52 protein-coding genes and 3 pseudogenes (1 of these 55 cut by a window edge) are annotated in these 56,380 nt (G+C 56.9%); 26 read left to right on the top strand and 29 right to left on the bottom strand.

All coding sequences use genetic code 11. The annotated features are described in order from the left end of the window. The 7 genes and pseudogenes from hpaA to yjiA all read left to right on the top strand — a co-directional run. Window positions 1–45 (top strand): annotated as a pseudogene (gene hpaA / locus ACOTXL_RS09095) (4-hydroxyphenylacetate catabolism regulatory protein HpaA) (its annotated part extends 843 nt beyond the left edge of the window); the annotation flags it as partial. A 209-nt stretch (window positions 46–254) separates the two neighbouring features. After that, the gene (gene hpaB, locus ACOTXL_RS09090; protein WP_023315337.1) at window positions 255–1,817 is read left to right on the top strand and encodes a 4-hydroxyphenylacetate 3-monooxygenase, oxygenase component; all 1,563 of its coding nucleotides are present in this window, start codon (window positions 255–257) and stop codon (window positions 1,815–1,817) included. 17 nt (window positions 1,818–1,834) lie between these two features. Beyond that, the gene (locus ACOTXL_RS09085; RefSeq protein WP_045350437.1) at window positions 1,835–2,344 is read left to right on the top strand and encodes a 4-hydroxyphenylacetate 3-monooxygenase reductase subunit; all 510 of its coding nucleotides are present in this window, start codon (window positions 1,835–1,837) and stop codon (window positions 2,342–2,344) included. Between the two features lie 120 nt (window positions 2,345–2,464). Then, complete coding sequence (locus tag ACOTXL_RS09080; RefSeq protein WP_023315336.1) at window positions 2,465–2,722, top strand: HTH domain-containing protein; 258 nt, start codon at window positions 2,465–2,467, stop codon at window positions 2,720–2,722. Between the two features lie 219 nt (window positions 2,723–2,941). Next, on the top strand, window positions 2,942–5,095 hold the full coding sequence (locus tag ACOTXL_RS09075) for a carbon starvation CstA family protein (RefSeq protein ID WP_023315335.1): 2,154 nt from the start codon (window positions 2,942–2,944) through the stop codon (window positions 5,093–5,095). A gap of 65 nt (window positions 5,096–5,160) precedes the next feature. Next, on the top strand, window positions 5,161–5,364 hold the full coding sequence (locus ACOTXL_RS09070; protein ID WP_003856610.1) for a YbdD/YjiX family protein: 204 nt from the start codon (window positions 5,161–5,163) through the stop codon (window positions 5,362–5,364). Window positions 5,365–5,374: 10 nt separating this feature from the next. After that, window positions 5,375–6,328, top strand: a complete 954-nt coding sequence (gene yjiA / locus ACOTXL_RS09065) for a GTPase (RefSeq protein WP_003856612.1) — start codon at window positions 5,375–5,377, stop codon at window positions 6,326–6,328. Window positions 6,329–6,384: 56 nt separating this feature from the next. Here the strand turns inward: yjiA and ACOTXL_RS09060 are convergent, their stop codons facing one another. After that, entirely contained in the window at window positions 6,385–7,743 is a 1,359-nt protein-coding gene (locus ACOTXL_RS09060) for an esterase-like activity of phytase family protein (RefSeq protein ID WP_045342559.1), read from the bottom strand. A 411-nt stretch (window positions 7,744–8,154) separates the two neighbouring features. Here ACOTXL_RS09060 and ACOTXL_RS09055 point away from each other — a divergent pair, with 411 nt between their 5' ends. Continuing rightward, complete coding sequence (locus ACOTXL_RS09055; RefSeq protein ID WP_003856615.1) at window positions 8,155–8,700, top strand: YfaZ family outer membrane protein; 546 nt, start codon at window positions 8,155–8,157, stop codon at window positions 8,698–8,700. 52 nt (window positions 8,701–8,752) lie between these two features. On the opposite strand, the gene ACOTXL_RS09050 is transcribed toward ACOTXL_RS09055, so the two are convergent. Then, window positions 8,753–10,123, bottom strand: coding sequence for an NAD-dependent succinate-semialdehyde dehydrogenase (locus ACOTXL_RS09050; protein ID WP_023324109.1), 1,371 nt, complete (start codon window positions 10,121–10,123; stop codon window positions 8,753–8,755). A 139-nt stretch (window positions 10,124–10,262) separates the two neighbouring features. Beyond that, a complete protein-coding gene (locus ACOTXL_RS09045) occupies window positions 10,263–11,222 on the bottom strand; it encodes a hypothetical protein (protein ID WP_052686668.1) in 960 nt (319 codons plus the stop codon). 167 nt (window positions 11,223–11,389) lie between these two features. On the opposite strand from ACOTXL_RS09045, the gene ACOTXL_RS09040 reads away from it, so the two are divergent. Then, window positions 11,390–12,661, top strand: coding sequence for a DUF445 domain-containing protein (locus tag ACOTXL_RS09040; protein WP_032608445.1), 1,272 nt, complete (start codon window positions 11,390–11,392; stop codon window positions 12,659–12,661). Here ACOTXL_RS09040 and ACOTXL_RS09035 read toward each other — a convergent pair. The 7 genes and pseudogenes from ACOTXL_RS09035 to ACOTXL_RS09005 all read right to left on the bottom strand — a co-directional run bounded on the left by ACOTXL_RS09035 (window position 12,658) and on the right by ACOTXL_RS09005 (window position 18,011). Beyond that, window positions 12,658–13,734 carry a DUF2955 domain-containing protein gene (locus ACOTXL_RS09035; RefSeq protein ID WP_003863094.1) on the bottom strand — a complete coding sequence of 359 codons (1,077 nt, stop codon included), beginning with the start codon at window positions 13,732–13,734 and terminating at the stop codon, window positions 12,658–12,660. The two genes, ACOTXL_RS09040 and ACOTXL_RS09035, sit on opposite strands and share 4 nt — an antisense overlap. Further along, window positions 13,724–14,791, bottom strand: a complete 1,068-nt coding sequence (locus ACOTXL_RS09030; protein WP_086527941.1) for an HlyD family secretion protein — start codon at window positions 14,789–14,791, stop codon at window positions 13,724–13,726. Before ACOTXL_RS09030 ends, ACOTXL_RS09035 begins: the two co-directional genes overlap by 11 nt. Then, window positions 14,788–15,258: a MarR family winged helix-turn-helix transcriptional regulator gene (locus ACOTXL_RS09025; protein ID WP_003863089.1), complete on the bottom strand. Its 471-nt coding sequence runs from the start codon at window positions 15,256–15,258 to the stop codon at window positions 14,788–14,790. The genes ACOTXL_RS09030 and ACOTXL_RS09025 overlap by 4 nt, the downstream gene beginning before the upstream one ends. 149 nt (window positions 15,259–15,407) lie before the next feature. After that, on the bottom strand, window positions 15,408–16,103 hold the full coding sequence (locus ACOTXL_RS09020; protein WP_045340719.1) for an ArsR/SmtB family transcription factor: 696 nt from the start codon (window positions 16,101–16,103) through the stop codon (window positions 15,408–15,410). After that, window positions 16,096–16,212 (bottom strand): annotated as a pseudogene (locus ACOTXL_RS09015) (amino acid-binding protein); the annotation flags it as partial. The pseudogene ACOTXL_RS09015 and the gene ACOTXL_RS09020, both read right to left, overlap by 8 nt. Beyond that, window positions 16,191–16,520, bottom strand: coding sequence for an antibiotic biosynthesis monooxygenase family protein (locus tag ACOTXL_RS09010; protein ID WP_008501327.1), 330 nt, complete (start codon window positions 16,518–16,520; stop codon window positions 16,191–16,193). The gene ACOTXL_RS09010 and the pseudogene ACOTXL_RS09015, both read right to left, overlap by 22 nt. A 75-nt stretch (window positions 16,521–16,595) precedes the next feature. Next, the gene (locus ACOTXL_RS09005; protein ID WP_045350438.1) at window positions 16,596–18,011 is read right to left on the bottom strand and encodes an aldehyde dehydrogenase family protein; all 1,416 of its coding nucleotides are present in this window, start codon (window positions 18,009–18,011) and stop codon (window positions 16,596–16,598) included. Between the two features lie 100 nt (window positions 18,012–18,111). Here ACOTXL_RS09005 and ACOTXL_RS09000 point away from each other — a divergent pair, with 100 nt between their 5' ends. Then, window positions 18,112–19,014: a LysR family transcriptional regulator gene (locus ACOTXL_RS09000; protein ID WP_045350439.1), complete on the top strand. Its 903-nt coding sequence runs from the start codon at window positions 18,112–18,114 to the stop codon at window positions 19,012–19,014. Here the strand turns inward: ACOTXL_RS09000 and ACOTXL_RS08995 are convergent. Continuing rightward, window positions 19,001–19,480 carry a carboxymuconolactone decarboxylase family protein gene (locus tag ACOTXL_RS08995; RefSeq protein WP_003863077.1) on the bottom strand — a complete coding sequence of 160 codons (480 nt, stop codon included), beginning with the start codon at window positions 19,478–19,480 and terminating at the stop codon, window positions 19,001–19,003. The genes ACOTXL_RS09000 and ACOTXL_RS08995 overlap by 14 nt on opposite strands. Before the next feature lie 102 nt (window positions 19,481–19,582). On the opposite strand from ACOTXL_RS08995, the gene ACOTXL_RS08990 reads away from it, so the two are divergent. Beyond that, entirely contained in the window at window positions 19,583–20,971 is a 1,389-nt protein-coding gene (locus tag ACOTXL_RS08990; RefSeq protein ID WP_045350440.1) for a PLP-dependent aminotransferase family protein, read from the top strand. Between the two features lie 85 nt (window positions 20,972–21,056). Here ACOTXL_RS08990 and ACOTXL_RS08985 read toward each other — a convergent pair whose 3' ends face one another. Further along, entirely contained in the window at window positions 21,057–21,218 is a 162-nt protein-coding gene (locus ACOTXL_RS08985; protein ID WP_045350441.1) for a DUF1127 domain-containing protein, read from the bottom strand. 176 nt (window positions 21,219–21,394) lie between these two features. On the opposite strand from ACOTXL_RS08985, the gene ACOTXL_RS08980 reads away from it, so the two are divergent. Beyond that, window positions 21,395–22,810 carry a PLP-dependent aminotransferase family protein gene (locus ACOTXL_RS08980; RefSeq protein WP_045350449.1) on the top strand — a complete coding sequence of 472 codons (1,416 nt, stop codon included), beginning with the start codon at window positions 21,395–21,397 and terminating at the stop codon, window positions 22,808–22,810. Window positions 22,811–22,891: 81 nt separating this feature from the next. Here the strand turns inward: ACOTXL_RS08980 and foxA are convergent, their stop codons facing one another. The 3 genes from foxA to ACOTXL_RS08965 form a co-directional block, all read right to left on the bottom strand. Further along, complete coding sequence (gene foxA / locus ACOTXL_RS08975) at window positions 22,892–25,000, bottom strand: ferrioxamine B receptor FoxA (protein ID WP_111725169.1); 2,109 nt, start codon at window positions 24,998–25,000, stop codon at window positions 22,892–22,894. A gap of 121 nt (window positions 25,001–25,121) precedes the next feature. Further along, window positions 25,122–26,078, bottom strand: a complete 957-nt coding sequence (locus ACOTXL_RS08970; protein ID WP_032608439.1) for a helix-turn-helix domain-containing protein — start codon at window positions 26,076–26,078, stop codon at window positions 25,122–25,124. A gap of 134 nt (window positions 26,079–26,212) precedes the next feature. Beyond that, window positions 26,213–26,446: a DUF2171 domain-containing protein gene (locus ACOTXL_RS08965; RefSeq protein ID WP_003863067.1), complete on the bottom strand. Its 234-nt coding sequence runs from the start codon at window positions 26,444–26,446 to the stop codon at window positions 26,213–26,215. A 219-nt stretch (window positions 26,447–26,665) separates the two neighbouring features. Between ACOTXL_RS08965 and ACOTXL_RS08960 the strand changes: the two genes are divergently transcribed. Further along, window positions 26,666–26,851, top strand: coding sequence for a hypothetical protein (locus ACOTXL_RS08960; protein ID WP_003863066.1), 186 nt, complete (start codon window positions 26,666–26,668; stop codon window positions 26,849–26,851). Window positions 26,852–26,889: 38 nt separating this feature from the next. On the opposite strand, the gene ACOTXL_RS08955 is transcribed toward ACOTXL_RS08960, so the two are convergent. Both ACOTXL_RS08955 and ACOTXL_RS08950 read right to left on the bottom strand, forming a co-directional pair. Further along, a complete protein-coding gene (locus ACOTXL_RS08955; RefSeq protein WP_003863064.1) occupies window positions 26,890–28,011 on the bottom strand; it encodes a cupin domain-containing protein in 1,122 nt (373 codons plus the stop codon). A gap of 134 nt (window positions 28,012–28,145) precedes the next feature. Next, window positions 28,146–28,751 carry an ATP-dependent Clp protease proteolytic subunit gene (locus tag ACOTXL_RS08950; RefSeq protein ID WP_003863062.1) on the bottom strand — a complete coding sequence of 202 codons (606 nt, stop codon included), beginning with the start codon at window positions 28,749–28,751 and terminating at the stop codon, window positions 28,146–28,148. A 300-nt stretch (window positions 28,752–29,051) separates the two neighbouring features. Between ACOTXL_RS08950 and ACOTXL_RS08945 the strand changes: the two genes are divergently transcribed. After that, window positions 29,052–29,669, top strand: coding sequence for a response regulator transcription factor (locus ACOTXL_RS08945; RefSeq protein ID WP_003863061.1), 618 nt, complete (start codon window positions 29,052–29,054; stop codon window positions 29,667–29,669). 3 nt (window positions 29,670–29,672) lie between these two features. On the opposite strand, the pseudogene ACOTXL_RS08940 reads toward ACOTXL_RS08945, so the two are convergent. The 5 genes and pseudogenes from ACOTXL_RS08940 to ACOTXL_RS08920 all read right to left on the bottom strand — a co-directional run bounded on the left by ACOTXL_RS08940 (window position 29,673) and on the right by ACOTXL_RS08920 (window position 36,897). Further along, window positions 29,673–35,257 (bottom strand): annotated as a pseudogene (locus tag ACOTXL_RS08940) (trifunctional serine/threonine-protein kinase/ATP-binding protein/sensor histidine kinase). 9 nt (window positions 35,258–35,266) lie between these two features. Further along, window positions 35,267–35,647, bottom strand: coding sequence for a response regulator transcription factor (locus tag ACOTXL_RS08935; RefSeq protein ID WP_003863058.1), 381 nt, complete (start codon window positions 35,645–35,647; stop codon window positions 35,267–35,269). Between the two features lie 23 nt (window positions 35,648–35,670). Beyond that, window positions 35,671–35,931 carry a XapX domain-containing protein gene (locus ACOTXL_RS08930; RefSeq protein WP_003863056.1) on the bottom strand — a complete coding sequence of 87 codons (261 nt, stop codon included), beginning with the start codon at window positions 35,929–35,931 and terminating at the stop codon, window positions 35,671–35,673. After that, on the bottom strand, window positions 35,928–36,149 hold the full coding sequence (locus tag ACOTXL_RS08925; protein ID WP_003863054.1) for a DUF1427 family protein: 222 nt from the start codon (window positions 36,147–36,149) through the stop codon (window positions 35,928–35,930). Before ACOTXL_RS08925 ends, ACOTXL_RS08930 begins: the two co-directional genes overlap by 4 nt. 61 nt (window positions 36,150–36,210) lie before the next feature. Next, window positions 36,211–36,897, bottom strand: coding sequence for a hydrolase (locus tag ACOTXL_RS08920; RefSeq protein ID WP_003863053.1), 687 nt, complete (start codon window positions 36,895–36,897; stop codon window positions 36,211–36,213). Window positions 36,898–37,117: 220 nt separating this feature from the next. On the opposite strand from ACOTXL_RS08920, the gene ACOTXL_RS08915 reads away from it, so the two are divergent. The 6 genes from ACOTXL_RS08915 to mcrC all read left to right on the top strand — a co-directional run bounded on the left by ACOTXL_RS08915 (window position 37,118) and on the right by mcrC (window position 45,078). Further along, the gene (locus tag ACOTXL_RS08915) at window positions 37,118–38,989 is read left to right on the top strand and encodes an amidohydrolase (protein ID WP_045350443.1); all 1,872 of its coding nucleotides are present in this window, start codon (window positions 37,118–37,120) and stop codon (window positions 38,987–38,989) included. Then, window positions 38,989–39,396 (top strand): DoxX family protein, encoded by a 408-nt coding sequence (locus ACOTXL_RS08910; RefSeq protein WP_003863050.1) that lies wholly within the window; start codon window positions 38,989–38,991, stop codon window positions 39,394–39,396. Before ACOTXL_RS08915 ends, ACOTXL_RS08910 begins: the two co-directional genes overlap by 1 nt. Beyond that, window positions 39,393–41,012 (top strand): MFS transporter, encoded by a 1,620-nt coding sequence (locus ACOTXL_RS08905; RefSeq protein WP_045345968.1) that lies wholly within the window; start codon window positions 39,393–39,395, stop codon window positions 41,010–41,012. Before ACOTXL_RS08910 ends, ACOTXL_RS08905 begins: the two co-directional genes overlap by 4 nt. A 30-nt stretch (window positions 41,013–41,042) precedes the next feature. Then, a complete protein-coding gene (locus tag ACOTXL_RS08900) occupies window positions 41,043–41,864 on the top strand; it encodes an alpha/beta fold hydrolase (protein WP_045345967.1) in 822 nt (273 codons plus the stop codon). Between the two features lie 131 nt (window positions 41,865–41,995). Beyond that, complete coding sequence (locus ACOTXL_RS08895; RefSeq protein WP_022650329.1) at window positions 41,996–43,948, top strand: AAA family ATPase; 1,953 nt, start codon at window positions 41,996–41,998, stop codon at window positions 43,946–43,948. Continuing rightward, window positions 43,945–45,078, top strand: a complete 1,134-nt coding sequence (gene mcrC, locus ACOTXL_RS08890) for a 5-methylcytosine-specific restriction endonuclease system specificity protein McrC (protein WP_003863041.1) — start codon at window positions 43,945–43,947, stop codon at window positions 45,076–45,078. The genes ACOTXL_RS08895 and mcrC overlap by 4 nt, the downstream gene beginning before the upstream one ends. A gap of 40 nt (window positions 45,079–45,118) precedes the next feature. On the opposite strand, the gene ACOTXL_RS08885 is transcribed toward mcrC, so the two are convergent. Together ACOTXL_RS08885 and ACOTXL_RS08880 are read right to left on the bottom strand one after the other, a co-directional pair. Then, a complete protein-coding gene (locus ACOTXL_RS08885) occupies window positions 45,119–46,513 on the bottom strand; it encodes an MFS transporter (protein ID WP_045345966.1) in 1,395 nt (464 codons plus the stop codon). 45 nt (window positions 46,514–46,558) lie between these two features. Next, complete coding sequence (locus tag ACOTXL_RS08880) at window positions 46,559–47,647, bottom strand: cellulase family glycosylhydrolase (protein WP_045345965.1); 1,089 nt, start codon at window positions 47,645–47,647, stop codon at window positions 46,559–46,561. 185 nt (window positions 47,648–47,832) lie between these two features. Between ACOTXL_RS08880 and ACOTXL_RS08875 the strand changes: the two genes are divergently transcribed. After that, entirely contained in the window at window positions 47,833–48,840 is a 1,008-nt protein-coding gene (locus ACOTXL_RS08875; RefSeq protein WP_045345964.1) for a LacI family DNA-binding transcriptional regulator, read from the top strand. Here ACOTXL_RS08875 and fosA read toward each other — a convergent pair. Beyond that, window positions 48,826–49,251 carry a FosA/FosA2 family fosfomycin resistance glutathione transferase gene (gene fosA / locus ACOTXL_RS08870; protein WP_045345962.1) on the bottom strand — a complete coding sequence of 142 codons (426 nt, stop codon included), beginning with the start codon at window positions 49,249–49,251 and terminating at the stop codon, window positions 48,826–48,828. The two genes, ACOTXL_RS08875 and fosA, sit on opposite strands and share 15 nt — an antisense overlap. A 199-nt stretch (window positions 49,252–49,450) precedes the next feature. Here fosA and trpS point away from each other — a divergent pair, with 199 nt between their 5' ends. Further along, the gene (gene trpS / locus ACOTXL_RS08865) at window positions 49,451–50,455 is read left to right on the top strand and encodes a tryptophan--tRNA ligase (RefSeq protein WP_045345959.1); all 1,005 of its coding nucleotides are present in this window, start codon (window positions 49,451–49,453) and stop codon (window positions 50,453–50,455) included. Between the two features lie 174 nt (window positions 50,456–50,629). After that, window positions 50,630–50,977 (top strand): hypothetical protein, encoded by a 348-nt coding sequence (locus tag ACOTXL_RS08860; RefSeq protein ID WP_045350445.1) that lies wholly within the window; start codon window positions 50,630–50,632, stop codon window positions 50,975–50,977. Window positions 50,978–51,027: 50 nt separating this feature from the next. Here ACOTXL_RS08860 and ACOTXL_RS08855 read toward each other — a convergent pair whose 3' ends face one another. The 4 genes from ACOTXL_RS08855 to ACOTXL_RS08840 form a co-directional block, all read right to left on the bottom strand. After that, complete coding sequence (locus tag ACOTXL_RS08855; RefSeq protein WP_023315311.1) at window positions 51,028–51,525, bottom strand: Hcp family type VI secretion system effector; 498 nt, start codon at window positions 51,523–51,525, stop codon at window positions 51,028–51,030. Window positions 51,526–51,543: 18 nt separating this feature from the next. Then, entirely contained in the window at window positions 51,544–51,876 is a 333-nt protein-coding gene (locus ACOTXL_RS08850; protein WP_045345957.1) for a DUF1493 family protein, read from the bottom strand. After that, a complete protein-coding gene (locus ACOTXL_RS08845; RefSeq protein WP_045345955.1) occupies window positions 51,870–52,328 on the bottom strand; it encodes an STM2901 family protein in 459 nt (152 codons plus the stop codon). The genes ACOTXL_RS08850 and ACOTXL_RS08845 overlap by 7 nt, the downstream gene beginning before the upstream one ends. 216 nt (window positions 52,329–52,544) lie before the next feature. After that, on the bottom strand, window positions 52,545–53,012 hold the full coding sequence (locus ACOTXL_RS08840) for a SymE family type I addiction module toxin (protein WP_072203119.1): 468 nt from the start codon (window positions 53,010–53,012) through the stop codon (window positions 52,545–52,547). Between the two features lie 300 nt (window positions 53,013–53,312). Between ACOTXL_RS08840 and ACOTXL_RS08835 the strand changes: the two genes are divergently transcribed. The 3 genes from ACOTXL_RS08835 to ACOTXL_RS08825 all read left to right on the top strand — a co-directional run bounded on the left by ACOTXL_RS08835 (window position 53,313) and on the right by ACOTXL_RS08825 (window position 56,290). Continuing rightward, window positions 53,313–54,179, top strand: a complete 867-nt coding sequence (locus tag ACOTXL_RS08835) for a phosphorothioated DNA-binding restriction endonuclease (protein ID WP_045339567.1) — start codon at window positions 53,313–53,315, stop codon at window positions 54,177–54,179. A gap of 166 nt (window positions 54,180–54,345) precedes the next feature. Next, window positions 54,346–55,662, top strand: a complete 1,317-nt coding sequence (locus ACOTXL_RS08830) for a tyrosine-type recombinase/integrase (RefSeq protein WP_080338185.1) — start codon at window positions 54,346–54,348, stop codon at window positions 55,660–55,662. 223 nt (window positions 55,663–55,885) lie between these two features. Continuing rightward, window positions 55,886–56,290 carry a hypothetical protein gene (locus ACOTXL_RS08825; protein WP_045350451.1) on the top strand — a complete coding sequence of 135 codons (405 nt, stop codon included), beginning with the start codon at window positions 55,886–55,888 and terminating at the stop codon, window positions 56,288–56,290. Window positions 56,291–56,380: the final 90 nt, after the last annotated feature.

The raw sequence follows: 56,380 nt of genomic DNA, 5'->3' as shown, positions 1-56,380 counted from the left end.
GGGTGCTCACCCAGCGCGTACCGGGCGCAGAAAGTACCGGTGTCCCTGTTCCCCTCACCCCTGCCCTCTCCCAGAGGGAGTAACCGTCCCCTCTCCCAGAGGGAGAGGGTGAGGGAAATCACACTCTGTGATCTCTCGCGAAAAGTACCTGCCGTTGTCCCAATCGTCCCTTCACGTTCCGCCCCTCTCACGCTTCAATTAAACAACAAAAACAAAACATAAATTTAACAACCATCTTCCGATACGAGGTCCCTATGAAGCCTGAAGATTTCCGCGCTGATGCCAAACGTCCGTTAACCGGTGAAGAGTATTTAAAAAGCCTGCAAGATGGCCGTGAGATTTATATCTACGGCGAGCGCGTTAAGGACGTCACTACCCACCCGGCATTTCGCAATGCGGCGGCGTCCATCGCCCAGATGTACGATGCCCTGCACAAGCCAGACATGCAGGATACCCTCTGCTGGGGCACGGACACCGGCAGCGGCGGCTACACCCATAAATTCTTCCGCGTGGCAAAAAGCGCCGACGATCTGCGCCAGCAGCGTGACGCCATCGCCGAGTGGTCGCGCCTGAGCTACGGCTGGATGGGGCGTACGCCGGACTACAAAGCCGCGTTCGGCTGCGCGCTGGGGGCGAACCCTGCCTTCTACGGTCAGTTCGAGCAGAACGCCCGCAACTGGTACACACGTATTCAGGAAACCGGCCTGTACTTTAACCACGCCATCGTCAACCCGCCGATCGACCGCCATAAACCGGCAGACGAGGTGAAAGACGTTTACATCAAGCTGGAGAAAGAGACCGACGCCGGGATCATCGTCAGCGGCGCGAAAGTGGTGGCCACCAACTCCGCCCTGACCCATTACAACATGATCGGCTTCGGCTCTGCGCAGGTGATGGGCGAAAACCCGGACTTCGCGCTGATGTTCGTCGCGCCGATGGATGCCGAAGGGGTGAAGCTGATCTCCCGCGCCTCTTACGAGATGGTGGCAGGGGTGACCGGTTCCCCGTACGACTACCCGCTCTCCAGCCGTTTTGACGAGAACGACGCCATTCTGGTGATGGATCATGTGCTGATCCCGTGGGAAAACGTGCTGATCTACCGCGATTTCGACCGCTGCCGTCGCTGGACGATGGAAGGTGGCTTCGCCCGCATGTACCCGCTTCAGGCCTGCGTGCGTCTGGCTGTGAAGCTCGACTTCATCACCGCTCTGCTGAAGAAGTCGCTGGAGTGTACCGGCACCCTCGAGTTCCGCGGCGTGCAGGCGGATCTCGGCGAAGTGGTGGCGTGGCGCAACATGTTCTGGGCGCTGAGCGACTCCATGTGCTCCGAAGCCACGCCGTGGGTAAACGGCGCGTATCTGCCTGACCACGCGGCGTTACAGACCTACCGCGTGATGGCGCCAATGGCCTATGCGAAGATCAAGAACATCATCGAACGTAACGTGACCTCCGGGCTGATCTACCTGCCGTCCAGCGCGCGGGACCTGAACAACCCGCAGATCGACCAGTATCTGGCGAAGTACGTGCGCGGCTCCAACGGGATGGATCATGTCGAACGCATCAAGATTCTGAAACTGATGTGGGATGCCATCGGCAGCGAGTTTGGCGGACGTCACGAGCTGTACGAAATCAACTACTCCGGTAGCCAGGATGAGATCCGCCTGCAATGCCTGCGTCAGGCGCAAAGCTCCGGCAACATGGACAAGATGATGGCGATGGTTGACCGCTGCATGTCCGAGTACGACCAGCACGGCTGGACCGTACCGCACCTGCACAACAACACTGATATCAACATGCTGGATAAGCTGCTGAAATAACGCAGCGGGAGGTTTCAATGCAATCTGAAGAACGCCTGCGTTTTCGCGACGCGATGGCCAGCCTGTCGGCGGCGGTGAATGTGGTCACCACCGAGGGCGATGCGGGTCGCTGCGGCATTACCGCCACCGCCGTCTGTTCGGTCACGGACACCCCGCCTTCGGTCATGGTCTGCATCAACGCCAACAGCGCCATGAACCCGGTCTTCCAGGGCAACGGCAAACTGTGTGTCAACGTGCTGAACCACGAGCAGGAGATCATGGCCCGCCACTTTGCCGGGATGACCGGCATGGCAATGGAGGAGCGCTTTGCTCTCTCCTGCTGGCAGAAAGGACCGCTGGCGCAGCCGGTGCTGAAAGGCGCTCTGGCAAGCCTGGAAGGCGAGATAACCCAGGTGCAAACCATCGGTACCCATCTGGTCTACCTTGTGGAGATTAAGAACATCATCCTCAGCAGCGAGGGGCACGGCCTGATCTACTTCAAACGCCGTTTCCACCCGGTGATGATAAAGATGGAAGCCGCGGTTTGATCCCGTTGCACAAAAAAACGCTAAGGTTTCCGCAAAGGTGCGCCGTTAACTATCCATAAGATAAATTTTCCGGGGCGGCTGGCGACGTCGTCAGGCGCCCCCTTAACGCTGGAAAGTCTTATGGCCCCTTCACCCCGAAGCCGCTCGGCTGAACGTCTGGTTGACATCATTATTGCCCTGCACCGCAACGGAAGCGTTAATCGCCGCGATCTGATGCAAAAATTTGGCATTACCGAACGCACGGTGTACCGCGATTTGCAGGCGCTTTCCCCTATTATTGAACACGACGGCAAAGGGCGCTATCAGCTGCTGCCTGCGTATCAGACCTGCCGCTGCGTGCACTGCCCTGAAGCGAACGACGAAACCCCGCAGAGGTAGATTATTCTCAGTGATCTCAATCACATATTTTCTTCCACCGTGGGTGAGCCTTAACCACTCACCCTCGCTTTTGACCGCTCACGCATCGCTTTCAACCACTCACCTATTTACCGTGCTTTATACGCGCGAGGATCTGGCACGATCGCTCCAGCATTAATCAATACCTCCTCACAACAAACCCTGACCCTTTTTTCTTTACATAAAAAACCAGGTCTTACTATGGATACTAAAAAACTACTGAAGCACGTGCCCTGGGCCTTACTCGGGATCCTCGGTGCTTTCTGTCTGGCGGTTGTCGCATTACGCCGGGGCGAACACGTCAGCGCCCTGTGGATCGTGGTCGCGTCGGTTTCCGTCTACCTTGTGGCTTATCGCTACTACAGCTTATACATCGCGCAGAAGGTCATGAAGCTCGACCCGACGCGTGCCACCCCGGCGGTCATTAACAATGACGGCCTGAACTACGTGCCAACCAACCGTTACGTGCTGTTTGGTCACCACTTCGCCGCCATTGCAGGCGCGGGTCCGCTGGTCGGCCCGGTACTGGCCGCGCAGATGGGCTACCTGCCGGGTACGCTCTGGCTGCTGGCGGGCGTGGTGCTGGCGGGAGCGGTGCAGGACTTTATGGTGCTGTTTATCTCCTCGCGCCGTAACGGTTCGTCGCTGGGTGAGATGATCAAAGAAGAGATGGGCCGCGTGCCGGGCACCATCGCCCTCTTTGGCTGCTTCCTGATCATGATCATCATCCTCGCGGTGCTGGCGCTGATCGTGGTGAAAGCGCTGGCCGAAAGTCCGTGGGGCGTCTTCACCGTCTGCTCTACCGTACCGATTGCGCTGTTCATGGGCATCTACATGCGCTTCCTGCGCCCTGGCCGCGTTGGCGAGGTGTCGGTCATCGGTATCGTGCTGCTGGTCGCCTCCATCTACTTCGGCGGCGTGATTGCGCACGACCCGTACTGGGGCCCGGCGCTGACCTTTAAAGACACCACCATCACCTTCGCGCTGATCGGTTACGCGTTCATCTCAGCGCTGCTGCCGGTGTGGCTGATTCTGGCTCCGCGCGACTACCTGGCGACCTTCCTGAAAATCGGCGTGATCGTCGGGCTGGCAATCGGGATTGTGATCATCAATCCTGAGCTGAAAATGCCAGCGGTGACACAGTACATTGACGGTACCGGTCCGCTGTGGAAAGGCGCTCTGTTCCCGTTCCTGTTTATCACCATCGCCTGCGGTGCCGTGTCTGGCTTCCACGCGCTGATCGCCTCGGGCACCACGCCGAAGCTGATGGCCAACGAAACCGACGCGCGCTTCATCGGTTACGGCGCAATGCTCATGGAGTCCTTCGTGGCGATCATGGCGCTGGTTGCAGCGTCGATTATCGAGCCAGGTCTGTACTTTGCGATGAACACCCCACCAGCGGGTCTCGGCATCACCATGCCAAACCTGCATGAGATGGGCGGCGAAAATACCGCGCTGATCCTGGCGCAGCTGAAAGACGCCAGCGCACACGCGGCGGCGACCGTCAGCTCCTGGGGCTTCGTAATTTCGCCTGAGCAGATCATGCAGACCGCGAAAGACATCGGCGAACCGTCCGTGCTGAACCGCGCAGGTGGCGCGCCAACGCTGGCGGTGGGTATCGCACACGTGTTCCACAAAGTGCTGCCGTGGGCGGACATGGGCTTCTGGTACCACTTCGGTATTCTGTTTGAAGCGCTATTCATCCTCACCGCGCTGGATGCCGGTACGCGTGCAGGCCGCTTCATGTTGCAGGATCTGCTGGGTAACTTCGTGCCATTCCTGAAGAAAACCGACTCTCTGGTGGCCGGTGTTCTGGGTACCGCGGGCTGCGTAGGCCTGTGGGGTTATCTGCTGTATCAGGGCGTTGTTGACCCGCTGGGCGGCGTTAAGAGCCTGTGGCCGCTGTTCGGCATCTCTAACCAGATGCTGGCGGCTGTGGCCCTGGTGCTGGGTACCGTTGTCCTGGTGAAGATGAAACGCACCAAATACATCTGGGTCACCGTGGTGCCTGCGCTGTGGCTGCTGCTCTGCACTACCTGGGCGCTGGGTCTGAAACTGTTCAGCACCAACCCGCAGCTGGAAGGCTTCTTCTTCATGGCTAACCAGTACAAAGAGAAGATTGCCGCAGGCGGCGCGGATCTGACCGCGCAGCAGATTGCCAACATGAACCATATCGTGGTGAACAACTACACCAACGCGGGTCTGAGCATTCTGTTCCTGGTGGTGGTGTACAGCATCATCTTCTACGGCATCAAAACCTGGATGAAAGTGCGTAACGTTGAGGGCCGTACGGACAAAGAAACCCCGTACGTGCCGGTGCCGGAAGGCGGCGTGAAGACCTCCTCACACCATTAATTAAGCATGTTACTGTAGGCCCGGATCGCTGCGCGCCTCCGGGCTTCTTCTATCTGGAACCCTCAATGTTTGGTAACTTAGGCGAAGCAAAAAAATACCTCGGTCAGGCGGCGAAAATGCTGATTGGCATTCCGGACTATGACAACTACGTTGAGCATATGAAGACCAACCATCCGGATAAGCCGTACATGACTTACACTGAATTCTTCCGCGAGCGTCAGGAAGCGCGCTACGGCGGAAGTGGAGAAGGCGGCGTCCGCTGCTGCTAAAGGAGAAACCATGACCCCGATTGCCGTTACCCTGCTGACCGGTTTTCTCGGCGCCGGTAAAACCACCCTGCTGCGCCACATTCTGAACGAGCAGCACGGCTTCAAAATCGCCGTCATCGAAAACGAATTTGGCGAAGTCTCCGTTGACGATCAGCTGATTGGCGACCGCGCCACCCAGATCAAAACCCTGACCAACGGCTGCATCTGCTGCACCCGCTCTAACGAATTAGAAGACGCCCTGCTGGACCTGCTCGACAGCCGCGATCGCGGTGACATCGTCTTCGACCGTCTGGTGATCGAGTGCACCGGCATGGCCGACCCCGGCCCGATTATTCAGACCTTTTTCTCCCACGAGATCATCTGCCAGCGCTACCTGCTGGACGGTGTCATCGCTCTGGTGGATGCGGTACACGCCGACGAGCAGATGAACCAGTTCACCATCGCCCAGTCTCAGGTGGGCTACGCCGACCGCATCCTGCTGACCAAAACCGACGTGGCAGGTGAAAGCGAAAAACTGCGCGAGCGCCTGACGCGCATTAACTCGCGTGCGCCCATTTATACGGTGACGCACGGCGATATCGATCTCGCTCAGCTGTTCAACACCAACGGCTTTATGCTGGAAGAGAACGTTACCGCGAAACCGCGCTTTCACTTTATGTCCGACAAGCAAAACGACGTGGCGTCGATTGTGGTGGAGCTGGACTACCCGGTAGACATCAGCGAGGTCTCCCGCGTGATGGAAAACCTGCTGCTGTCGTTTGCCGACAAGCTGCTGCGCTATAAAGGGATGCTGTGGATCGACGGCGAGCCGAACCGCCTGCTGTTCCAGGGGGTGCAGCGCCTGTACAGCGCCGACTGGGATCGCCCGTGGGGCGATGAAACGCCGCACAGCGTGATGGTGTTTATTGGAATACAGCTGCCGGAAGAAGAAATTCGGGCAGCGTTTGCGGGGCTGAAAAAGTAAATCGCACCGATCATCCCCTCTCCCCCGCGGGGAGAGGGTTAGGGTGAGGGGGAAACTTATTTCAACGCCTCCGGCAGCGTCACAATCCACAGCTCGCTGTCGGACTCCGGCTTCTTCAGCGGCTTCACGCTGAGCGTGGTTTCCACCGGTTTATCATCCAGCGTCAGCTTGCCTTCCGCGTTCACCCGGTAATCCTTGAGCTTCTTGCCCTCGGCCGGGTTGTGCATCGCCACCTTCACGCCAAAGTCGTTATCGTTCGCCACCGCCAGCGTTTTGCTGTCAATCAGCGCCAGTCCTTCGGCCTTTTCCTGCTGCCAGCCCAGCGCACGCAGATCGACCACCTGCGTTTTTTCAGCAAGTGTAATGCCGCGCTGCGCCAGCGTTTTCTCATCGTCAAACTCCGGGTATTCGCCCGGCTTGTCGAAGGCGGCCAGATCGCTCGCCTTGCTCAGATCCACCCTGTAGATGAGGTTACGCATTGCGTCATTTTTATCCTCACCCTGTTCAATCAGCAGGATGGTGTGGTTATCCAGCGCCACTATGTCGCCGATTTTGGCGTCGCTGTTTTTGCTGTAGGCCGTGCTGTCGACAGGGTAGCCGTACATCGCGGTTTTCCCGGTCGCCGGATCGAAGCTCACCAGACGGGTAAACAGCGCCTGTTTTTTGTTCTTCCCGTCGATATCCAGTGTGCTTTGCACGGCGGCAATAATCCGTCCGTCCGGCATGCGGGTCAGGCCTTCAAAGCCCCGGTTTGCCTGACGCCATTTGATAACGTTTGGCAGACCGCCCGCGATGGATTTCTCCCCTTGCGTCGCCTGCGGACCGTGGATCGCGAGGATTTTCCCTTTACTGTCGACGTTAATCAGGAACGGGCCATACTCATCGCACAGCCAGTAGCCGCCCTTCCCGTCCGACGTGATGCCTTCCGTATCCAGCCCGCGGTTATCGCCTTTCAGTACTTTTAAGGTGTCGCTTAGCGCGACTTCATTGGTGGAACCAATCACACCGCTTTGCAGTGGCAGGCCGTTGATCTCGCCTTTATCGTCATGCAGCGGTCGCGCGTCCACGGCCTCCGCTTTACCGTTTTGCACGCGGATCGTCATCAGCAGCGGAGCGAAATCCGGGGTAACAAATATTTTGGCATCGTTTTTCCCCATTTTTGGCGAATCCGCGTTAGGACCGCGATCGGTCACGGTCGCAAACGTCAGCGCATCGCCCTGCTTGCCCGTAAACAGCAGACCAGAACCCATCCCCACCGGGAGCCCGTTCGGGAACGCATCGGCAAACGCGCCGCTGTATTTCACATGGGAGCCGTCAGGGAAGCTGACGATATAGCGCTCAGCGGTAGGCTGCGCAGCCAGGCCAGAGAAAGAGAGCGCACAACCGATAAGCACAGGAATAATTTTTCTTTTCATATTGTTAGCATCCAGTAAGTGAAGCCAACAACGTAATGAAGAAACGTGTCAGAAAAATGACATGAAAAGACAGCGGATCGGCAAAGAAATACGTATAGCAATCACCAGAAATGTAAACCTCTGTCTTGATCTGTGACAGCCGAAATACTTTTGGAAATTATTAGAAAATTAATTAATTCACCTCAAACGGCTTTCTTCGCCTCGTTCATTAAACGTTTAGCCAAAAATATAAACTTTCCCTAAACACGAATGGATTGAGGATTGACGATCTGCCATAAAAACATCTCATCAACATTTAAGATTAAAAAAACCAACAAAAACAGCATAAAACTGCGATACCCATCACATTTGCAGTCATAAACATCCCTTGTTAAGGTGCCCTCAGATTAATTTGATGACGAGGAAACACGCATGAAAAAGCTTAACGTTCTCATCCTTTCTGCTCTCACCGCCGTATCGGGCTCCGCACTGGCAATGGGCGGCAGCATTGAGCAGGGTAAAAACTTTACCAATCTGAATGTGGAAATGGGCAAATCAACTTCCGGTCTGTACACCGAAGGTAATTGGCTGAAAAACACCGACGACGGCACCACGACCGGTGGCGTGGGCGCAGGCTACAATTTCGAAGTCGGCCCGGTAATGCTGAACGCAGGCGCTAAGGCCCTCTACGTTGGCCCGAAGAAAGGCGATAACGGCGTGGCGTTCCCGGTCGGCGGCGGTGTGAACGTTGCCCTGACCGACAGCATCAGGGTATTCGGTGAAGGCTACGTTGCGCCAGACGGACTGAACAACAGCGTGAAGAACTACGTTGAAGCTAACGGCGGCGTAAGCTGGACCCCGGTCAAACCGGTTACGCTGAAAGTGGGCTACCGCCACGTGAGCGTTGATGGCAAAGACGGTCGTCCAAACCACACGCTGGTAGACGGCGCTTACTTCGGCGGCGGCGTGAGCTTCTAAGCCACCTGATAGATAAAAAAACCTGCCCTTCGGCAGGTTTTTTATTACTACGTCACTTACGCACCACCACCAGCTTCTGGTTCACAAACTCTTTGATCCCCAGATCCGACAGCTCGCGTCCGTAACCCGAACGTTTTACGCCGCCGAACGGCAGTTCTGCCGCCGTATCGGTGAGCCAGTTGATGTACACCATCCCGGTCTCAATGCGCGACGCCATTTTCTTCGCGCGCTCGATGTTCTGGCTGAACACCGCTCCGCCCAGACCGTAGTGGGAGTCGTTCGCCAGGGCAACCGCCTCGTCGTCGTTTTTCACCACATAAATCTGCGCTACCGGACCAAAGAACTCTTCGAAATACGCCGGGTTATCGCGCGAGATATTGGTCAGGATGGTCGGCTCAAAGAAGCTCCCGTCACGCTGCACCGGCTTGCCGCCATGGTGCAGCTTCGCGCCGTTTTTCACCGCCTCGTTAACCTGTTTAGTTAGCGTCTCCAGCGCGTCTTTGGATGACAAAGGCCCCAGCGTGGTACTTTCGTCCAGCGGATCGCCAATCTTCACCTGCTTAAACGCCTCGGTGAATTTGTTCAGGAAGGCGTCTGCAATCTTTTCATGCAGGATAAAGCGCTTCGCCGCGGTACAGACCTGCCCGGCGTTATTAAGCCGCGCGTTAACGCCGATCTTCACGGCTTTCTCCAGATCCGCATCGTCCAGCACCACGAAGACGTCGTTCCCGCCCAGTTCAAGGGTCGATTTTTTGATGTGTTTCGCAGCCTGTGCCGCAACCACGCTACCCGCTTTTTCTGAACCGGTCAGCGCCGCCCCCTGTACGCGATCGTCGGCGATGATGTTCGCCACCTGTTCGGACGAGATAAACAGGTTGGTCCACGCCCCTTCCGGCGCGCCCGCTTCACGTACCAGCTGTGCAAAGGTTTCTGCACAGTGCGGCACGATACTGGCATGCTTGGCGATCACCGGGTTGCCCGCTGCCAGGTTTGGCGCCAGAACGCGCATCAGCTGATAGTATGGGAAGTTCCATGGTTCGACGGCCATCAGCACGCCGATGGGGTGATGTTCAACCCATGCTTCCCCGAGTTCAGAGTCATACTTCACCGGGGCCAGGAACTGCTTCGCGTTGTCAGCATAGTAGCGGGCGATTTGCGCGCATAGCTTCACTTCACCGCGGCTTTGTTCGATGAGCTTACCCATCTCCTGACTGGCGATTTTCGCCAGATCCTCCACGCGTTCGTCGATCAGGTCCGCCAGCTTATGCAGCACCGGCAGGCGCTGGCTTATGTCACCTTTCGCCCAGTCGGAGTGATAGAGCGCATCGGCTGCCTTCAGCGCCGCTTCAACGTCTGCGTCAGTGTGAGAGGGATATTCTTTGATGAGCTGGTTCGTGGCAGGATTTACTGTCTGGTAAGCCATATCGAATCTCCTTGTTTTACCGCTTAGGGTATTAAGGGTAGTCAATCTGTCTGACTATGAAGGTAAAGTTGGGTATATACGGAGGGTTCTTATACGTTTTCCCCCTTTCGTTTACCGACAGGGGGAACTGTGATTTTAATTATTTCACCCAATGAGGGATATTTTCTGTCGATACATTTTTTACAGTATATCCTTTCCCCTCTTGCGAGTTTTTAACACAAGTTATCTCATCGAACCCCCACTTTCCGTTACGATTGAAAAAGTAAGCTGTGTACTTATCGGTATTATAACCGAAATATCTCTCGTTAGGGCGTGATATTTTTTCATTCTCACATGTAAAATCACTCCGCCATTCACTGCCAGTAGAATATTTTAAAACATAATATGCTACTACATCCGGCCTGCTTGAGACAAATAATACGATTAAACTCGTTAGAATCAAAGCACCAAAAATAGTAAAAAGTCTATATCCTTTTGCATGATCAGCAGTCACGATGAATATTACGTAAGTAGTCAACTGCAATATAAAAAATATCAATACAAAAAATGAACTGAGCTTCCATGTAAACTCCAACCATGGACTGGATGATAAATCCATATTACTCAACTGAAGAAATAAACTTGCCGAGAACGCACTAGATAAAACATAACAGATTGATATAAATGAAAATAACATAACCCGTATATTTTTTACTTTCTCATGGCCATCTTTCTCGAGAACAAAGATTGTTAAAACGCTGCTAATAACAATAAAAATGGAGAACATCACCAACAGTACTTTTGCAAGAAAACCAAACTGTATATTTATTGCAAAAGGAAAAAGAAGAAACGCACCCCAGGCAAGGAGCGACGCCCATCCGGCCAACTTATTTACAACACCGCCACTTTCGAACCGAATAAAATGAATAATAATTTCCCGGACACGCTGCCTTTTTAAATACAGCATGACTAAAAGGCCAATAAATAATGCATATGACAAATAAACCCGAACTGGATCTTTTATTTTCAACAAAACAAAACAACCTACAAAGAAAAGGAACAAATATAAATCCAAGGATTTATTTTTTATTCCATTTATAAAACGATACAGTAAATTCATTTTATATACCCCAGAAAATAGATTATTATTAGCTATGAGAAACGAATACTCCGAACCAGAAAGAGAATGCAACAAATCTTCTGATCTGTCAGTTAAAAGAGGAATTTTAATTCTTCACCAGATAGCACATTTTGCATTTTACCTCCATCACCCTCTATCCTTAACCCATGGAAAAGCATACCGAACTCAAACGCGCCAAGCTTCTCGCGCTGTCGCTGCTGCTGATTGCCGTCGCAGCGTTTATCACCACCCTGTTCATGCCGCAAACCTTCTGGGTGCGCGGCGTAAAGGCCATTGCCGAGGCGGCGATGGTTGGCGCGCTGGCGGACTGGTTTGCCGTTGTCGCGCTGTTCCGCCGGGTGCCCATTCCCTTTATCTCGCGCCATACGGCGATTATCCCGCGCAATAAAGACCGCATCGGCGACAATCTCGGCCAGTTCGTGCAGGAAAAGTTTCTCGATACGCAATCCCTTGTCGATCTTATCCGTCGCTACGAGCCCGCACAGATGATTGGGACCTGGTTCAGCCAGCCCGATAACGCCCGGCGCGTGGGGCAGCATCTGGTGCAGGTGATGGGCGGTTTTCTGGAACTTACCGACGATGGGCGCATCCAGCGCCTGCTCAAACGCGCGGTGCATAAGGCTATCGACAAGGTCGATTTAACCGAGACCAGCGCCGTCATGCTGGAAAGCATGACCAAAAACAACCGTCACCAGGTGCTGCTGGACGCCATCATAAACCGCCTGATTACCCTGATTCAGCGGGAAAGCACGCGGGAATTTATTGCTGACCAGATCGTTCACTGGCTTAAGACCGAGCATCCGCGCAAGGCCATGGTGCTGCCCACCGAGTGGCTGGGCGATCAAAGCGCGGAGATGGTGTCGAACGCGGTGAACACGCTGCTGGACGATATCAGCCACGACCGTACGCACCAGATCCGTCAGGCGTTTGACCGCGCCACGATCAAGTTCATCGACAATCTGAAAAACGATCCGGAGATGACGGCGAAAGCCGAGAATATCAAACACTACCTCAAGAATGATGAGGCCTTTAACCGCTATCTGGGGGAAATGTGGGCTGACCTGCGCCAGTGGCTGAAAAATGACATGCAGAGCGATGATTCCCGCGTGAAGCAGCGTATCGCCAACGCCGGGCTGTGGTTTGGCGAAACGCTGACCAACGACGCCAGCCTGCGGGCGTCGCTGAATGAGCATCTGGAGCAGGCCGCGCACCGCGTGGCGCCGGATTTCGCCGCGTTCCTGACGCGCCATATCAGCGACACGGTGAAAAGCTGGGATGCCAAAGACATGTCACGCCAGATAGAACTCAATATCGGTAAAGATCTTCAGTTCATTCGCGTTAACGGTACCCTGGTGGGCGGTACGATTGGCCTGATCCTGTTTCTGCTCTCGCAGCTACCCGCCGTGCTGGGGCATTAATCCGCTTTTGGCGGCGCGATAACGTAGCGCGTCGCCTCGAAGCGATTCAGGATCAGGTGCACCAGAAAGACCATCGTCAGCGTGACCACCAGCGCGAAGGTAACGGAGGTGATGCGGTATAGATCGCTGAACACCAGGTCGCTGTCCGGGTGCATGTTCTGCCCGAACATAATGCCGATGGTGGTGATACTGGCGAAGCCTACCCCGGCGCCGACCTTCTCCATTACGTGCAGACGCGCGCCAAACGCCAGACCAAGGCCAATCAGCGGCATCATCAGCAGCATATGGCTGCTGTGATCGTAGAGGATAAGCTGGACGACAAGGATATAGAGGCACCCCAGCACCACGCCAACCACGCGCCAGATGGAGCTGATAACCGAGCCGCGATAGTGCATCGGGAACAGGATCAAAATCCCCGCCATCAGCGCCGAAAGCGAATCGCTTAAGTCGCTAATCTGGAACACGACGAAAATCAGCGTCGCCACGGTGCCGGATAGCAGCGACTCGTGGCGCACGCGGGCATCGTCTTTCTCAATCAGCGGCGGCGGCTTACGCGGCTCCACGTCCGGCAGCAGGTAGTTCATCAGCGCGCTCAGGCACACCGCCATCACGCTCGCTTCGATGTTAGAGAATAAAAGCGTGTGCCAGTTGGTGGTGGGGTAGCTCATAAAGTTGAGCATCACGCTCTGGCAAACCACGCCCATCGAGCCGAACAGGAACAGCGGCCCCTTACTCATAAAGCGAAAACGCATCACGTACAGGGCAAACACCACCAGCGTCATGATGACCGGCCACTGCGACAGATAGCCGATAATCAACACCATTTCGACGCAGTTCAGCGAGGCGCTGAAGATAAACTGCTTCGCCACGTGGCGATTAAACACCGGTACCAGCGAGAGAAGCATGATCGGGTAGACCACAAAAAACACGCCGTAGCTGGTGTTGTAGAAACTCGAAATACTGAGCGCAATCATCCCGGCAAAGACGATACGCAGGGTCTGGCGAAAGTCGTTTGCCGTATAGACGATGTTGCCGTGCGGGGTAAATACCCGTGCCAGGGTGCTAATAGACATAGTGAAGCAGGCTCACCAGATGGATTTGCATCCCGGAGAAGAATCGCGCAAACGGCCCTTCGCTGTTGTAGAGCTGCACGGTGGCGCGCGCGCCGGTCGGCAGCGGCTTCGGTAAGGCTTCGTCCAGCGCTACGTGAATGCGCATACGCTGGGCATCACGCACCCAGCGGTTGGAGGTTTCCGGTTCAGAAAGTTGACCGTTTACGGCCTCCTGTCCGGCGAGGATCCCCGCGTCGCTGCTGGTAACGTGGGCACGGAAAACGTGCCCCGGGAAGGCGTCAAACACCACGGCAGCGTCGGTCCCCTGATGGGTATGACGCAGGCTCTTCTCGCGGAAATCCGCCACGATATCGATCCGGGTGTTCACCAGCGCCAGCGCAGCCGAACCGGATGAGGCGTAAAAACCGGGGCTTAATTGCAGGTTACTGACCGTGCCGTCCGCCTCGGCGTAGACCTTCGTCCAGCCAAGATTCAGCTCCGCTTCATCCAGCGCGTTACGGTATTTTTGCAGCGTCACGTTACGGTGCTCATCCCGCTCGCCGCGCTGAATGCGCAGGTTATGAATATTCGCCTGGATCGAGCTGACGGACTGCTCGCTGCTCTGCCAGGTGGTACGGACCTTATCCAGATCCGCCTGCGATACGTTCTGCAAGGTGCTCAGTTTCTGGTAGCGGTCGAATGTCACTTTGTCGTTACGCGCGGTCAGCACGGCGGTTTTCAGGCTGGCCTGCGCTGCGGCAATCTGCGCATCCAGCTGATCGTTAGACAGACGCGCCTGTTCCAGCGCGATCTGCGCCGCCTCGACCTTATTGCGAAACGGCGTGGCGTCGAGCTCAAACAGCAGATCGCCTTTCTTAACCTGGCTATTGTTATGGACATGTACCGCCGCCACATACCCGGAGACGCGGGCAGACACCGGGGTCACCACGCGCATCACGGTGGAGTCCGGCGTCAGCGGGATCCAGATATCCGCGACGATAAAGTAAACAAACATCAGCAGGAAAGAGGCAATACTCACCCTTACCCAGCGGGCAAACTTTTGTTCAGGAGTCATTATTTTTCGGTCTTATTATCTTCTTCGCGGATTGTCCGCAAATTGCAGGCGATTTGATTGAGAGTAGCGCTGAAAATATCGATATGTTCCGGCGCGATGTTTTGCGATACGCGCGCCTGGAACGTCTCAATCACCTGAGAGAGCCTTTCAAGAATGGCTTTTCCCTCAGGCGTCAGCGTCAGCAGCCGGATACGCTTGTCATACGGCGAGACGGTGCGCAGCAGGTAGCCCTGCTTTTCCAGCTGTGTCAGCGTGCGCATTAGGGGAGGCAGTTCAATGCCCTGCACTTCCGCCAGCTCGCTGACCGAGACGTTATCCCCGAGTTGATGAAGCTGCATCATCACCGTCCAGCTCGACTGGGTTAACCCGGTGTCGAGAATGGCGTCGTCGATGACTGCGCGCCACTGACGCACGATCATCGCCATCCGCATGCCCATCGGCCTGCGGCTAAACAGATCTTCTTCACTCATGGGGAGCCCTCTCGTAGTACGCCATCACGATAATAGTTATCATGATAAGTATCAAGAAACGAGAAGTTAAAGCGCAGGAATTGCGAAACGATGTTCTCCCTCTCCCTGTGGGAGAGGGTCGGGGTGAGGGCATCAGCCCGCAGCGGCGTTTAGCGGCTAAAATGCTTCCTGACGGCACTTTTCCCCGAAGCCGTCACCACCACCTCCCGATAACCCGCCACCCGCTGGATCCAGCCTTTGCTTTCCATGTGGATAAGCAGCGCAGCGCCCGCCTCACCGCCAAGATGAAACCGCCGCTCGCTCCAGTCCAGGCAGGCGCAGCAGGCCTTCCGACGCGGATGAGCGCTTAACGGAATACCGAGCGCCAGGAACTGCTCCCGACCATACAGGGTCAATGCGGAACCGTCAGCCTCCAGCCAGCCTTCCGCCTGCATGAAATCATAGATCTGCACCGCCACCGCGCCTGCGAGATGGTCGTAGCAGGTCCGGGCTTCACGCATGGCTTTCGGCGCGCTGGTTTCCGGCGGGGTAATGCGGCTCCACGAAAGCCCCATCATCTGTTCCACCAGCGCCGCCACGTCGTGCCCGGCAAGACGATAATAACGATGCCGCCCTTGCGACAGGCAGGTAATTAGCTGCCCTTCAACCAGCCGGGCAAGATGCCCGCTGGCGGTCGACGGCGCAACGTCTGCCGCCGCACTCAGTTCAGTGGCCGTCCACGCACGCCCGTCCATTAGCGCACAAAGCATCTTCACGCGCGACGGATCGGCCATTGCAGCCGCCACCGCGGCAATCGCCTTTTCCAGCATCGCGCTGTTGTCAGGGGGTAAACTCGTCTTAAGCATGGGCCGCCCAGGGTTCGGTGATCTCTGCGGCCAGCTTATCATCATCCGTCAGCAGAATAAGGTGATTCGCATGGTCGCTGTACTGAGTCAGGATAGACACGCCGCGTGCCCTCCGGTTTCGGAACTGTATTCCCGCACCAGCTGCGCCACGCGAATACGGTAGAAAGAGAAAATCGACGCCCGTCCTTCGGCCTGCGCCGCCTGATGAAAGACGTTCTGCTTCCAGCGGCGGACGGCCTCTTCATCCCGCCACCAGGAAAGGGAGAGGATTTTGCCGTCGGTCGTCAGGCTCTGGAACCGTTCGATATCGATAAAGCCGTCGATGTCGGCCAGCAAAGGCTTAAGCTCTGCGGCAAGTTGGAGGTAGCGCGCCTGATGGGCAGGCGCGGCTTTGGCTTCGAAAAGGACTGCGATCATGATGGTCTCTCCGCTGTGATGTTGAGGAGAGAATGCAGGATGGAAAAGCACAATGCTTCGGTAAAGAGCGAAGCTTTAGCCCAGAACCGACCTCGGCTCCATAAACGCGCGGATCCCCCACTCGCCCATCTCGCGCCCCACGCCGGAGTGCTTAAACCCGCCAAACGGCGCTTTCGGTTCATGAGCCAGGGTGTTCACCAGCACGCGACCGGAAACAATCTGCTGTGCCACGCGTCGCGCGCGGTCCACATCGCCGCCCAGCACCATCGCGCTCAGGCCGTACTCGGTATCGTTGGCAATGGCAATCGCCTCCGCCTCGTCCTGATAAGGGATTACGCACAGCACCGGGCCGAAAATCTCGTCGCGGGCAATGGTCATCCGATTGTTCACGCCGGCAAACAGCGTCGGACGCACAAACCAGCCGTCCCGCGTGCCTTCCGGTCGCCCTTCGCCGCCCGCCAGCAGGCGCGCCCCTTCTTCGATTCCTTTGCGGATATAGCCCTGCACCCGCAGCCACTGCTTTTCGCTGACCATCGGGCCGACGTCTGTCGTGCTGTTGCGCGGGTCGCCGGATTTCACCGCCGCCACGGCCTGCGCCAGCGCGGTTTCGATCTCCGCCTTGCGCGAGTAAGGCACCAGAATGCGCGTCCCGGCCACGCACGCCTGCCCGCTGTTCATAAACCCGGCCTGGATCACCAGCGGGATCGCCTGCGCCAGATCCACATCATCCAGCAGGATCGTCGGTGATTTACCGCCCAACTCCAGCGTCACGCGCTTAAAGCTTTCCGCCGCGTTGCGCAGGATCGCCTTGCCGGTATTCGTGGAACCGGTGAACGAGATTTTCGCGACGTCCGGATGGCGGCTGAGGGTTTCGCCCACCGTCTCGCCGCGTCCGGTGACGATGTTAAACACGCCCGGCGGTAGCGCGGCGTCGCGCAGCGCTTCGGTGACAATCTGCGTTTGCAGGGCGCTCATTTCACTCGGCTTGATGACCGCCGTGCAGCCCGCCGCCAGCGCGGCCGCCAGTTTGCCGCAGATAAACCCCGCATCGCTGTTCCACGGCGTAATCAGCCCGGCCACGCCGAGCGGCGTCATCTGCACCGTTGCGGCACCTGCGGAGGTGACAAACTCAAATGCCTCCAGCGCCTCGATGGCCTGAGCAATCACCTCTGCCGGATAGCTTGCCATCCACGCCGAGCGCGAGGCGGGCGCGCCGTACTCTTCAATGACCGCTTCCAGCAGAGCGTCGTGACGAGCGGCCACGGCGGCGTGCATGCGCTTCAGCGCGGCGATGCGTTCCTGCTTTGTGGTCTGCGACCACGCCGGAAACGCCGCTTTCGCCGCCGCGATAGCGCGTTCAGCGTCAACCTCATCCGCCAGGCGAACCTGGCCGATGACCTGCGCCGTCGCCGGATTGTACAAATCAAACCGTTCGGTACCGTGCGGGGTAACAAACTCGCCGTTAATAAAGATCTGTTCGATGGTGTGCATATAAACCTCCTCAGGCTGTGTGAGCCCAGTCTGTCACGGCTTCTCCGTTGCGATAATCCACGCTATGCTGCAAGGGTTGTTTCGATTTTCAGGATAATCTATGCATCGTTCAGGTCTGACAGAGCTGGAAGTGGTGATGGCGGTGGTGCGGCGCGGCAGCTTTCGCGGCGCGGCGCAGGAACTGGGGATGTCCGCCACGGCGGTCAGCAACGCCATCGCCGGGCTGGAGAGCCGCCTTGAGACGCGGCTTTTCAACCGCACCACCCGCAGCGTGGCGCTCACCGACGCCGGACAGCGCTACGTGGCGCGTATCGGCCCGGCGCTACAGGAAATCCGCCTCGCCGGGGAGGAGATCCACAGCGACACCGGGGAACCCGCCGGAACGCTGCGCCTCAACGTGCCGAACCATATCGGCACCCTGTTTCTGGACCAGCTGCTGATCGACTTCATGATCCGCTACCCGAAAATGCGCGTGGAAACGGTGAGCGAAGCGAGGATGATCGACATCGTCGCCGAAGGCTATGACGCGGGGATCCGCCTCGAAGAGTCCGTTCCGCAGGACATGATCGCCGTGCCGCTGACCGGTGAGATCCGCCAGCTGGTGACCGCCACGCCGGACTATTTCGCCCGTCACGGCATACCCGAGACGCCGGACGATCTGTTTTCACATCAGGGGATCGGCATGCGTATGGCCCACGGCGGGATCTACCGCTGGGAGCTGGCCCATCGGGGTGAAACGTACGCGCTTGCCGTGCCGCCGCGCTTTGCGACGTCCGATCTTTTTGCCTCGATCCGCGCCGTAAAGGCGGGGTTAGGGGTGGGATTTTTACCGGAAATCTATATTCAGGACGAACTGAAAAGCGGGGAGCTGGTGAGCGTCTTAAACGACTGGGCGCAGCCGTTTGCCGGGCTGCGCCTGTACTACCCCGGCCATCGCCACGTCCCGCCGGGGTTGCGGGCGCTGGTGGCGATGATCCGCGAGCGCGGGATTATTCCAGGTTAGCCTTGTTCAGCCCGTACGCCGCATCCAGCGAGCCCGGCTCCATGCGGGAGGTAATGCCCAGGCGGTTCCAGGCGTTGATCGCCACGATGGCGAAGTTCAGCTCTGAAATCTCCACGTCCGAGAAGTGCTCCGCCACGCTGCGGTACAGCGCATCGCTCACGCCGTGAACGCCGATTTGGGTCAGCGCTTCGGTGAAGGCCAGCGCCGCTTTTTCACGGGCGCTGAACAGCGGGGACTCGCGCCAGGCCGCCAGATGGTACAGGCGCAGCTCGCGCTCGCCGGCAATTTTCGCCTCTTTTGAGTGCATATCGAGACAGAACGTACAGCCGTTCAGCTGCGACACGCGAATGTCGATCAGGTGCTTCAGCGCCGGATCAATAGAGGTTTTCGCCACTTCCATGCTCAGGGCGGAAAGCGCGTTGGTGAGTGCAGGTGTGGCTTTGTGGTGGTTTACGCGAGTGCTCATTGTCTTTCCTCTTTTTTGTGCGGCATGTGTCATGCGATGAAGCAAATCTACGCCGTTCATGACATAGTAAAAAGATACAAAAATCGTGAAATGAGGTAGGACATGAAGCCGGGCTATCACGAGATTTATTCCCGCTATCGCGACAACATCATGCGCGGCGTGCTGAAGCCGGGCGACAGGGTACCTGCCATCCGCCTGCTGGCGGAAGAGCTGAAGGTGGCGCGCAAAACCGTCGAGACGGCGTATGCCATTCTGACGGGCGAAGGGTATCTGGTGAGCCAGGGCGCGCGCGGGACGCGGGTGAATCCGGATCTTCTGCTGCCCGCGCAAAACGCCCCCACAGAACAAGCGACCGGCACGCTGCCGGCGTCGTTGATTAGCCAGCGCGAACAGGCCGGTTTTCTGCGCCCCGGCATTCCTGCGCTCGACAGCTTCCCCTATAAAAAATGGCTGCTGCTGGCGGGCCAGGCGACGCGCGCCATGCGTCAGGATGAAATGCTCAACCCGCCGGTGCTGGGCTGGTATCCGCTGCGCGAGGCGATAGCCCGCTATCTCAATATCTCGCGCGGGTTATCCTGCACCGCGGAACAGGTAATGATCACCAGCGGCTACAGCGGCAGCCTGCGCCTGATCCTCGACACGCTCGCCAGCCGCAGCGATAAGGTGGTATTTGAGGATCCAGGCTACTTTATGGGCCAGCAGTTGCTCAAGCGCATTGTGCCCCGCCTGCACACCGTGCCGGTCGATCGCGCAGGGATGGATACGGACTACCTGCTGCGTAATCACCACGATGCCCGCTTCGCCATCGTTACTCCGTCGCACCAGAGCCCGCTGGCGGTGACGCTCTCCCTGCCGCGCAAGCAGCAGTTGCTCGACTGGGCGTCACAAAACGAGGCGTGGATTATCGAAGATGATTATGACGGCGAATTTCACTACACCCGCAAAGTGCTGCCGTCGCTGAAAAGCCTCGACCAGCATGACAGGGTGATCTTTATGGGCACCTTCAGCAAAACCATCATGCCATCGCTGCGCATGGGGTACGTGGTGATGCCCGCCAGCACCGTCGGCGCGTTTACCGACAGCGCGGACATCCTCACCAGCGGCCAGCCGGTGCTGACGCAAAAGATCCTCACCGCGTTTCTCAACGAAGGGCATTTTTTCCGTCATCTGAAAAAGATGCGCGCGCTCTATCAGACCCGCCGCGACTGGATGATTGCCGCCCTGCGTGAGGTCTATAGCGATCTGTTTTTCACCGAGCAAAACGACGGCGGGATGCATATTGTCGCGTTCCTCGCAAAGGGAAGCGCTGACCGGGAGATCGCCCGCTGCTGGCAGGAACAGCAATTGCAGGTCAATGCGCTTTCGGCGTGGTATCACGGATCAGGAAAACGCTACGGGCTGGTGATGGGCTATAACAACGTGCGGTCGTATCAGGAGGCGCTGGATTTGCTGGAAAGGCCGAAACGGCAGACGCTGGAACTGTTGAGCTGAAAACCGCCGGGTGGCGGCTGCGCCTTACCCGGCCTACGGTCTCCTGTAGGCCCGGTAAGCGTGGCGCCACCGGGCAACCCTATGCTCACACATCATATCGCGATAACCCGACGTCCTTGAGCTGCTCGTCGCTCATCTGGCTCAGAATACGGCGGGTACGGTTGATGCGATACCAGTTACGCAGCGTTTTCGCTACCCAGACAAACGCGATAAACGGACGTTTTGAACAATTCTCGTAGAATTCCATGATGCTCTCCTCGCTGTGCCAGTGGGGTTATCATCATGGAAAACGGCCAGTACAATACAGATTCAAAAACTGCTTTTGTTTACCATACAGATCCGCTAAAACGGTATCTGCATGGTGGTTTATTCATCCATCTGTACTGGTTTAATGCTCTGTATGGTGAAAACAAAGGATACAGCATGACGCGCTATCAACATCTGGCCAACCTCCTGGCGGAACGCATTGAACAAGGGCTGTATCGCAGCGGCGAACGTCTGCCGTCGGTACGCACGCTGAGCCAGGAGCACGGCGTGAGCATCAGCACCATACAGCAGGCCTACCAGATCCTCGAAAACCTCCAGCTGATCACGCCTCAGCCGCGCTCCGGCTATTTCGTCTCGAAACGCAAAGCCCAGCCGCCCGTCCCGGCGATGACCCGTCCGGTACAGCGCCCGGTGGACGTTACCCAGTGGGATGAGGTGATGATGCTGCTGGACGCCCGCGCCGACAAAGAGATAATCTCCTTTGGCGGCGGCTCGCCGGATATTAACCAGCCGAGCCTGAAGCCCCTGTGGCGCGAGATGAGCCGCATCGCGCAGCATAACCCCGGCGAGATGCTGAGCTATGACGTGCTCGACGGGCGCCTGGAGCTGCGCGAGCAAATCGCCCGCCTGATGCTGGACGGCGGCTCCACCGTCGCGGCAAACGAAATTGTCATTACCAACGGCTGCCACGGCGCGCTGTCGATCGCCCTGCTCTCGGTGTGCAAACCGGGGGATATCGTGGCGGTGGAATCGCCGTCGTTTCACGGCACCATGCAGATGCTGCGCGGCTTTGACATCAAGGCCATTGAAATTCCCACCGATCCTGAAACCGGGATCAGCATCGAAGCGTTGGAGCTGGCGCTGGAGCAGTGGCCGATCAAGGCGGTGATCCTGGTGCCAAACTGCAATAACCCGCTCGGGTTTATCATGCCGGAGGCGCGGAAGAAGCAGGTCTTAGCCCTGGCACAGCGGCACGATATCGTGATTGTTGAGGATGATATCTACGGCGAGCTGGCGGCGGAGTATCCGCGTCCGCGCACCATTCATTCTATGGATATTGATGGTCGCGTGCTGTTATGCAGTTCGTTTACCAAGACCGTGGCGCCGGGCCTGCGCGTCGGCTGGATTGTGCCGGGGCGCTATTACGATCGGGTGATGCACATGAAGTACGCCGCGGGCGGGTTTAACGTGCCGGGCACGCAGATGGCGGTGGCGGCGTTTATCCGCGACGGCCATTACCATCGCCACGTGCGGCGTATGCGCCAGATTTATCAGCAGAATATGGAGACCTACACCTGCTGGGTGCGGCAGTATTTTCCGGCAGAGATATGCGTCACCCGCCCGCAGGGCAGCTTCCTGCTGTGGGTTGAGCTGCCGGAGACGGTCGATATGGTGTGCGTCAGCAAGCAGCTGTGCCGGCTGAAGATCCAGGCCGCGGCCGGGTCGCTGTTTTCCGCCTCCGGGAAGTACCGCAACTGCCTGCGGATCAACGTAGCGCTGCCGCCGACAGACAAAAATCGCGAGGCATTGAAAAAGATGGGTGAAGCGATTGTGATTGCGATGGAGGAGTAGTGCGGCATTTTGCCCTCACCCCGCCCCTCTCCCACAGGGAGAGGGAGAAAACCGCTCCCGCCACCCGGCAAGATCAACAACTCAGAACTTCCACGAAACGCTGCCCACAATGCTGCGTTCTGCACCGAAGTAGCAGTAAGACAGAGAGTTACAGGCCGCGACGTAGCTTCTGTCCGTCAGGTTATTGACGTTCAACTGCGCGCTCACGCCCGTGAGCCCCACTTTCGACAGGTCATACCCCACGGTCATATCCACCAGCGTGTACGACGGAAGCGTATGGGTGTTCTGGCGATCGCTGGCGATCCCGTTGACATAGCGCACGCCGGAGCCGACGATCAGGCCGTCCAGCAGGCCGGTTTTGACGTCGTAGCTCAGCCAGGCGCTGGCCATGTTACGCGGGGCATAAACGGCGCGCTTGCCCTCCTCTTCCGGGCTGCTCTTCTTGTAGCGAATATCCGTGTAGGTGTACGCCGCCTGCATACGCAGGCTGTCGGTCAGCTGACCAATCGCCTCCAGCTCAACGCCTTCGGATTCGATTTCACCAATGGAACGGTACGGATCGGTCGGCTCCTCTTTAGTGGCAATGTTCTTCTGGTTGATGCGGAACACCGAGGCGCTGAACTGGCTGTTCATCCCTTCTGGCTCATACTTCACGCCCGCTTCCCACTGCTTGCCCTTCATCGGATCCAGGATATTGCCCTGCTCGTCGGCAAAGCTGGTCGGCGTAAAGGCGGTGGAGTAGCTGACGTACGGCGCAACGCCGTTATCAAACAGATACAGCAGCGCCGCGCGGCTGCTGAAGTTGTTTTTATCCAGATCGCTGCGGGTGTGGTTAAAGTTGTCGACGTTCGACACGCTCACCTGGTCGTAACGCCCGCCGAGCGTCAGGCGCCAGCGGTCAATGGACATCTGATCCTGTAGGTAGTAGCCGGTCTGGCGCAGCTTGTGTTTTTCCCTGCTGTACTGGGTGATGTAGTCCGGCTTCGCGCCGTAAACAGGATGGAAAGCGTCAATCGGCGGGAAGCCGCCGTAGTAGCCGGTGACGTTGTTGGTGCGGTCCTGATAGTCCATGCCGATCAGCACGCGGTGGTTCACCTCCCCGGTGTCGAAGCTGCCGTCGACCTGGTTATCCAGGGTGATGGCGTTCATCTTCTCGTCAGAGCCGGAATAGCCGCGATTCAGCTCGGTGTCATTCAGCCAGCCTGCGGCATACACCTGGTTCAGCTCGACTTTGGTGTGCAGGTAGCGCAGCTTCTGGCGCACAGACCAGCCGCTGTCAAACAGGTGCTCGATGTTATAGCCGACCATGTTTTCCCGACGATCGTACTTGTCGTAATCGTCCTCGCCCTCGAAGAAGGTGTTGGAGATTTTCTTACCGCTGTGCGGTACAACGGTGCCCTCATATGGCAGGCCGGAGTGGCTGCCGCCTTCCGGATCGCGGTGCAGGTAGGCCATCAGATCCAGACGGGTGTTGTCGGTGATACGCCAGGTCAGGCTCGGCATCAGGGCGTAACGCTCTTCTTTGAGCGGATCGAACTGGGAATCAGCATAGCGGGTCATCCCGCTGAGGCGCACCGCCACGCGGTCGTTATCATCAACCGGGCCGGTCACGTCGAACATCGCCCCACGCTGGTTATTGTTACCGGCGAAGAGCTTAATCTCCCCGCCAGGATCGAACGATGGCTTACGGGAGGTGAGCGCCACAATCCCGCCCGGCGATGAGCGGCCATAGAGCACGGAGGCCGGACCGCGCACGACTTCGATACTGTCCAGGAACCACGGGTCAACCACCAGCGAGCTGTGGGAATTGGTGTCGCCCATCATCTTCAGGCCGTCGAGGTAGACGTTGTCCAGACTGCCGTCCGAGAAGCCGCGCAGCACCATGTAGTCAAAGCGGTTTGACGCCCCGATCTGGTTGCTGTAGACCCCCGGCGTGTAGCTCACGGCCTGACGCACGCTGGTTGCGCCCTGCTCTTCGAACTGCTCGCGCGTGACGATAGAGACCGACTGCGGGGTTTCAATATCCGGTGTTTCAAGCTTGGTGGCCGCAGACTGCATCTGCGAGGTCACCACCACGGTGTCAGTTTTTTGGGCATCCTGCGCCAGTAAAGGAAAAGCGACGCTACCGGTAACCCATCCCACCAGCAGTGCCAGACGCGATTTAGCAAACATAACCCTCTCCAGAGATATTTCTTATTGTTAATAAGAATTATTACCTTTTTGAGAGTGCAAACGGCTATGCGTACAGCCAGGTTACGTATGCGCGATGCTAAACCGCACGGGATGCATTCGCGCGACAGGAGAAATTACGTTAGCGGAGTTTGCGCACGTCACCCGGTGAAATCCCGTAATGACGACGAAACGCGGTGGCGAAGTTGGTGGCATGCTGATACCCGCACATCCACGCCGCCTGCTGCACGCTGTGGCCTTCCAGCAGATAGCGGCGCGCCAGCGCAAGGCGACAGTTGCGGAGATAGTCGAAGAGGGTGCAGCCATAGCGCTGACGGAACTTGCTACGCAGGCTGCTTGGGCTCATTGCAGCCAGGGCTGCCAGCTGCGCGAGAGTATGATCCCGTTCAGGAGACTGTTCCAGCAGGCTCCGCACGCGTTCAAGACGCGCATGCTCAGGGCGGCTTGGGCAAGGCTGCTGGCGCTGGTTGAGGCCATGGCCGAGCAGCTGATACATCAGCCCCTCAAGCAAAAGCTTGCGTGAAAGCACGCTTACCCCCTGCCGCTGCGCATGCAGAATACCTGACATCACAAACTCGGGAACCTGCCAGACAAACGCGGGTGCATTCAGGCTTTGCCATTCCAGAAGCAATGACTCAAGCAAGGCTTCACGTCCGGCATCGTGCGGGTACACGCCAAACGAGAGCGTTTTCAGCGTGCTATCGGCATCGTGACGCGCGCTCATTACCTGATCTTCACTCAGACGTGAGCTGAACGCCATGCCCGGGCGGACGGGATAATTGATACCATTGAGCGTGAGCGTCACGCATCCTTCCAGCACCACCAGCATATAGAGCGGGCTGCTGTGGCGAGAGGTGGTTTCATAGGGCTGTAATACACGTACGTCGGAATGGGTCAGCGAAATGCCGGACGAGAGCATCATCTCTTCAACATTCCCCTGCAACACGGGGCTACCGCTGACCTGCGCCTCTTTTAACTGGGGGAAACGGTAGTCGATGCCATAGCGCTCGCCGAATACCTGAAAATCTTCAACAAAAAATATGCGTTTCGCTGATCTATTTTCACTCTGGAGCATCATTCGGGGCCTGCATCGGGAAAGGACAGGCAAAACAGTACCATCCATTTGCAATGGCAGCAATCACCGGGCGCAGACACTATTACGCTCCGGACGAAGCCGGAGCGAAGGCATATATTTCCTTGCGAGAGATATATTTATGCTTCCTGCCACTCAGCAAAAACCTCTTTATGGTTTTTGGTCAGGACAACTTTATTATCTTCGACTTTATCAACCCAGCCGAGAGGAATAAAATGGTGCTTGCCGCCCGATTCCGGATCGCTCTTCGCAAGCTTGATACGCTCACCATCAAGATGGTCCACAACCCCGACGTGCGTTCCGCAGCTGGCGACAACCTGAGTGTGATCCTTAATTGCGCTTTTATCTACCATAATTATTCTCCTGTTTCGGTTATTTGCCTGTTGCACGAAATTAACTGTAGCGCATAAATTAAGGCTTAAACGCCCTATTAGCATTTTGAAACATCATTGACAGAACCGAATATTCATTCTACTTAACGCCGAAATGAAAAAATAAGAATGAGATGAATTATTACCGACTGATTATTTCCCGTTCATAATTAACTTATCGCAACCAACGAGGAGGTATTTATGACGATTCGCAACAATCGGACAGAAATTTCGCTGGCTCTTGGTGAAGCGGTTTTAGACATCGTGCAAAAAGGCCATGAGTTATCGCGAGAGAATCTCGCCCAGGCGATGAAAATCAAAGCGGAGAAAGAGCGCGACGATGAGCGGCTTCTTAACTACTGGAAGGCGTGTAATATGCTGGTTTGAACGTAGCGGCGTTTAGGCTGACTAAACGCCGCCTGCTGTTACTCGTCGAAGTACCAGTACCCCTGGTTAATCAGCCCGGTGAGTTCGTCCACAAACGCCGGATTATTCAGCGCCTCGCCCAGCTCGGCCTGGCCGAGCTCGGTGTAGCGGCACAGCGCGTCTGCCCCGTTCACATCCGCCGTTTCCAGCTGTTCACTGTTGATAAAGAAGCTGCCGTTAACGTTCAGCACGCGCAGGCCGCTCAGGCGCGACAGCGTTTCGCCGCCCTGAAGCGCGTCCAGCACCTCTTCTGCGGAATACGGCGGCTCGGCGGCGGCAATATCCAGCTCGTGACGTGGCGTGGAGACGAAGCTGCCAAACCATTTCGTGAAATCATCCGGCTTGCTAATCATGTCGATCATCATCTCGCGAATGCGATCAAGCTCGTACTGCTCCACGCGGCCCGGGTGTTCGCGGCAGGTCAGATCCGGATCGCTGTAGTGTTCGCCGCCCAGATCGTTCTCCAGCGCATAGTCGGCAAAGCTGCTGATCAGATCGCGACCGTTCGGCCCGCGAAAACCGACAGAGTAGTTGAGCGCGGTTTCATGGGTGAAGCCGTCATGCGGGAATCCAGGCGGAATGTAGAGGATATCGCCCGGCGCCAGATCTTCGTCGATGATCGGCTCAAAAGGATCGACATGTAGCAGAGCCGGATGCGGGCAGAACTGACGCATCGGCAGCTTTTCACCCACGCGCCAGCGGCGGCTGCCCATCCCCTGGATGATAAACACATCGTACTGATCGATATGCGGCCCAACGCCGCCGCCCGGGACAGAAAAGGAGATCATCAGGTCATCGAGACGCCAGTCCGGCAGGACGCGGAACGGACGCACCAGCTCTGCGGCGGGCATATGCCAGTGGTTCACCGCCTGCGCCAGCAGGGACCAGCCGGTTTCACCGAGGTTATCGAAATGCTCAAACGGGCCATTGCTCGCCTGCCACTTGCCGTTAGCATGGCTTACCAGGCGGCTATCGACTTCCGGCTCCATCGCCAGACCCGCCAGTTCATCAGGGGTAATGGGGTCGACAAAATTCGGGAAGGCATTTTTCAGTACAACGGGTTGTTTTTGCCAGTATTTTTCAAGAAATTCCGGCCAGTTCAGGTTCAGTTGATACGCCATGGTTAGCACCAGTGAGAGGGTAAACAGGCGCGATTATAGGTAAGAAAGCAGAGGGGGAACTTGTCATGGGTCAATCGAGCGCGTGTAGGTCGGGTAAGGCGAAGCCGTCACCCGACGCACACGCGGGCTAAAACTTAATCCAGGTTCAGCTCGTCATAATGGGTGATCAGTTTGCCCACGATGCCGTAGTCCAGCGCTTCCGCCGGTGACATCCAGAAGTTACGGTCGGTGTCTTTCTTCACTTTCTCCAGCGGCTGGCCGGTGGCGTCGGCAATCAGCTTGTTCACGCGTTCCAGCATGCGGATGATCTCCCGCGCTTCGATCTCAATATCCGTTGCCTGACCGCGCACGCCGCCCAGCGGCTGGTGGATCATAAAGCGGGTATTTGGCAGCGAGTAGCGGTGCTCTTTTTTCGCCGCCAGGAAGATGGTGATCCCGGCGCTTGCCACCCAGCCGGTGCCAATAACGTGTACTTCCGGACGGATAAACTTAATGAAGTCGTGGATGGTATCGCCCGCTTCTACATGGCCGCCCTGGCTGTTGATGTACAGCTTGATCGGATCGTTACTGACGCTTTGCAGCAGGATCATCTGAGTGATGACTTTCTGGGCCAGCTCCTGGTTGATTTCACCGGAGATGACAATCGAACGGGATTCCAGCAGTTTTTGCTGTAGAGCGCCCGCGCCGTTTGTTCCTTCCGCTTTTTCTTTATCGTCACTGCTTTTCAGTGTGTAGTGCATCGTTATGTCCTCAGCTTGTCGCGCTCAAAATCAGAGTGTAGCCTGTTTTACCCGTCGGCGTCCTCACACAAAACATCGCGTGTCGTGCGCTGGCTCCGCCCCCGGAAAGGTCACTAAAAACAGCGCTCCACTCCTAACTAATTCGCCACATTTTTATTACACTTTCATATCATCTTCATATTGGTAAATGATAATAATAATTAATGTGTTAGTATGAATGAGGATAGCAAACAGTCGCTTACGTTCAAAAAGGCGCTATTTTATTGTCGATGATTTACTGATCACACACCGGGGCGGTGAATGGAACACATTGTTTATGTGGTTGATGACGATGACACAGTCAGACAGTCCGTTGTCAGGCTGCTGGAATCCGCGGATATGCACGCCCTTGGCTTTTCCTCAGCAGAAGCCTTTCTCAGCCATCCCTTTGAGGATCTGCCCTCCTGCGTGATCCTCGATATGCAGATGCCCACGATAACCGGATTTGATGTCGCAGATGCGCTGAAAGCCAGCGGGCGGGAAATACCGATCATCTTTCTCACCGGTCACGGCACCATCCCTATGTCCGTCCGGGCGATCAAAGGCGGAGCCTACGAATTTCTCACTAAGCCCGTTGAATCCAGCGCGCTCATCGGCTCCATCGAATCCGCGCTCAGACTGGCACAGCACAACGCCGCCCGCGTCAAAGAGCACTACGCCCTGAAGCAGCGCCACATGTCCCTCACGCCGCGCGAGCATGAGGTGCTTGAGCTGGCCATCAGCGGCAAGCTCAACAAGCAGATCGCCGCCGAGCTGGGCGTCAGTGAGATCACGGTGAAAGTGCACCGCCGCCGGGTAATGGAGAAAATGCAGGTCCGCTCCGTGGCCGAACTGGTCAGGGCCGTCGAGCGCCTGACCAAACATCAACCAGTGGAATAACCGTTACTCCTCCTGTCCGGCAAGCGGCAACGCGAAGGTAAATACCGTGCCGTACGGCTCTCTGCGGCGCGCGCTCAGTTTCCCCCGGTGCCGTTCAATGATGCTGGCGCTGATGGTCAGCCCCATCCCCATTCCCTGCGCTTTGGTCGAATAGAACGAGTCAAAGATCCGCTCGGTGAGCTCCGGCTCAATGCCGCTGCCGGTATCGGCGATCTCAAAGATCACCTTCCCCTCGCCGCAGTTCGCGGTGGAGATCGTGATGCTGCACGGGCGATCCGTCACTTCCGCCATCGCTTCCATCGCATTCATCACCAGGTTAAGCAGCACCTGCTGGATCTGCACGCTGTCGCCGATGATAAAGCTGTCGTCAGCGTTCAGAAGATAATCAACGCTTATGTGTCGCAGCTCAAGTTCGCTGCGTGAAAGCATAATGATGTGGTGGATCAGGAAGTGCAGATCAATACGCGTAAACGTGGGGTCCTGCTTGCGCGTCAGAGACTGAATGCTGCGAATGATCTCCCCTGCCCGCTCGCCCTCGGCGGCGATCTCCTCCAGCCCCTCGCGCACTTTGTCCAGCCGCGCCGGATCGCGGTTGAGCCAGCGCAGGCTCGCGCCGGCGTTCGAGACAATCGACATCAGCGGCTGGTTGATCTCGTGCGCGATCGAGGAGGTCAGTTGCCCGACGGTGGTGGCCCGTGAGACTCGCGCCAGATCCGCCTGCGCCACCCGCATCGCATCTTCCGCCGCCCGCTGGCTGGTGATGTCGGTAATGATGCCGTAATACTCATTCACTTCGCTGCCGACGCCGACCGGATCGCCAATCCCGAGGATGTAGCGAACGGAGCCGTCGGTGCGGATAATGCGAAACTCCGCGCGCATCGACAGCCCGTCGCGCACGCTCTGGTTAACGAGGGTGCTGATCCGGCCATAATCGTCCTCATGCACGAAGGTTAAAAACTCCGCCATTGAGATCATCTTTTGCTGCTCCGGCAGGCCAAGGATACGGGCGTACTCTTCAGACATAAACATCAGATCCTGCACCAGCTCCCAGCGCCAGCTGCCGGTATGGCTGATCTGCTCGCCCAGCATCAGTGAGGTCTGGCTGGCGCGCAGCTCTTTCTCCACCCGTCGGCGCTGGATGTTTTCCGCCAGCAGCTCGGCGTAAAGCCGCGCCGTCTCCAGCGAAACCGCCGCCTGCGCGCCCAGCAGGCTGACCACGCGCGAATGTTCGGCGGTAAACACTTCCGGCATCAGGCGGTTTTCCAGATACAGCACCCCCACCAGCCGCGCCTGTTTGAACATCGGGACACACATCACGGCGGCGCCGGACGTCACCAGATACGGATCCTGGCTGAACGGGTGGAACTCCTCCGGTTTGCCGGTGCGGATCTCCTGCCCGGTGCGGATCACTGCGGCCAGCACCGACAGCGGCATGTCCGTCGCCATCGGTGACGCCTTCAGGATGCGCACCCGCACCCCGTCGGTACTGGTCCAGGCACTGGCCTCGATCTCCGGGATGTGATTATCGCTAACGCGCAGCAGCAGGCCACGCTGCGCCCCGGCCCGTTCAAGCAGCAGCGTCATCAGGTTTTCAATTAAACGCTCGAGGTTAATTTCTTCGGACAAGGCGCGTGAGGCTTTGATGACGCTCTGTAAATCGCGGATCACCTCGTTCTGGGCGAAGGCCGCCGTGTCATACGCGCGGCTCTGCCCGGAGGCCAGCAGATGCGGGAAATCCTGCTCCAGCTGGCGCACCTTGGCCTGCGCCCCGGCGCGCCCCCAGGCGGCAATCGCGCCGCGGAAATGGGCGTCGGAGGCGGTCGGGTAGCCGCAGGCCAGCGAGAAACGCCCTGCCAGCTCGTGCGCCAGGGCATTGATCGGGTTAAAGCCGCCCTCCCGCGAGAGCCGCACCGCTTTTTCATACTGCTCCAGCGCGATGCTGTTCATGCCGTCCAGACGGACGATTTCGGCGTAAATCAGCGCTTCTTTATCGGCAAACGTGCCCGAATTGATCCGCGCCCAGAGGGCAATTTTGTCGTAATGATGATGAATACTGCGGCGATAATCCGCCGAGAAGGTCTCCGGCGTGAGCTGACGGGAGAGCGCCAGCGCGCTGTAAAAATGGTAATCCAGCAGATGAATATGACCCGGCGCGGACCACGCATACCAGCCCGCCCTCTCTAAATCCGCCTGCGCGTCGGCGTATTCGCCGCAGGAAAAGTGCGCCATCCCGCGATAGAGCCAGTACCAGAACAGCATGGTCGAGGTCTGCTCGGGCGCCTGCTCCGGCGGCGCGGGCAGCAGATCGTCAGGCAGCGCCTGGGCGGCGCTCCATGGGCCCGTCACCGGCGTGCGTAAAAACTCCACGTAGCGGCGCTGAATGTGCAGAACGGTTTCAATGTCCTGGTAATCCGTTTTGCGCACAAAGGCCAGACCGCGATCGATGCTGGTCAGCACGCCATCCAGATGATCGCCCCGGGAGAGGAAGTTAATGATCTGATGACAGGCCGCGAAACAGGCCATCGTCATGTCGCCGTGGGTCACCGCCGAGGTAAAGCAGGCCTTTGCGCACTCGATAGTGTACGACAGCGGCTGGGTCCAGACGCTGAGCTGGTCGAGCGGCAGCAGAGTTTTGGCTTCATAGGCATCATAGCCGTGGCGGTTCACCAGCTCACGAGCCAGCGTGCCGTACTCAAATCCGAGACGGTATTCGGCGTAGCGGTGACCAATCAGCACGCCAAACCAGGCCATCGCCGTGGTGGAGGCGCCGGTGATGCCGTGATCGAGCGTGAGGTGCATCATCCGGCACAGGAGTAAAAAGTGCAGGCGCGGGCAGGTAAAGCTGGCGAAAATACTGGCGCTGTAAAGCAGGTTCATCACCGCTTCGGTCTCTGCGTTCTCCATCAGCTTAAGCTGAGAAAACGGGTTCAGCGGCGCGTCGGCGGTGCGTTGACAGAACTGCTGCCAGGCCTCGTCACATTCGGCATTTTCCGGGTAGCGGCTGATCTGGATCCCGAACACGCCCAGCCAACATAACGACGCCTCCAGCGCCAGGCGGATCTCCGACTGGCGCATATACACTTCCGCCAGCAGGTTGGCGGCCAGCGCTTTCTCCGTCAGCCCGCCCGGTGAACCGAGGATCGCATCGCACAGCGCACGCGTACGCTCCAGGTGCCCGAGCGCAAACTCACAGCCCGCCTCTTCGATATCCAGCATAAAGTCCGAGACCGGGCCCGCATTCCCCAGCGCTCTGGCGGTCTGGATATAGCTTAAGGCGGAAAGGTAATCGCCGGTACGCTTCGCACGCCGCGCGGCCTGAAGGCTCAGCTCCCGGAATCGCTGCCGCTGGGGTGCAGGCTGGATGCAGTCCAGCGCGGCGCTGACGTGGTGAACCGCGCGGAACAGCAGTTCGTTGCCCGCCGTCTGCCGTGCGGCATCCGCCAGCAGGCTGGCGGTGGTCAGGTGCAGATGGCTTTTCTCGCCCTCATCCAGCAGGGCAAAGGCGGCTTCCTGCACCCGATCGTGAGTAAAAGTGTACTCTTTCTCCGTCAGCACAATCAGCTGAGCAGTAACCGCCGGGTGAAGCGCGTAGCGGATTTCCGCCGCCGACCGCCCCACCACGCGGCACAGCATCTCCAGCTCGCCCGTGCAGCCGAGGCAGGCGATGCTGCCCAGCAGGCGGCGCGTCTCGTCGGGCATCTCCTTGAGCTGTTCAAGTACCAGCGTCACCACGTTTTCGGTGTAGTGCCGGGCGCGGATGGCCTGGAGATCGTAATGCCATTTCGCCTGATATTTGTTGTGCACCACCAGTCCGTCATCGACGATGCGGCGGAAAAATTCCTGCACAAACAGCGGGTTGCCACCGGTTTTTTCATGGATCAGCGTGGCAAGATCGGCGGTGCCGCTACTGCGGGCATGAAAAATTCCCCCGAGCCAGCGCGCCACGGCCTTCACCGACAGCGGCTGCGGCACAATCGTCGTGGCGTATTGCGCCGCCTCCGGCAGGCTCGCCAGCGCGATCTGCAAGGTGGGATCAGAAAGCGAACTGAGATCGCGGTGCGCCACCACCACCAGCAGCGGGATGGCGCCGCAGGCGCGCAGCAGGTGATCGAGCGTTCGCAGGCTGGCGGCGTCGATCCACTGCACATCATCCAGCAGCAGCACCAGCGGCGCGCCCTGGGTGGCGAAAGTTTTCACCAGCGCCAGCACCATATGGCCGAAGCGCGCCCGCGCGTCGATGGAAAAGGTATCCGCGGAGAAACGCGGTTTGTTCTCAAGGAGTAAATTCAGCTCCGGCACCAGGCTGACGGCCAGCTCCTCGAAGCCTTCCAGCGCGCGCGACAGACGGATTTTCCACGTCGCCACCTCCCCGGCTGGCAGCCCGAGCAGGTGCAGCGTGAGCGTCCGAAACGCCGAACTCAGCACGCCGTAGGGCAGCGTGGGAGAATATTGATCGACCTTGCCCACCGCCAGCAGCACCTTGCGCTGTTGCAGCGATTTCAGCGTGGTGGCGATCACGGAAGATTTGCCGATCCCCGAAGGTCCCCCAATCGTCACCAGTTCCGGCGCACCGCTCTGGCTGACCCGCTCAAACGCGGCGATGACGTCGCTGGCCTGCGGATGCGCAGAGAAAAGCGAATCGGCCAGATGGATCGCCGGAGAGCGATCCTGCTGGCCGGGAATAAAGTCGACAATTTCGCCTTCAACGGTCAGCGTCGCCTGGCAGCGCCTGAGGTCGGCAATCAGCCCGTCGACGGTCTGATAGCGATTCTCCGGATTCTTCTCCAGCAGCTTAAGGATAATGGTCGACAACATGCCGGGTACGTCCGGGCGCACCCGACCCGGCGCAAGCGGTTCAGAGGCAATGTGATAATGCGCCCAGTTGGTCTGGTCATCAGCGCTCAGTTCAAACGGCAATCGCCCGGTCAGAAGTTCATAAAGCACGATCCCAGACTGTAGAGATCGCTCCGGCTGTCAACGGCGCGCCGGGTACGCGTGGTGTGTTCCGGTGACATGTAGGCGGGCGTGCCGCCAGACGCGGCAAGCCGGGACTGGGAGAAGGCGTCGGAGGTGTCGCAGGAAAGACCGAAGCTGCACAGACGGCAGGTGGCGTCGTGATGAACGAAGATCGACCCGGGTTTGATATCGCCGTGGATCAGGTTGTGCTGATGCATCTGGCGCAGGGGACCGCAGATGCGGATCGCCATCTCGATAAAGCGGGCGATCCCGGAAATCGCCTTACCTGCCCGGCACGCCAGCAGTTCAAAGCAGAACGGCGCGTAGACCAGCGCAAAACGTCCGCGGTACTGGGTTGAAGCGACGGGCCGGATAGCCCAGCCGTCATGAAGGCGATCGCGCAGGGCAAACTCGTTTTTCAGCAGCCGCGTTGCCCGCTCCTCTTCTTCATCGCTGACCGCGGTGGCAATAATAAACGAACCGCCGGACTGGGGATGCCGCCCGTTCATCCAGGAGATGCCGCCCTCCTGCGCCAGCACGGTAAAAATGACATCCTCTTTCAGAACAAAAGCCCGCCCTTCATGGAGACTTCCCCGGGCGGGCCAAAATGCAGGCGACGTATGTTCGTTCATCCGCGATCCTTATTGTCGGCGGGTCAGCTCCCGCTGAATATGATCCAGCAGAATATCGATGTTAATCGGCTTACGCAAAAATGCAGCGGCGCCCAGACTGAGTGCATACCGCTGCATATTTTCATCAGCATGGCCGGAGATAAAGAGTATTGGCGGTGGCGGCATGGCCAGCAACCGCAGCTTCTCAAACAGCTCGATGCCGTTCATGCCGCGCAGCTTGATGTCGGCGATCACCAGCGACGCGCCGGACAGGGCGAGAGGGTGGCTCAAGAACACCTCTGCCGAATCGAAGGTATCGGTAGCATACCCTTCCGATTGCAGCAGATTACTGAGCCCGCTGCGAACAGAGCGTTCGTCATCGATGATGGCAATGCGCCACGGCAGCGTCATGCTGTCTTTCCTCAAACAAATCGTTACGCGTCGCGGCTTTCCTTCGCGGGCGCGGGGGGCGCAGTACCGCTGATTTTCGGTACGCATTCATGACGAAACCAGGCCAGGGTCAGCGGTTCGCGGCTCACCAGACGCCGTCCGATGGGGATCAGCTGTTCACCCACCAGCATGCCGAACAGGCCAAGCAGCGCGACGACCGGCGGCGCCGGGGAATGTACGTCGAGCAGGGCGTAAAGTACCCCAGCCGCGACCCCGCACACCAGCGAAATAATCCAGGCCTTCATGATGACGCTCCGGTCGGGTGTTGAACGTGGGGAACCGTCACCTGCACGGCAGCCGGATTATCGCGGGATAAAAGATGACGCATCGCCTGTTCACCCGCCAGCATCCCCAGCAGGCCAATCAGCGCCAGCGCGGGCGGCGCGGGGGAGCGCACCTTCAGCACGGCATACATCAGGCCAATCAACACGCCTGCCGCAAGGGATATCAGCCCAGTACTCATTGTGAACTCCAGAGAAAGAGGCAGCGGCGAGCCGGATGAGGGACCAGCCCGCCGACGGGACTTAGCGAGCCGGAACCGGCGCTAAGGTGCGGTGCTCGCTCTTCTGGCGAGATGGCGCTTTGTGCACCATGGTGTAGGCGTAATCCACGCCCATGCCGTAGGCGCCGGAGTGCTCGCGCACGATATCCATCACCGCGGTGTAGGTCTCTTTGCGCGCCCAGTCACGCTGCCACTCCAGCATCACCTGCTGCCAGGTCACCGGGATCACGCCCGCCTGGATCATGCGCTGCATCGCGAAGTCGTGGGCTTCTTTGGAGGTGCCGCCGGAGGCGTCTGCCACCATATAAATTTCGTAGTCGCCTTCCAGCATCGCGCACAGGGCAAAGCTGTTGTTGCACACTTCGGTCCACAGGCCGGCAACCACCACCTTCTTCTTGCCGTTGGCCTTCAGCGCGTCGCGCACCTTCTGGTCGTCCCAGGAGTTCATGGAGGTACGCTCCAGAATGTCCTGGCCCGGGAACACGTCCAGCAGCTCAGGATAGGTATTGCCGGAGAAGCTTTCGGTCTCTACGGTGGTGATGATGGTCGGGATGTTGAACACCTTAGCCGCTTTCGCCAGCGCCACGGTGTTGTTTTTCAGCACCTGGCGGTCAATAGACTGCACGCCAAACGCCATCTGAGGCTGGTGGTCGATGAAAATGATCTGACAGTTGGCAGGGGTTAAGACTTCGAGCTTAGAAGTGGTCATAAGATTATCCAGTGAGGTTAAAGGTTAAAATCGCCGCGAACAGCACGCCGATAAAATCGCGTTCATCCTATGACCCACAGCGCTGTGGTGTAATTATCTCTTCGTATAGTTAACCTTAGGTATAGTTATACTTTGGTATACCTATCCTATTGTATAACTGGATCTTTGCCGAAACCGGTTCCCATAATCCTGACCATTCCCCTCTTAGTCTGGAGCTCTTATGGTTACCCTCGGTAAAGCCGATCTCATTCTGGTTAACGGCCAGTTTCACACCGTCGATCGCGAGAATCCTCCCGCAGAAGCCGTTGCCGTGCGCGACGGAAAATTTCTGGAAGTGGGTACCGTCGCCGAGGTGATGCAACACCACTGCGACGGCACTAAGGTGGTCGACTTAAAAGGCCACACCGCCATCCCCGGCCTGAACGACTCGCACCTGCACCTGATCCGCGGCGGGCTGAACTACAACCTCGAGCTGCGCTGGGAAGGCGTGCCGTCGCTCGCCGACGCCCTGCGGATGCTGAAAGAGCAGGCGCTGCGCACCCCGTCGCCGCAGTGGGTGCGCGTGGTGGGCGGCTGGACCGAGTTCCAGTTTGCCGAGCGCCGCATGCCGACGCTGGACGAGTTTAACGACGCCGCGCCGGACACCCCGGTCTTCATTCTGCACCTGTACGACCGCGCTCTGCTCAACCGCGCCGCGCTGAAGGTGGTCGGCTACACCAAAGAGACGCCGAACCCGCCGGGCGGCGAGATCCAGCGCGACGCCAACGGCAACCCGACCGGGATGCTGATTGCCCGTCCGAACGCCATGATCCTCTACGCCACGCTGGCCAAAGGGCCGAAGCTGCCGCTGGAGCAGCAGGTGAACTCCACCCGCCAGTTCATGCGTGAGCTGAACCGTCTGGGGCTGACCAGCGCCATCGACGCGGGCGGCGGCTTCCAGAACTACCCGGAAGATTACGAGGTGATCGCCGAGCTGCACGAGAAAAAGCAGATGACCATCCGCATCGCCTACAACCTGTTTACCCAGCGTCCGGGCCACGAGCTGGAAGATTTTGAAAAATGGACCGACATGCTCACGCCGGGCCAGGGCAGCGGCTTCTTCCGCCACAACGGCGCGGGCGAGATGCTGGTCTTCTCCGCCGCCGATTTTGAAGACTTCCTCGAGCCGCGCCCGGACCTCGCGCCGGGCATGGAGGACGAGCTGGAGCGCGTGGTGCGCCACCTAGTGGAGCACCGCTGGCCGTTCCGCCTGCACGCCACCTATAACGAATCCATCAGCCGCATGCTGGACGTCTTCGAGAAGGTGAACCGCGACATTCCGTTCAACGGCCTGCACTGGTTCTTCGACCACGCGGAAACCGTCACCCAGGCCAACATCGACCGCATCAAAGCGCTGGGCGGCGGCATTGCCGTCCAGCACCGCATGGCCTTCCAGGGCGAGTATTTTGCCGAGCGCTACGGCATCGAAGCCACCCGCCACACGCCGCCGGTGGCGAAAATGCTGGAGACCGGCGTGCCGGTGGGCTTAGGCACCGATGCCACCCGCGTGGCGAGCTACAACCCGTGGACCGCGCTCTACTGGCTGGTCTCCGGCCGCACCGTCGGCGGGATGCAGATGTACGATCACAGCGCCCGTCTGGATCGCGATACCGCCCTGATGCTCTGGACCCAGGGCAGCGCGTGGTTCTCCAGCGAACAAAACCAGAAGGGGCAGATCAAGGTCGGCCAGCTCGCCGACCTGGCGGTGCTGAGCAAAGACTACTTCCGCGTGCCGGAAGAGGAGATCAAGGGCATCGAATCCGTCCTGACGGTGGTCAACGGCGATATCGTCTACGCCGCGGGCAGCTTTGGCCCGCTCGCGCCGCCGGCCATTCCGGTCCTGCCCGAGTGGTCACCGGTGGTCAAGGTGCCGGGCCACTACCGCAGCGCGCCGCCGCAGGCCGCCCGCGTGGGCATGAGTGTGGCTCACCACTGCAGCGGCCCGTGCGGGGTTCACAGCCACCAGCACGATTTCGCCCGCACGTCAGCGATGCCGGTGTCCGACGATAACGCTTTCTGGGGGGCGCTGGGCTGCAGCTGCTTTGCATTCTGATGAAACAAAATGACGCTTCGCCCCGGATCGATCCGGGGCTGTTCTTTCTGCGCCTGACCGGCAGCCTGCTGCTGCTTTACGTGCACGGCCTGCCGAAGGTGCTGCACTTCAGCGAAGAGCTGACGCGTATCGAAGATCCGTTTGGTTTCGGGCCGTATGCCAGTCTGATCCCGGCGATCGTCGCCGAGGTGATCTGCCCGCTGTTTATCATTGCGGGGGTTTACACCCGCATGGCGTGCCTGCCGATTATCGCCGTGCTGCTGGTGGCGATGCTGGCGGTCCATCCGAACTGGTCGATTGCCGAGGGGCAGTTTGGCTGGCTGCTGCTGATTATCTTCACCACCCTCGCCCTCACCGGGCCGGGCCAGTGGCGAGTGCAGCGTAAAACAACGGAGAGGTTCGCATGACCCAGGTAAACGACGTTCGCGACGCACACGTCGAGACGACGCCCGCCCCGGCGGTTTCACCCTGGCAGCCGCTGAGCCAGCCGGTGTTCCGCATGCTGTGGATCGCCACGGTGGTCTCTAACGTCGGCTCATGGATGAGCGACGTCGGCATCAACTGGAGCATGCTGACGCTCAGCGCCGATCCGCTGGATATCGCGCTGGTGCAGGCGGCGAGCAGCCTGCCGATGTTCCTCTTCGCCCTGCCGTCCGGGGTGATGGCGGACATCGTTGACCGACGTAAATACCTGCTCTTCTCCCAGCTGTGGGTGTTCATCGCCGCCGCCGGGCTGACGCTGCTCTCCTTCACCGGACACGTCACCCCTACCGTTCTGCTGGTGGCGACGTTTCTGCTGAGCGTGGGCGCGGCGATGAGCTCGCCGCCGTTCCAGGCGATTGTGCCCGATCTGGTGAGCAAGCCGGAACTGGGCGCCGCCGTGGCGCTGAACTCGCTCGGGGTCAATATCAGCCGGGCGATTGGCCCTGCGCTGGGCGGTTTTCTGCTCTCGCTCGCCGGGCCGTGGATGGTGTTTGCCCTGAACGCGCTCTCCGTGGTCGGCGTGGCGTGGGTGCTGTGGCGCTGGCGTCCTGCGCCGTCCGTGCAGCGCCTGCCACCGGAGCACTTCTTCTCCGCGGTGCGCTCCGGCATTCGCTACGTGCACGCCGCGCCGGTGCTGCGCAACGTGCTGGTGCGCACCGTGGCGTTCTTCGTTTTCGGCAGCGCGGGCTGGGCACTGCTGCCGCTGGTGGCGCGCCGCGAGCTGGGCCTGGGCCCGGCAGGCTACGGCGTGATGCTGGCGTGCATTGGCCTGGGGGCGATTGCCGGGGCCATTCTGCTGCCGCGCCTGCGCCAGCGGCTGAACGCCGACCGGCTGATGGTAGCCGCGAGCCTGGTTTTTGCCCTCACCATGCTGGCGCTGGCGTTCGTGCGCCACGTCTGGCTGCTCAACCTGTTTGAGTTCTTCACCGGCTTCGCGTGGATTGCGGTGCTCTCGACGCTGAACCTCGGCGCGCAGCGCAGCGCCGCCCGCTGGGTGAAAGCCCGCGCGCTGGCGGTTTATCTGACGGTGTTCTTCGGCTCGATGACCGCAGGCAGCGCCCTCTGGGGACAGATCGCCTCCCGGTTCGGCACCCCGACCGCGCTGGTTGTCGCCACGCTGGGGATGGTGCTGGCAAGCGCAACGGTGTTCCGCTGGAAGCTGGAGAAAGATCCTGATTTAAATCTCGACCTCAGCGGCCAGCCGCTGGACGGCGTGAAGATCGACCTGCCGAACGAGCGCGGCCCGGTGCTGGTCTCGCACGAGTACATCATTGACCCGCACAACGCGAAGGCCTTCCTGGAGGCGGTCCACGAGCTGCGCCGGGTACGCCGCCGCGCCGGGGCGATGAGCTGGGCGGTGTACGAAGATATTGAGCGCCCCGGCCTGTTTATCGAGACCTTCCTGATGGGCTCCTGGATTGAGCATCTGCGCCAGCAGGAGCGCCACACCATGAATGACCTCCTGCTGCAGAGCCGCGTTCTGGCTTTTCATCAGGGCACAACATCACCGGCTATTCGCTACCTGGTCGCGCCGGTATAACCCTAACCATCACCTGTACAGGAACACACTATGGCAACGTTTAAGGCACAAGACGGCACGCAGATTTACTACAAAGATTGCGGCGCGGGCAAACCGGTTCTCTTCAGCCACGGCTGGCCGCTGGACGGCGACATGTGGGACAGCCAGCTGAACTACCTGGCCGAGCGCGGCTTCCGCGCCATCGCCTTTGACCGTCGCGGGTTTGGCCGCTCGGATCAGCCGTGGAACGGTTACGACTACGACACCTTTGCGTCCGACATCAACGACCTGATTACCACCCTTGACCTGCAGGACGTGACGCTGGTGGGCTTCTCCATGGGCGGCGGCGACGTGACCCGCTACATCAACAACTACGGCAGCGCGCGCGTGGCCGGTCTGGCGCTGCTGGGCGCGGTGACGCCTATCTTCGGCAAATCAGACACCTTCCCACAGGGTGTGGATCAGAGCGTGTTCGACGGCATTCGCGACGGGCTGCGTAAAGATCGCGCCCAGTTCATCAGCGACTTCGCGACGCCGTTCTACGGCACCAACGCCGGGCAAACCGTCTCCGCCGGTGCGCTGACCCAGACGCTGAACATCGCTCTGCTGGCGTCGCTGAAGGGTACCATCGACTGCGTGACCGCCTTCGGCGAAACCGACTTCCGCCCGGATATGGCGAAAATCGACGTACCGACGCTGGTGATCCACGGCAGCAACGACCAGATCGTGCCGTTTGAAAGCACCGGCAAGCTGGCGGCAGAGATGATCAAAAACGCCACGCTGAAGGTGTACGACAACGCGCCGCACGGTTTCGCGCTGACCCACCAGGACCAGCTCAACGAAGATCTGCTGGCGTTTGTGAAGGCGCTGTAATGTCGTCCAGGGGCATGTTGATCCGGCATGCCCTTATAGATCACTGTTTTAGGTAGTTATTCACTCAGGCTTACAATCCCGTAAAATTCATTCGCCAGGTTACTGAAGCCTGTAATTTTACTGGAGAGCATATGGACGCAGTTGAGCAAGACGTCAGATTCGAATGGGCAGACTTTTATCAGGCTTTTGCCTCTCAGCTACTGACCTGGCGAAATCGAAGAGAGGAGTTGGTGGCGGGTATTCACCGCATTGCTGCTGAGATTGGTAGTATGTCACACCTACAGGACAAGCCCGCTAATGGCGTCCCCCATCCTTTGAAAGACATTTGTCCTTTCACCACTATGGGCTTGTTTAATCGCTCGCTTACCGTTACCAACCGAAGAAATATCGCAGCCAGCCTGGCAAAACTGATAGGCGTACGCGAAAAGGTTCCTGAATCGTTCGACGGTATTCCGCTACTGAACAATCAGAAATCATGGTTCTTTGGCTATGAGAAATCACGTAAGCCTGAAGACATCGATACGCTGTGGGAAATGTTTTCTCAGGCAATCTCCTTCGCCGACACCCCAAACGCCGATCCCGCTGACTTCCTCTTTTCTTATGACGCCGCATCTAACGTGCGCAATGTGGGCTGGAACCTGACGATGGGATTGTACTGGCTACGCCCCTGGTTCTACCCTACGCTGGATAGCCAGTCTCAGTACTACATCCAGAAAGTCCTGAACATTAAAATCATTAAAAAAGGTGCCAAAGGGCGCTGTAGCGGACACAACTATCAGACCGTAGCCCTGGCGCTCAAAAAGGCTTTTACCCAGCCAAACTATCCGGTTCACTCCTTCCCTGAACTCTCTCTGGCGGCATGGAATATCGATTTGCAACAGTCAAATGATGAAGTCGAGCGGCTGACATGGAAAGCGTATTTGCTCAATAAGATCAAGGTGCTGTGCCTACGAAAAGACAGCCCCTTTTTCTCTTTGAGGGAGTTAAAAGAGGCCTATCTGGATGAGATTAAGGCGGATTATCCCAATAACAATACTATTGAATCATCCATTTCATATTATCTGCAAAAACTACGTGACGATGATGAACTGGAGTTTCAGACCCCTGGCAATTATGAATACCTCAACTTCGATAAAGGTGAATTGCAGAGCATCACCGAGGAAACGGTTGAAGAGAACGTGCCCGCGGAAATCCCCCACAAGCCTTACACGATAAGCAATTTGATCGATGAGGGCTGCTTTTTAGAAGAGGAAAAAATCCAATTCATCCTTCAGCGGTTACAGGCCAAAAAAAACCTGATCCTTCAGGGCCCGCCGGGAACCGGTAAAACCTGGCTTGCGCGCCGTCTGGCGTATTGTCTGATGGGCGAGGAAACCTCTAAGCGCATCAGCGCGGTGCAGTTCCACCCTACCCTCTCCTACGAAGACTTTATTCGAGGCTGGCGTCCTAACAATGAAGGACGTTTAGCACTGGTAGACGGGCCTTTTCTCCATGCAATCGACAAAGCAGTAAACGATCCGACAACTAAGTACGTGGTCATTATTGAGGAGATTAACCGGGGCAATCCTGCGCAAATTTTTGGCGAAACGCTGACGCTGATGGAGGCGGATAAACGTACGCCGAACGAGGCGCTTGAGCTCTCATATCGATCTGATATGGATGAAAAAACCTACATTCCTGAAAACCTGTATATCATCGGGACGATGAATATCGCTGACCGCTCGCTTGCTCTGCTAGACCTGGCATTACGGCGCCGCTTTGCGTTTATTGATCTAAAGCCCGAGTTTAACGACGCGTGGAAAAAATGGGTTAACCAACGGTTTAATGTGAGCCTGGAAACATTAGCCCTTATCGAATCCAAATTAACCGCGTTAAATGAAAAATTGTCCAGGGATGCGGCCCTGGGACCTCAATTTTGTATCGGGCATAGCTATGTTACCCCACCTGCGGGGTTGAAAATTGACGACGGGATGGCCTGGTACGAGCAGGTTGTCGAAACCGAAATCTGCCCTTTACTTGCCGAATACTGGTTTGATGCGCCGGAGAAAGTCCAGGATTCCAGAAAGGAACTTCTCAGCGTATGACCGATCTTGCTGAACGTGACGATACGCAGGCTCGGGCAGCTGTATCGCGTATTCCTTTGCGGAATATCTGGCTATTGATGCTGTACGCCTCCAGTCTGTTTCGCCACCACGGGCGCAGCATGGTTGCCGCTGAAAACAACCCGGAGGAGATCCCGGCGCTGGTGGCCAGGATCCTGCTTCACGAAGTGGAGCAGCGGCTGTTAAGGCATTTAAGTATGGGATACCAAACTCGCCGCGCCACGCTTAACAGGGTAAGGGGACGCATTGATGTTCTGCGCACAACCAGTCGACAATTGCTTGAGCGGGCACAGGTAGCCTGCCAGTTTCAGGAAATGACGCTGGACACACCACGAAATCGCTATGTTCGCTCTGCGTTAGAGCACCTTGTTCCGCTGCTCAGCAACGGCCCGCTGGCTGCGCAATGTCGCGCAATGGCAATCAATTTGCGTCGTCGTGGTATTGAGGGGGGTATGCCCAGTAAAGGTGAACTGCCGTCAATCACACGTTTTGGCCGCCACGATGCGGCGGATAAAGCCATGGTCGATGCCGCGAAGCTGGCATTTGAATTATGGCTACCAACCCAAACTGCGGGGCAAAAACTGTTGCCAACGCCGTCTAATGATCCTTACTGGATGCGCAAGCTGTTCGAGAAAAGTATGGCGGGTTTCTATCACTTCCATCTTCCCAAAAAAGACTGGACAGTCGCTGCCGGAAAAGAGTTGAAATGGGGATTAACGTCTCAAAGTGCAGGGAGCGAAAGTATTTTCCCAACCATGAACTCGGACATTATTCTTGAGCACAAGCAACCTGCACAGCGCGTCATCATCGACACCAAATTCAATAACATTCTGACTAAAGGCTGGTATCGCGATAAGAGCTTGCGCAGCGGTTATATCTACCAGATTTATACCTATCTGCGAACTCAGGAGAACCGAACAGATCCATTATCTCTCCGTTCAGCTGGATTATTACTTCATCCAGCCGTCGATGTAATGCTCTACGAATTCGTTGAGGTACAGGGGCATAAAATCCACTTTGCCACCGTAGATTTAGCAGCAGATGCCGCCACAATGACTCAGCAATTATTGAAATTAGCGCGTGATTGCTGTGGGATAACTGACGTGAATTAAGTTCTGAAGTGGACGCCTGCATGACAGGCGCCCATTTCTCTTAGTTCGCCGGAGCCGGACGCTCCAGCCGCTCATTCTCTGCACGGCTATTTTCTACATGATGCCGACGCTCCGCCAGCAGCCGACAAACCTCCGCATGCTTCTCCTCGGTAAAGGTAAAGCGCGACATAAACCCCATTCGGATCAGCGAGCCTATCGCCGGTAACAAACAAATGCCGAAGAACAGCCCCGACAGCACGCTATCGCTCTGGGCCTGCGCCTGCGGCACATAGTCGATCATCGTCAGAAACACGCCGATTAACCCGCCGCCCACCGCCACCGACATCTTGCCGGTAAAGGTCTGCCCGGAGAAAGTGATCGCCGCGCAGCGCTTGTTAGTGTGGTACTCCGCGTACTCGATGGTGTCGGCAATCATCGACGAGGTGAGGATGTTGGTCATCATCACGAACAGCGTGCTCAGGCCAAGCAGAATGAACAGCATCGTCACCTGCTGATAACCGACAAACCACATCACCACGCGCACCGCCACGTCCAGCCCGCAGAGGATCATAAACAGCTTCCGCTTCTGCATCCGGCGCGTCAGCATCGGGGCGACCAGGCACAGCACCGCCGCGACAATCCCCATCACGCCAATCGCCATTTGCAGGCTGCCGTCGCCCATATTGTTGATAAAGAAGTAGATATAAAGACCGCCCGCCACGTTATGGAACACGCAGAAAAAGAACGACAGCAGGACGATAAACAGCGGCTTGTTCTGGCGCAGGTTGTGGAAGGTGTCGCGGATGGTCACCTTTTCCGGGCTCGGCGGCACGCGCTCTTTGATCTGCATAAAGCCGTTAAGCATCAGCGGCAGGCCCACCAGCATCATCACCAGCGCCGCCATAAAGTAGCCTTTATCGCTGCTGTACTGGGCGAAGAACGCCGCCAGCTTCGGGAAGAAGATATTGGCGCAGGCAATGCCCGCGTTCACCCCGAGCATCGCCGCCGTCACCGCGCGGGTGCGCTGCCCGGAGTCGTTGGTCATCACCGACGACATCGACCAGAACGGGATATCGGAGATGGCGTACAGCGTCCCCCACAGGATGTAGGTCACCCCGGCGTAGAGGATTTTGGTGGTCATGTCCGCTTCGATTTTATAGAACGACAGCAGCGTGACGCCGGTGATCAGCAGCGGCGCGATCAGCAAAAAGTGGCGAAACTTGCCGAACCGGCTGTTAATGGTGTCCATAATGCTGGCAAACAGCGGATCGTGAACTGCGTCCCATGCACGGGCAATCAGGAAGATGGTGCTCGCCGCCAGCGCCGAGATCCCCAGCACGTCGGTGTAAAAATAGTTAATAAACGAACCCACTAAACCAAAGCTAAAACACTGACCTAAACCATAGCCAAAGTAGGACCATAACTCGCGAGACGGTATTTTCATTGTCGTTGCCATAGTGCGTACCTGGTTGCCCGGCGACAGCGCGCCGGGTCGTTATTATTAGCCCTGCGGATCCGGGGCGATTTTGCGCAGCTTCTTCATCAGCGCGATTTCAGCGCGTGAAAACGGGATACCGTTCTCCTCGAACACGTCGTGGAACCAGAGGCGGCAGTAGTCCGTGGACTCCTTCATCACCACCGGCCACGGCAGCCAGGTCTGGGTTTTGCCGCGCACCAGCCCCCACTGATACGGCGCGACCTTTGCCATGTACATCAGCGGGAGCTGCTCTTCAATGGTGCTGCCCACGTGGCGCGCCAGCCATTCGGTACAGAACAGCGGGCGACCGAGCTTTTGCAGCTGCTGGATAATCGCCGTCATGCGCCCGGTGTGGGTGTAGGCGTGGAAGCTCACTACGTCCGAGAGCGCCAGCGCGGTCTGGTCCAGCGGATGCTGGAAGAACGTCTCGCCCTCCTCTTCCGGCGGCAGGCGCCACGCGCAGACGGTGAGCGGCTGGGTTGGGTCTTCTTCGCGCACCCACTGGAATGCGAGCTTCATCAACTCGTGCGCGCAGGTCTCCAGCTTCGCGTCGTACTGCACCTCCTGCGTGCCCGTCGCGAAAATGCCGCGGTTGCCCGGCTCGTTGTAGAGATCCCACAGCAGCACGCGCTTATCGTCGCGGAACTGGCGGACAACGTCGCGGATATAGCGCTCAATGTCTGCCCAGCAGTCCGGATCGCACACCTTGTCGCGCCCCGGGCTCGCCGCCGCCTGGCTGTTGTGCTTGCCCGGCACCGGCGGCTTTTGCGGGCCGAGGTACGGCTCGTCGCCGGAGAAGCCGCAGTCGTCCATCAGAGTCAGCATGGTGCTGAACCCGTGGCCGTCGGCAATCGTCAAAAAGCGGTCGATGCGCGCCATCAGCCCGTCGCGGTCGTGCTCCCACACGATAAACGGCAGGTTGATGCGCAGGGTGTTATAGCCCGCGTCCGCCGCCCAGCCCAGCTCGCGCTCGATGGTGGCGGCATCGAAGGTCTTTTCCTGCCAGATATCGGTCCAGTTCACCGCCGTCGACGGCAGATAGTTAAACCCGCACAGCCAGCCTTTTTGCTGATACCACGCCTGTGCCTGCTCCCTGCTCCACTGCTCTTTCATTACGCGTCCTCTTACTGATAATATTTAGCTAATAAATATTAGTTGCAGGATAAATGCGCAAATCACGGCGTTTAGAAAAGCGATGCCCCTCACAAAGTTCACGCTTCGATGAATGAGAAACGTGATCGACGGCGCTAAAGCGTGCGGTTAGGGTATGATGCGAAATCGCGAAAGGGAGAGGACGGATGAAGCGAAAAACGAAAGTGACGATGAACGATATTGCGCGGGCGGCAGGGGTGTCGCAGGCGACGGTATCGCTGGTGCTTAACCAGTCCCGCAACATCAAGCTCAGCGACGACACCCGCCAGCGGGTGATTAACGTCGCTACCGAGCTTGGCTACGACCGCCTCCCCGCCGTTCACGCCCCGCGCAACCAGGAAGAGATCGCCCTGCTGGTGAGCTCCATGCAGAGCTTCGACCCGTTTATCGACGCCATCAGCCAGGCGCGGGAAGCGGCGTGGCGCAACGAGACTCTGCTCACCGTCTACGACTACGGCGACGACATTGAGCTGGCGCTGAACATCATCCGCCAGCTGGAGAAGCGCAACTGCATCGGGATTGTCCTCGCCTCACCGGTCACCACGCTGGTGGACATGACGGCCTTCCAGGACTGCACCCGCATCCCGCTGGTGCTGCTCAACCAGCGCGACCCTGGCTCGCCGCTGCTGCCGTCGTTTATCCCGGACGACTACGCCAACGCCTTCCAGGTGACTAAACACCTCATCGCCTGCGGGGCCACGCGCATCGCCCACATTACCGGCGAGAGCTGGATGGAGGCATCCCGCCAGCGTCTGGCGGGCTACCAGGCCGCGCTGCAGCAGGCCGGACTCGCGTGCGACGACGGCCTGGTGCGCCAGACCAACTGGCAGTTCAGCGAGTCCTTTACCGCGACAGCTTCGCTGCTGGAGCTGACCGAGCGCCCGGACGCCATCTTCTGCGCCAGCGACTGGCTGGCGATTGGCTGCTATCAGGCGCTGGCGGTGAACGGCGTGCGCATCCCGCAGGACATGCTGCTGGCGGGCTACGACGACCAGAAGATCTCCGAGCAGCTCACCCCGCCGCTGACCAGTATCCAGCTGCCCTACAGCGAGCTGGGACGGCTGGCGGTGGAGTACCTGTGCAATCAGGAAGATGCCGCCACGCACGTGACGCTGGCGGGCAGGCTGAAGGTGCGCGCCTCAAGCCTCGTCTGAGGTAAACACCATGCCCGAATAGGGCTTCTCGCGACACGCCGCCAGCCGCGCGGCGAGGCTGCCCACGTGCAGCTCCAGCTTGTGGCCGTCCGGGTCGAGAAAATAGAACGACGCCCCCTCGCTTTTGTTCTGCTTCCAGACGGTGACGCCCGCCTGCTCCAGCCTGTGCGAGAACGGTTCAAAATCTTCTTCCGTGACGGTAAACGCGTAGTGGGTGTAGTCGCTCTCCTGCGGCGGCACGTACTGGCGCGCCTCGTCGAACGACAGGCAGACCCACAGATCGCCGCAGGTGAGATAGGCCCCGGTATTCCAGCGGGCGTGCAGGGGCAGCCCCAGCAGCTCGTGCCAGAAGGTGACGCTTTTTTGCAGGTCGCTGACCGCGAGGGTCAGGTGGTTGAGAGATTGCAGCATGACGAGCCCTTTTGTTTTTCGCGCCGGACGTGGTACGGTAAAGAGATGAACATAAACCACGCCGTGCTCACCGTAAACCGCTGGTGGCTGCCTTCTTAAAGGCGGCACGGAGTAGTTTTCCCCATTTTCAGATAGCCGCCGAAAGGCGGCTTTCTCACATCTCAGACCCCTTTCGGCAACTGCACATTAAGGAGTCTTTATGAACACGCAAACCATCCTCACCGGCGACCGCCCAACCGGCCCGCTGCACCTCGGCCACTTCGTCGGATCGCTGCGCCAGCGCGTGGCGCTCCAGCACACGCACAACCAGTTTGTGCTAATTGCCGACCTGCAGGGGCTGACCGACAACGGCAGCAACCCGCAGAAGATCCGCGATAACATCCCCGAAGTGCTGGCCGACTACCTCGCCGCCGGCATCGACCCGAGCCTGACCACGATCTGCCTGCAGTCCGCCCTGCCCGCCCTCGCCGAGCTGACGATGCTGTATATGAACATCGTCACCGTCGCCCGCGTGGAGCGTAACCCGACGGTGAAAAACGAGATTGTGCAGAAAGGCTTCGCCCGCTCGCTGCCGGTCGGGTTTATGGCCTACCCCATCAGCCAGGCGGCGGATATCACCGCGTTTAAGGCCGAGTGTGTGCCCGTCGGCGACGACCAGCTGCCGATGATTGAGCAGACCAACGAGATTGTGCACAAGATGAACAGCCTGCTGCCCGCCCCGGTGCTGCGCCACTGCAAGGCGATGCTGAGCGACACCAGCCGCCTGCCCGGCATCGACGGCAGCGCCAAGATGTCGAAATCTCTCGGCAACACGCTGCATCTTTCGGCCAGCGAAGAGACCATTCATCGCGCGGTCAGCGCCATGTACACCGACCCGCACCACCTGAAGGTGAGCGACCCGGGGGAGATTGAGGGGAACGTGGTGTTTACGTATCTCGATGCGTTTCATCCGGACAAGGCCAAAGTGGCGGCAATGAAGGCGCACTATCAGGCGGGTGGGCTGGGAGACCGGGCGTGTAAGAACGAACTGGAGGGTTGTTTGCAGGAGCTGATTGCGCCGATGCGGGAGCGGAGGGCGATGTATATGCGGGATAAGGGGGAGCTGATGGCGATGCTGAAGCGCGGGACCGAACGGGCGCAAGGGGTGACGCTGGAGACGCTGAGGGAGGTGAAGGTTGGGCTGGGGGTGCCGGTGTTTAGTTAAAGCAGGTTTAGCGGTGGAGTGCGGGGGATTAGCATGAAGCCGCTAACTTGATTATTGCGGAAATAAGCAAGGCGCAAAAATTCTTAAATACATTATTAGCCATTGTTGTTTGTCATTCTGTTAAGAGCGCTATATTCATAGACTTTTTATTTTTTAACCGTCTCGGCAAATGCTATGGGCAAGTTTATTATTTACATGCTGAATATATTATTCTGTGGTTATGTACTGGCTACATGCCTCATTTCTTTGGTTAGTTTTGATAGCTGGGAGGACCGTACAATCGCAATAACAATCATATTAGGAAGTGCACAACTTATTGCGACATTACTTAATCGGGCACTGCCTCATAAGTTACATATTTTAGGGAGGATAGCTGAACTGATAGAAGGTCCGCTATTAGTGATTGGCGCAATTGTGTGTCTGGATGTGTTTGAACCCTGGCCTATGAAGATTATTGGCATGTTTGCGTGGGTTATTTTTATGATGTTTCGGCCATCATTTACGAAAAGGAATAAAGAATGATATTCTCTGCCCGCACAAACGAAACGCTGGCGGGCAAGTTCAAGATAGAATCAAGCAGCGGAACCTGATGTTGGACGTTCGTTCCACGCGTCGTGCGCTAACAAGTTACCGTCCTTGTACAAATGGGTAATCTTCTCATAATTAAACGCCACTTCCTCCATATGCCCCGTCCCCGGACAGCCTCGGGTGTCGTACATTACTGGACTCACAGAAATGACCTTAACGTTCTCGAGCGTGATTCGGTAATACTCCTCCTCTTGCCCGGAATAGTTAATATGGTAAAACCTGAATTCTGCCGTTTTAAGGGTCTGACCCGTTGCTGCCGCTTTGAACAGATAGGGCGAAGAGCTATCCAGTTCCTTGGTAAACTGAAACGGCGAATGTTGGCGAGTGCCGGTGACCTTGCCCGTTGCCGAGTCTGTTGGTAGGCTAAGGTTATGTTGTAATCCTCTTAGCTCAATACTTCCTTCCCTTTGTGCAACGTCACAAGAACCACAAATCATTGTGCCGCCGTCATTAGTTAAAAAAAGATGTACAGGTACGGCCATTCTATTGCTCCTTGCATTTTAGTCGTATAACCATTTACCCGCTTTTGCGGATTCGATAAGCATTCCAATAGTGAAATCTGGAACCATCACCACTGGGAATTTTTTGAATGGATTCCATGAAAAAGGCTCATCAGGATAGTAGGTGTTTATGTTAAAATTCCCTCTATCAACATTAAATTCTTTAAAAAACTCGTCCATCAAATCTTCTGCTTCAGTGACATCAAGCTGCATGTCAGTATCCAAATCAGTTTTTGCATTCAGTAATTTTTGCTTCTCTTCGTTATTCATTAGATAAACGCCGTTATAGCGTCTGACTAAGGCGTAGATGCGCTGCTCAATATTCTCTACCATAGTTTGTCGCTGCCCCGCGCAATTCGATTATAATCACGTATTGCAGCATAGGTGATTAGTGATACATCAGCGACTAATATCACTATGCCTATTAACGGTATTGTCCTGCCAACAAACGCACTCACTTTCGATACCATTCGACACTTTACTGTCCACGGAGTGTACCCACCAACCCAGGTAGGCAGCTTAATGCCATAAGGAAATTTCGCCTGTTTGAAATAGTTCCTCATGGCTTTCGAGGCTCGGGACGTTCCTTCCGTAGCTCCCGCGGGTTTCTTTCTAGTCGTTTGATTATTAGCACCACTGTATAACGCAGCAATTCCTGCCACATCGTCAATACCAAAATGATCGGCAATTGATTCACAGTAGATCATAAAAAAAAGTCCTGCCGCGGTAAGATTGGTTCTGCCAGCATAAAAATACGTTTCATTTAGTTCTTCTGTTGTGTCCATAGTTCATTCCATTGAGTTGCTCCAGTAAGAATCATAAATGCTGGACAATAACTAAATTGAGATCTCCAGCATACTTCTGTAAAACCTTCTAATATAATCACAATGATCAAAACACAGCTATAACATTCAGTTCAATTATATTATTGAAAAAATAGACTACGCCTTCCACTAATTTAAACACCCTCGATTTAGGATCAAGGGTGTTCCAATTCGATATTATTTTGCCTGTCCTATATTGCGCTTAACTACCGGGATATCTCCAGTATCATTCAGCGCTCCCGGAAACGTCTTCAACCACTGCGCGACTTTTTGCTTATTTATATTCACCACACTCATACCTTTCAGGCATCCCCATAATTCTCTTGTATGTTGTGGCGTAATCACAATGCAGTCTTTCATGGCGCGGATTTTCACCGGCATGCCGTCGATAAAGCCCGCACGTTTTAACCAGTCGCCGCCCAAAAGAAGGTATTTCATATCGATGCGTGCATAGAGTTCGCAGCAGGCGGCACTGTCCTGCGGCGTTTCCGCGCGGAGATGAATGGGTGCCGCGTTGGGTTGGTTGCCGTGAAGACGGCGGGCGCTGTTTTTGCGTACCAGCTCGCGGTTTTCAATCACGCCGGTGAAAGCGTCTGATTCTGTTTTGCAAATAGTAAACTCTGGCTTAAAATTCGTCGCAGCCATTTTCAACTCCTGTCTAGTTGGTTGTGGTTAGCGGTATGGGGGTGTTGCAGCACCTTCATATCGCGAATTCTTCGTTAAATATTCCTCGATACTACTTTTGCCGTTCGGCGTAATCTCTGGTGCCCATTATACAGGGCTGAATATAAATACAGCGGTTTGGTGTGGGGTAAATTTAGAATTTGCGAGGGGGATTCAGGAAATAAGGTTCTGTGGGGTAAGGTCATGTTTTTGTTGGTTACAGGTTGATTGGTCTGAGTTTTGCGAGCATCATCGCAATTATTTACCCTCTTCCGTAACGCGATGGCTTCCAGCAAAACTCTCGAACAGGCAATTGCCGACATCACCATCTGGCGCAAAGGCGAACAGCGTGCGCCGCATAAGCCTTTATTGCTTCTGTACGTGCTGGCGAGCTATCAGCAGGGGCATGCACGACTGTTTGATTACGGTACTGAGGTCCACGAACAGTTGCTTAGCCTGCTAGAACGCTTTGGCCCACAGAGGAAGGCGCATTACCCAAATATGCCCTTCTGGAGGCTCAAAGGGGACGGCTTTTGGGATCTGAAGAATACTGAGTTTTGTTTGACCACTGGCAGTAAGCAGCCGCCCGTTAAAGAACTTGTGGAACATAACGTCGCAGGCGGGTTTGATGAAGAACACTTTGCGCTGCTGAATAAGAACAAAAACCTGATAGGCTCGCTGGCGCAGCAGATCCTTGAAGCGCATTTTCCCGAAAGCATTCAGGAAGAGATCGCGGATGAGATGGGTTTTGATATTCAGCAGATCCGTAAGGTTCGCGATCCGCTGTTCCGCCAGCAGGTGCTGCGTGCCTATAACTATGAGTGCGCAATCTGCGGGTTTAACATGCGGCATGATAACGCCTCTGTTGGACTTGAAGCCGCGCATATCAAGTGGAAGCAGTTTGGCGGACCGTGTGAGATCCAGAACGGACTGGCACTGTGTGCGATTCATCATAAGGCGTTTGATAAGGGATCGATTGGGCTGGATGAGAGTATGCGGGTGCTGGTTTCCGAGGCGGTGAATGGGGGCGGGATTGTTGGGCGGCTGTTCTGGGATTTTGCCGGGAAGCAGATTGCGTTGCCGATGGTGAAAGGGAACTATCCAAAGGAGGGATATGTAGAGTGGCATCGTAGGGAGGTGTTTAGATGATGAGTGCGAAGGCCGGACTCGAACCGGCACGTATTTCTACGGTCGTTCGCTTGTCTTACAAGCTCCTGTAATCTTTTGAATCAACTGGAAAAACAGGTAAAGACTTCGACATTTCACACTATTCAAAATCATGTGCAAAAGCCCTGACAAAATAGCTGGGGTGAACATGATTTACAAGCGAGATCGTTACTTAGTTTTAGATCCATGCGGAAACTATCTGGTGAGGATCGCCATACCAAAGTACATGCGTCATCTGTTCGGAGGAAGACATAACTATGTGAAGAGCACAGGCACACGCGATGTGCGCGAAGCCCGTCTCTTTCGTGATGCGGTTGCTCTGGAGTGGTTTAAGATTCGTAACCTGATAAAGCCACAGCGTGATCGAGGCTCGAAGGTAGAGCAAATCCTCAATGAACTACGTCAAGTTGGTACGTATGCACATGCAGCACCGGAGCCATTAAGCGCCCCTGTAATGAGTTGCCCTTCCCTCTTGAGGATGCGGGATCAATACATTCTCCAGTTCAGCGAGAAGCGCAAACTCACCACGCTATCAAAGACAAACAAGGCTGTAGAAGTGCTCTTAGAACATCTGAAAAAGCGCGATGTTCAGCTTCGTGACATTAACCGGACCACCGTTACAGGTTGGCTTGATAAGCTCAAGACGGAGAAAGCACCACAGACCATACAAAACTATGTCAGCGCACTGGCTCAAATCTGGGATCTGGCTCGTAACAGATATCACGATGCACCACAGGAAAACATCTGGCGCGGTCATGCGCTGGAGGCCAAAAGTAGCAAGGTGAGCTATGAGGTGTTTGAGCCTGGAGAATTGGCGAAAGTATTCGCTGTGATGGCAGATGATGAAGAGATGCAAAATGTAACGCTGATCGGCATGTATAGCGGTATGCGTCTTAATGAAATCTGTTCACTACGTGCAGCCAACATTAAGGAGATCGAGGGGGTGCTCTGCTTCGAAGTTACCGAAGGTAAAACCAAATCAGCCGCTCGTATTATCCCATGCCATAGCCTGATCACTCCGTTGGTTTTGTCGCTGCGTGAGAAGCCTCACGACGGCTTTTTATTCTATCACGCGTCAATCACTGACCGTGCAGACGGAAAGCGCTCTACATGGCATTCACAGCGTTTTACGAGGGCTAAACGTAAGGCATTAGGCGAAGCTGGATCAGAGTTAAAAGTTTTCCACAGCCTACGCCACCAGGCCGCGCAAATTTTGGACAGAGGCGGCATAGGTAAGAATTTAAAACCTGTACCAGAAGACCGGATCGCCCTTCTCCTGGGTCACGAGCGCGGCTCTACAGAGAGTTTCAAGACGTACAGCAAGAATGCCGCCTCTCCTGTTGAGCTACGGCAGTATATAGAATTGCTACGCTATCCAGAGATAGAGAATCAACAAAAAAGGGGCGTAAGCCCCTCGTTAACTTATCGAATAGAACATTATTACATTACTTATATATTTATGTGAATATGAACCAGTATCAAACAAAAAACCGAGCAAAAAAACAACCAGAAAAACATTGCAAGACTAATATATAACAATCAGCAAACACCCACTATAAAGCAGAAAGGTATGTGATATCAATCACTTAGTCAAAGCCATACATCCGTACCACAAATTTTGGCAATACTATTGCTTTATTGTGATAAAAATTACAATATAATTTTAATTAAAATTTAAGGTATTTGTTATGGATACTACATTCATTGCTGAACCTATAGTGAGCATTGACGAGAGGTTGTTAGGCGTTGAGCTTCTCACTCGCTTCATTACCTCAGATGGACGTCACCTTCACCCTGAGTTCGTAATTTCATCTTGGGATTTAGATAGGAAGCGGCTTTTCCTATACGAACAATGTGGAAACATTGCCATTAAGCAAACGTGGTTCGAGCAAAAGAATCTATTTTGTACACTGAACATTGATCAGCAAATGGCTTTTCTGATACGTCATGACTACATACTTAGACAAACTTTCGAATCGATGCCATTCATCAAACTTGAACTTTCTGAGCATTTCCCTGGTTTGGATAAGGGATTGAAAAGTCCCTTATTAAAATCACTGAGCCAGGGTGTAAATGGGCTATGGCTCGGGTAATGCTGCCAACTTACTGATTTAGTGTATGATGGTGATTTTAAGGTGCTTGCGTGGCTTCCATTTCCATCAGATGTCCTTCCTGCTCCGCTA

Source organism: Enterobacter cloacae complex sp. IR5402, from assembly GCF_049238125.1.
GTDB lineage: Bacteria > Pseudomonadota > Gammaproteobacteria > Enterobacterales > Enterobacteriaceae > Enterobacter > Enterobacter hormaechei_C.
The sequence above is the reverse complement of the archived record's forward strand: the minus strand, read 5'-3'. Positions and strand labels throughout refer to the sequence as shown.

Bases quoted from the DNA above. Each gene is read 5' to 3' on its own strand.
- hpaB (WP_023315337.1), top strand. From the start codon at position 255: ATGAAGCCTGAAGATTTCCGCGCTGATGCCAAACGTCCGTTAACCGGT.
- ACOTXL_RS09085 (WP_045350437.1), top strand. From the start codon at position 1,835: ATGCAATCTGAAGAACGCCTGCGTTTTCGCGACGCGATGGCCAGCCTG.
- ACOTXL_RS09080 (WP_023315336.1), top strand. From the start codon at position 2,465: ATGGCCCCTTCACCCCGAAGCCGCTCGGCTGAACGTCTGGTTGACATC.
- ACOTXL_RS09075 (WP_023315335.1), top strand. From the start codon at position 2,942: ATGGATACTAAAAAACTACTGAAGCACGTGCCCTGGGCCTTACTCGGG.
- ACOTXL_RS09070 (WP_003856610.1), top strand. From the start codon at position 5,161: ATGTTTGGTAACTTAGGCGAAGCAAAAAAATACCTCGGTCAGGCGGCG.
- yjiA (WP_003856612.1), top strand. From the start codon at position 5,375: ATGACCCCGATTGCCGTTACCCTGCTGACCGGTTTTCTCGGCGCCGGT.
- ACOTXL_RS09060 (WP_045342559.1), bottom strand. From the start codon at position 7,743: ATGAAAAGAAAAATTATTCCTGTGCTTATCGGTTGTGCGCTCTCTTTC.
- ACOTXL_RS09055 (WP_003856615.1), top strand. From the start codon at position 8,155: ATGAAAAAGCTTAACGTTCTCATCCTTTCTGCTCTCACCGCCGTATCG.
- ACOTXL_RS09050 (WP_023324109.1), bottom strand. From the start codon at position 10,123: ATGGCTTACCAGACAGTAAATCCTGCCACGAACCAGCTCATCAAAGAA.
- ACOTXL_RS09045 (WP_052686668.1), bottom strand. From the start codon at position 11,222: ATGAATTTACTGTATCGTTTTATAAATGGAATAAAAAATAAATCCTTG.
- ACOTXL_RS09040 (WP_032608445.1), top strand. From the start codon at position 11,390: ATGGAAAAGCATACCGAACTCAAACGCGCCAAGCTTCTCGCGCTGTCG.
- ACOTXL_RS09035 (WP_003863094.1), bottom strand. From the start codon at position 13,734: ATGTCTATTAGCACCCTGGCACGGGTATTTACCCCGCACGGCAACATC.
- ACOTXL_RS09025 (WP_003863089.1), bottom strand. From the start codon at position 15,258: ATGAGTGAAGAAGATCTGTTTAGCCGCAGGCCGATGGGCATGCGGATG.
- ACOTXL_RS09020 (WP_045340719.1), bottom strand. From the start codon at position 16,103: ATGCTTAAGACGAGTTTACCCCCTGACAACAGCGCGATGCTGGAAAAG.
- ACOTXL_RS09010 (WP_008501327.1), bottom strand. From the start codon at position 16,520: ATGATCGCAGTCCTTTTCGAAGCCAAAGCCGCGCCTGCCCATCAGGCG.
- ACOTXL_RS09005 (WP_045350438.1), bottom strand. From the start codon at position 18,011: ATGCACACCATCGAACAGATCTTTATTAACGGCGAGTTTGTTACCCCG.
- ACOTXL_RS09000 (WP_045350439.1), top strand. From the start codon at position 18,112: ATGCATCGTTCAGGTCTGACAGAGCTGGAAGTGGTGATGGCGGTGGTG.
- ACOTXL_RS08995 (WP_003863077.1), bottom strand. From the start codon at position 19,480: ATGAGCACTCGCGTAAACCACCACAAAGCCACACCTGCACTCACCAAC.
- ACOTXL_RS08990 (WP_045350440.1), top strand. From the start codon at position 19,583: ATGAAGCCGGGCTATCACGAGATTTATTCCCGCTATCGCGACAACATC.
- ACOTXL_RS08985 (WP_045350441.1), bottom strand. From the start codon at position 21,218: ATGGAATTCTACGAGAATTGTTCAAAACGTCCGTTTATCGCGTTTGTC.
- ACOTXL_RS08980 (WP_045350449.1), top strand. From the start codon at position 21,395: ATGACGCGCTATCAACATCTGGCCAACCTCCTGGCGGAACGCATTGAA.
- ACOTXL_RS08970 (WP_032608439.1), bottom strand. From the start codon at position 26,078: ATGATGCTCCAGAGTGAAAATAGATCAGCGAAACGCATATTTTTTGTT.
- ACOTXL_RS08965 (WP_003863067.1), bottom strand. From the start codon at position 26,446: ATGGTAGATAAAAGCGCAATTAAGGATCACACTCAGGTTGTCGCCAGC.
- ACOTXL_RS08960 (WP_003863066.1), top strand. From the start codon at position 26,666: ATGACGATTCGCAACAATCGGACAGAAATTTCGCTGGCTCTTGGTGAA.
- ACOTXL_RS08955 (WP_003863064.1), bottom strand. From the start codon at position 28,011: ATGGCGTATCAACTGAACCTGAACTGGCCGGAATTTCTTGAAAAATAC.
- ACOTXL_RS08950 (WP_003863062.1), bottom strand. From the start codon at position 28,751: ATGCACTACACACTGAAAAGCAGTGACGATAAAGAAAAAGCGGAAGGA.
- ACOTXL_RS08945 (WP_003863061.1), top strand. From the start codon at position 29,052: ATGGAACACATTGTTTATGTGGTTGATGACGATGACACAGTCAGACAG.
- ACOTXL_RS08935 (WP_003863058.1), bottom strand. From the start codon at position 35,647: ATGACGCTGCCGTGGCGCATTGCCATCATCGATGACGAACGCTCTGTT.
- ACOTXL_RS08930 (WP_003863056.1), bottom strand. From the start codon at position 35,931: ATGAAGGCCTGGATTATTTCGCTGGTGTGCGGGGTCGCGGCTGGGGTA.
- ACOTXL_RS08925 (WP_003863054.1), bottom strand. From the start codon at position 36,149: ATGAGTACTGGGCTGATATCCCTTGCGGCAGGCGTGTTGATTGGCCTG.
- ACOTXL_RS08920 (WP_003863053.1), bottom strand. From the start codon at position 36,897: ATGACCACTTCTAAGCTCGAAGTCTTAACCCCTGCCAACTGTCAGATC.
- ACOTXL_RS08915 (WP_045350443.1), top strand. From the start codon at position 37,118: ATGGTTACCCTCGGTAAAGCCGATCTCATTCTGGTTAACGGCCAGTTT.
- ACOTXL_RS08910 (WP_003863050.1), top strand. From the start codon at position 38,989: ATGAAACAAAATGACGCTTCGCCCCGGATCGATCCGGGGCTGTTCTTT.
- ACOTXL_RS08905 (WP_045345968.1), top strand. From the start codon at position 39,393: ATGACCCAGGTAAACGACGTTCGCGACGCACACGTCGAGACGACGCCC.
- ACOTXL_RS08900 (WP_045345967.1), top strand. From the start codon at position 41,043: ATGGCAACGTTTAAGGCACAAGACGGCACGCAGATTTACTACAAAGAT.
- ACOTXL_RS08895 (WP_022650329.1), top strand. From the start codon at position 41,996: ATGGACGCAGTTGAGCAAGACGTCAGATTCGAATGGGCAGACTTTTAT.
- mcrC (WP_003863041.1), top strand. From the start codon at position 43,945: ATGACCGATCTTGCTGAACGTGACGATACGCAGGCTCGGGCAGCTGTA.
- ACOTXL_RS08885 (WP_045345966.1), bottom strand. From the start codon at position 46,513: ATGGCAACGACAATGAAAATACCGTCTCGCGAGTTATGGTCCTACTTT.
- ACOTXL_RS08880 (WP_045345965.1), bottom strand. From the start codon at position 47,647: ATGAAAGAGCAGTGGAGCAGGGAGCAGGCACAGGCGTGGTATCAGCAA.
- ACOTXL_RS08875 (WP_045345964.1), top strand. From the start codon at position 47,833: ATGAAGCGAAAAACGAAAGTGACGATGAACGATATTGCGCGGGCGGCA.
- fosA (WP_045345962.1), bottom strand. From the start codon at position 49,251: ATGCTGCAATCTCTCAACCACCTGACCCTCGCGGTCAGCGACCTGCAA.
- trpS (WP_045345959.1), top strand. From the start codon at position 49,451: ATGAACACGCAAACCATCCTCACCGGCGACCGCCCAACCGGCCCGCTG.
- ACOTXL_RS08860 (WP_045350445.1), top strand. From the start codon at position 50,630: ATGGGCAAGTTTATTATTTACATGCTGAATATATTATTCTGTGGTTAT.
- ACOTXL_RS08855 (WP_023315311.1), bottom strand. From the start codon at position 51,525: ATGGCCGTACCTGTACATCTTTTTTTAACTAATGACGGCGGCACAATG.
- ACOTXL_RS08850 (WP_045345957.1), bottom strand. From the start codon at position 51,876: ATGGTAGAGAATATTGAGCAGCGCATCTACGCCTTAGTCAGACGCTAT.
- ACOTXL_RS08845 (WP_045345955.1), bottom strand. From the start codon at position 52,328: ATGGACACAACAGAAGAACTAAATGAAACGTATTTTTATGCTGGCAGA.
- ACOTXL_RS08840 (WP_072203119.1), bottom strand. From the start codon at position 53,012: ATGGCTGCGACGAATTTTAAGCCAGAGTTTACTATTTGCAAAACAGAA.
- ACOTXL_RS08835 (WP_045339567.1), top strand. From the start codon at position 53,313: ATGGCTTCCAGCAAAACTCTCGAACAGGCAATTGCCGACATCACCATC.
- ACOTXL_RS08830 (WP_080338185.1), top strand. From the start codon at position 54,346: ATGATTTACAAGCGAGATCGTTACTTAGTTTTAGATCCATGCGGAAAC.
- ACOTXL_RS08825 (WP_045350451.1), top strand. From the start codon at position 55,886: ATGGATACTACATTCATTGCTGAACCTATAGTGAGCATTGACGAGAGG.